Here is a 57,362-nt window from a genome sequence, read left to right on the forward strand (position 1 = left end):
ACCTGCTCAACCTGATCAACGATATCCTCGACATCGCCAAGGTCGAGGCCGGCAAGCTCGAAGTACGCCCTGAAAACGGCAGTGTTGCCCGTCTGGTGGAAAACCTGCACAACGTCTTCCAGCCGTTGGCCGATCAAAAGCGCCTCCAGTTCAACGTCGAACTGCAAGAGGGTGCGCCGGCCTTGCTGTACACCGACTTCCAGCGCCTGGAGCAGATCCTCAAGAACCTCTTGTCCAACGCTGTCAAGTTCACCGAGAACGGTACGGTCAGCCTGATCGTCTCGTGCCAGCCCGGCGAAGGCATCGCCTTTGCGGTGCGCGATTCAGGCATCGGTATTGCCGGTGATCAACTGCAAAGTATCTTCGAGGCGTTCCATCAGGCCGATGGCACCACCAACCGTCGCTATGGCGGCACGGGCCTGGGCCTGTCCATTTCCCGTGACCTGGCCGCCTTGCTGGGCGGCTCGATCAGCGTGGTCAGCGAACCGGGCCAGGGCAGTATCTTTACCCTGGTGCTGCCGCAGACCTGGAGCGGTGACGGTGAGGCGCCGGTGATGCCGTTGTCGCCTGCCGTATCGGCCATGTCCCCAGGCGTCGGCACGCTGCTCCCGCGTCGGGCCGAGCCTGCGCCGCCGGCCTTGCCGGTCGAGGTGGCGGCGGCACCTTTTGCCGATGACCGGCACAAGGCGCCGTTCGAGCACCGTTGCATCCTGGTGATTGAAGATGACGTGTCGTTTGCGCAGATCCTCTTCGACCTGGCCCACGAGCTGGGCTACCACTGCCTGGTGGCGCACGCCGCCGACGAGGGCTTCAACCTGGCGCTGGCCTACACCCCTGATGCCGTATTGCTCGACATGCGCCTGCCGGATCATTCCGGGTTGACCGTGCTGCAGCGTCTCAAGGAACAGGCCGAAACACGGCACATTCCGGTGCATGTAATCTCGGTCGAAGACCGTCAGGAAGCGGCCATGCACATGGGCGCGATCGGTTATGCGGTCAAGCCTACGACCCGCGAAGAGCTCAAGGACGTGTTCGCCAAGCTCGAAGCCAAGCTGACCCAGAAGGTCAAGCGCATCCTGCTGGTCGAAGACGATGCCCTGCAGCGCGACAGCATTGCGCGCCTGATCGGCGACGATGATATCGAGATCACCGCCGTAGGCTATGCCCAGGAAGCGCTGGACCTGCTGCGCGAGCACGTCTACGACTGCATGATCATCGATCTGAAGCTGCCCGACATGCTCGGCAACGAGTTGCTCAAGCGCATGGCCACCGAAGACATCTGTGCCTTCCCGCCGGTCATCGTCTACACCGGTCGCAACATGACCCGCGATGAGGAGGCCGAGTTGATGAAGTACTCGCGCTCGATCATCATCAAGGGTGCCCGCTCGCCGGAACGGCTGCTCGATGAGGTCACCCTGTTCCTGCACAAGGTCGAATCGCAATTGTCCAACGAGCGGCAGAAAATGCTCATGACCGCCCGCAGCCGCGACAAGGTCTTCGAGGCCCGTAAAGTGCTGGTGGTCGATGACGATGTGCGCAATATCTTCGCCCTCACCAGTGCCCTGGAACACAAGGGGGCGGTGGTCGAAGTGGCGCGTAATGGCCTGGAGGCCATCGAACGGCTCAATGCGGTAGAGGACATCGATCTGGTGCTGATGGATGTGATGATGCCGGAAATGGACGGTTTCGAAGCGACCATGGAGATTCGCAAGGACCCGCGCTGGCGCAAGCTGCCGATCATTGCCGTGACCGCCAAGGCCATGAAGGATGATCAGGAGCGTTGCCTGCAGGCCGGTGCCAACGATTACCTGGCCAAGCCGATCGACCTGGACAGGCTGTTTTCCCTGATCCGCGTCTGGCTGCCGAAAATGGAACGTATTTGAGTGTCTGCGGCCCAAGCAGCATTCCGAGACACCTCGTCAGGTTCTAGCATGTCTTACGACAAGAATGCCGATATCGAGCTGCGCCTGTTGATCGAGGCGATCTACCTCAAGTACAGCTACGATTTTCGCGATTACTCCGGCGCTTCGGTCAAGCGCCGTGTGCAGCACGCCCTGCGCCAGTTCGAGTGCAGCACCATCTCGGCGTTGCAGGAGCGTGTGCTGCACGACCCGGCGGCCTTCATGCAGTTGCTGCAATTGCTGACCATTCCGGTCAGCGAGATGTTTCGCGACCCCTCGCACTTCCTGGCGATTCGTCGTGAAGTGGTGCCACTGCTGCGCACCTATCCCTCGCTGAAAGTCTGGATTGCCGGCTGCAGCACGGGTGAAGAGGTCTACTCGACCGCCATCCTGCTGCGTGAAGAAGGACTGCTGGAGCGTACGATCATTTACGCCACCGACATCAATCCCCATTCACTGGAGAAAGCCAAGCAGGGCATTTTCTCGATGGACAGCGTCCATGGCTGGGCTGAGAATTACCGGCTTGCCGGCGGGCTCGGTCAGTTGTCCGACTATTACACCTCAGGCTACAACTATGCGATTTTCGACAAGACCCTGCGCGAGACGGTAACGTTTGCCGATCATAGTCTGGCCACCGACAGCGTATTTTCCGAAACTCATTTGATTTCTTGCCGTAACGTATTGATCTACTTCAATAAAAAATTGCAGGATCGCGCCTTCGGACTGTTTCACAACTCCCTTTGTCATCGAGGCTTCCTGGCCTTGGGCAGCAAGGAAACCCTGGATTTTTCCGGATACAGCGATGCCTTCGAAACCCTGGTCAAGCCCGAACGGATTTATCGCAAGTCATGAAGACATCATTCGAGGGGCAAGCCGCAGGCGACCTGCCAAGGGTCAATGCGGTGGTGATGGGCGCTTCGGCCGGCGGGGTAGAAGCATTGCTGACGGTGCTGCGTCACGTGCGGCCGGGCTTTCGACTGCCGATCCTGGTGGTGCTGCACCTGCCTGAAACACGCAGCAGTCAGCTGGCGCAGGTGTTTCAGAACCGTTTGCCGATTCCGGTGCACGAGGCCCGCGACAAAGAAAGCATCAAGGCCGGCACGCTGTATTTTGCGCCGTCCGGTTATCACCTGTCGGTCGAGGATGACCTCAGCCTGTCGTTGAGCCAGGAAGACAAGGTGTTTCATTCACGCCCCAGTATCGACATTCTCTTTGATTCTGCGGCCGACGCCTTGGGGCCCGGGCTGGCGGGTATATTACTGACCGGTGCCAACAACGACGGCGCCCGGGGGCTGGCGCACATAAAGACTGCAGGGGGGCTGACCGTGATCCAGGATCCGCAATGCGCCCAGGTGCGCACCATGCCCGAAGCCGGGTTGAAGTTGCACACGCCCGATTACCTGTTGCCCTTGTCGGACATCGGTCACTTGCTGGTCCAGCTGGAACGAATCGCATGCTAAGTAGTACCCAGACAAAACTGTTGATCGTCGACGACCTGCCAGAGAACCTGCTGGCCCTGGAAGCCTTGATCAAGCGTGAAGACCGCATCGTCTACAAGGCGCTGTCGGCCGATGAGGCGCTGTCGTTGCTGCTCCAGCACGAATTCGCCCTGGCCATGCTCGATGTGCAGATGCCCGGCATGAACGGCTTCGAACTGGCCGAGATGATGCGCAGCACGGAAAAGACCAAGCATATCCCCATCGTCTTTGTCACAGCGGCTGGCCGCGAGCTCAACTATGCCTTCAAGGGTTATGAAAGCGGTGCGGTGGACTTTCTCCACAAGCCGCTGGACATCCATGCGGTCAAGAGCAAGGTCAATGTGTTCGTCGAGCTGTACCGCCAGCGCAAGGCCATGAAGCAGCAGGTCGAGGCGCTGGAGCAGAGCCGCCAGGAACAAGAGGTGCTGCTGCAGCGCCTGCAGGCCACCCAGGCCGAGCTGGAGCATGCCGTGCGCATGCGTGACGACTTCATGTCGATCGTCTCGCACGAGGTGCGCACGCCGCTCAACGGCCTGATCCTGGAAACCCAGTTGCGCAAGTTGCATTTGGCCAAGAACAACGAAGCCGCGTTCAGCATGGACAAGCTGCGTGGCATGGTCGAACGGGACGAGCGCCAGATCCAGAGCCTGATCCGCCTGATCGAAGACATGCTCGATGTGTCGCGCATCCGCACCGGCAAGCTGTCGATTCGCACCAGCCCGTTCGACCTGTCGGAGCTGGCCAGTCAGCTGCTGGAAAACTTTGCCGCCCAGAGTGCGGCCGCCCGCTGCTCCATAAGCCTCAGCGCCGAACAGCCGGTGATTGGCGTGTGGGACGAATTTCGCATCGAGCAGGTCATTGTCAACCTGTTGACCAATGCCTTGCGCTACGGTGCCGGCAAGCCGGTCGAAGTCCGGGTGTATGCCGACGCCGATCAGCAGCAGGCGTGCATCGAGGTCATTGACCACGGCATAGGGATTTGCGAGGCCAACCAGAAGCGGATCTTCCAGCAGTTCGAGCGGGTCACGGCCAATCATGCCGTGGCCGGGCTGGGCCTTGGGCTGTTCATTTCCGAGCAGATTGTCATGGCCCACGGTGGCCGGATTCTGGTCGAAAGCGAAGAAGGCAAGGGGTCGACCTTCATCGTGCGCCTGCCCTTGCAAGTGCCGGCGTGACCCTGATGACAATAAACTCCAGCAACGCACGAATTGTCCTGCATTTCGCGCAACCTCCCGTGCATGCCGTGGTCGTATTGGCAGCTATTAGAAGATTGAAGGCCGTTCCATGAGCGCTGATGCCCAAGACGTTGTACTGATCGTTGAAGACGAACCCCTGATCATGATGCTGCTGGCCGACTACCTGTCGGGCGTGGGGTATCGTGTGCTGCAGGCCGAAAATGGCGAGCAGGCCTTCGAAATATTGGCCACGCGACCGCACCTGGACCTGATGATCACCGATTACCGCCTGCCGGGCGGCATTTCGGGGGTGATGATTGCCGAGCCTGCCGTCAAGCTGCGCCCGGACCTGAAGGTGATTTTCATCAGCGGCTACCCGGCGGAGATCGTCGACTCCGGCAGCCCCATCGCCTCCAGGGCGCCCATCCTGGCCAAGCCCTTCACCATGGAAACCCTGCACTCCCAGATCGAGTCCCTGCTGGCCTGATCCTGCGGCCTGACGCTGTCAGGCTTCGATCATCTCCCGCACTTTCGAGGTCAGGTGGTCGAACGCAAAGGGTTTGGTGATCATCTGCATATCGCTGCCCAGAAAATCAGCACGCACGGCAGCATGCTCGGCGTAGCCGGTGATGAACAGCACCTTCAGGCCCGGGCGCAATTGCCGGGCGATTTCGGCCAGTTGCCGACCGTTCATGCCCGGCAGCCCTACATCACTGATCAGCAGATCGATGCGTGTCGCTGACTGCAGCAGCGGCACGGCGCTCTGGCCGTCGGCTGCTTCGATAAAGGCATAACCCAGCTCACTGAGCACTTCGCTGACCAGGGTGCGCACAGCCGGATCGTCCTCGACGATCAACACGGTTTCGCCGGCCTTGGCAAAGGTGGCGTTGCTCTGGAAAGTCATCTGCTCATCTTCCTGCACGCCCTGATGGCGGGGCAGGTAGAGTTTGACCGTGGTGCCACGGCCCACCTCGCTGTCGATCATCACGTGGCCACGCGATTGCTTGCTGAAGCCATAGATCATCGACAGGCCAAGGCCGGTGCCCTGGCCGATCGGCTTGGTCGTGAAAAAGGGATCGAACGCGCGACTGACCACGTTTTCCGGCATGCCGCAGCCGGTGTCGCTGACGCTGAGCAGCACGTAGTCGCCCGGCAGCAGGTTCTCGTGCGCATCGGTAAAGCTGCGCTCCAGCCGCTCGTTGCGCGTCTCGACGCGCAGCAGGCCGCCACCGGGCATGGCGTCGCGGGCATTGAGCACCAGGTTGAGCAGGGCGCTTTCAAGCTGGTTGGGATCGGCTTCAGCCGTCCACAGGTCAGTGTCCAGGCGCATGTCCAGATGAATGCTTTCGCTCAGGCTGCGCAGGATCAGTTCGTCCATGGCCTTGACCAGGTGGTTCATTTCCACCGGCCTTGAGTCGAGTGACTGACGCCGGGAAAAAGCCAGCAGCCGGTGGGTGAGGGCGGCAGCACGGTTGGCCGAAGTCACGCCCAGGTCGATCAGGTTGTCGAGGTCATCGACCCGCCCGCGAGCGATGCGCCGGCGCATCAGCTCGAGGCTACCGATGATGCCGGTCAGCATGTTGTTGAAGTCATGGGCGATGCCGCCGGTGAGCTGGCCCACCGCTTCCATTTTCTGTGACTGGCGCAGCACCTCCTCGTTGTGCCGCAATTGCGAGGTACGCTCTTCGACCTGTTGTTCGAGGGTCTCGTTGAGCCGTCGCAGCTCGGCTTCGGCCTGCTTGCGCTCGCTGATGTCGGAGGTGACGCCGACCAGGGCAATGACCTGGCCGCTTTTGCCATAAATGGCCCGGGCACGCACATCGACCCAGTTGAGCGAGCCGTCGGGCCACAGGTTGCGGTATTCGATAATGAAGTCGACGCCGGTGTCCAGGCTGCGCTGCAAGGCCGATTGCATGCGCGGCTGGTCGGCGGCATAGACCGAAGCCAGCCAGTCCTCATAGCCGAACGTGGCATTTTCATCGAGCCCGTAGTGGGCTTTGCTGATGGCCGAACAGGTCAGGGTCAGAAACTCGGCTTCCAGTTGCCACGATCCCAGGCGCCCGGCGGTGAGGGCGTTCTGCAAGCGCCTTTCGCCCTCCAGCAGGTCTTCCATGCGCGCCCGCGCCTCGTATTGACGGCGCCGGCCACGCACGGCGGTCTTTACCAGCGTGACCAGCGTCATCGGGTGAAACGGGCGCTCCAGGAAGGTCACATTGCCCAGCAGGGTGCCCAGCCGGGTCGATGGGTTCTGGTCCGGGCCGCCATGCCGGGTGAGCAAGACCACCGGCAGGTCGGACCAGGCCGGTTGACTGGCCAGCAGGTTGAGCAAAGGGTTGAAATCAGTACCGCGCAGGGCTTCGTCGGCAATGATGGCCAACCCTGCACCGATGTTCAGCTCCCTGACCAGTTCAGTGGTATCCCTGGCGACTTTTGTGCGCAGCCCGGCTTCGTTGAGAATCGCCGAGGCGATCTGACTGTCGCGGCCCTGGGGGGCCAGGATGATTGCCCGTTCGGAAAAAGCTGGTATCACGTCTCATCATCCTGCAACAGGGGTTGCCCATCGCCTCGGTAGCTGGGTACGCCACGCAGCACACCCTGAAAATCATGCAAAGGTGCCCCGATGCGCAAGCCTTTGTCGCTGATACGGTACTCGCGGATCGTGGTTTCGTGGGCGCCGGTGCGCTTCTTGATCACCGAAACGGCCCGGCGTACTTTGCCCAGCGCCTCGAAGTAACGCAACAGGATGACGGTGTCGGCCAGGTAAGTGATATCGACCGGCGCGCGCATGTCGCCCACCAGCCCATGCTGGGCCACGGTCATGAAGGTCGAGGCGCCCTGGCGGTTAAGGTACAGCAACAACTCGTGCATATGCAGCACCAAGGCATTTTCTTCCGGCATGGCCGCCTGATAGCCGTTGAGGCTGTCGATGATCACGGTCTTGATCTGTTGCTTGTCCACGCAATGCCGAACCCGGTGGGAAAACTCCCCCGGCGACAGTTCCGCTGCATCCACTTGCTCGACCCATAGCTGACCGCTGTCCTGAAACGCCTGCAGATCGATGCCCATCGCTTGCATGCGTGCATACAGCAAGCCCAGTTCTTCATCGAAGACAAACAGCCCGACGCGTTCGCCACGGGCCATGGCCTGTACCGCAAACACCAGGGAAATAAGCGACTTGCCCGTACCGGCCGGGCCCAGCACCAGGGTGCTGGAGCCGCTGTCGACACCGCCCCCGAGCAATCCATCCAGCTCGGCAATGCCACTGCTGTACTGGCGGCGCTCGTACAGGTTGCGATGCTCGGCGGCCACCAGGCGCGGGAACACCTGCACGCCGCCTTCGAGGATGGTGAAGTCGTGAAAGCCGCCACGGTATTTCTGGCCGCGGTACTTGATGATTTTCAACCGTCGCCGCTCGCCACCGTAGGCCGGTGTCATTTCCTGCAAGCGAATCACCCCGTGGGCCACACTGTGCACGGTCTTGTCCAGCGTGTCGGTGGTCAGGTCGTCGAGCAACAGCACGGTTGTGTCGAAGCGCGCAAAATAGTGCTTCATCGCCAGTACCTGGCGACGGTAACGCAAGGAGCTTTGCGCCAGCAGGCGAATCTCCGAAAGGCTGTCGATCACCACCCGTGTAGGGCGGGTGCGCTCGACCGCCTCGAACAGCTTGGCAATTGTCTCGCCCAGTTCCAGGTCCGAGGAATACAGCAGGCTTTGCTGCTGCTCGGCACTGAGCAGGCTCTCCGGTGGTGTCAGTTCATACACATGGATGTGCTCATCCAGCTCCCAGCCATGGGAGCGGGCACTGTCACGCAGCTCACGCTCTGTCTCCGATAGCGTGATGTACAGGCACGACTCACCCGCTTGCGCGCCAGTCATCAAGAACTTCAGCGCCACGGTGGTCTTGCCTGTACCAGGCTCACCTTCGACCAGAAACACATGACCGCGGGAGAACCCGCCGCTCAGGATGTCATCCAGCCCTTCGATACCGGTTGCTGCCTTGGATGTAGTCAATGAAAACCCTCATGTGGGAAAACAGGACATGGGTTCTGGCGTCTGGCCAATTGCCGCAGTGTCCTGATACTGGACCTCGAAAGAGCGGGCCGGGTTCAGAGTTTTTGCAGTATGGAGGGCAATTTTCGGACGTTTTACCAGTCTAGACCCGGGCTGGACAACGGGTGTGCAGCGGCAGGCTTTTTCCCGTTGCACATGGGATGAAGCGCCTTGCCCGGCGCTTTTGCCGTATAAGCGAGCATGGCGTAATAACGAGGTGAAAATCCAGTATGCCTATCGATGCAATACTGGCTGAAATAGAGAAAAGTCATTTCTTTTCGGCCATGGGAAAGCGCACGGCGCAAGCGGATGATCTGATTTATGTCGATACGCTGCGCGAGGTGTTCACAGCGCCCACTGCGGCATCCTTGAAGGACGGTTACCCGCACGTTGAATGGCTGCCGACATCACCGACCCAGCACGATCCCTTCTACAGACTGGACACGCCCGACGCAGCCCTGGTCGAATGCCGGCTGACAGTCACCAGGGCGGTGATGAAGGCGATGAAAAACGTCGACAGGCGCGCATTCATCGTCGACCAGCATGACTTCAGCCTGGCGGCGAAAAACGCGATCGGCTTTGCCTTCAGGCAGCATGTGACCGAGCGCCATTCAGGTCTGGGGCATCGTTGGGAAAGGGTGGTGGCGGTGTATTGCCTGGGGCATTGGCCGGTGGGCTATGCCGGTGACAAATTGATCGTCGTTTAAGGTAAAGAGCACCATGGACCGCAAGTTGAACAAGGCCATAAAACACTACTATCGAAGTGGCTCGTTGGCCGCCATGACCGACCCTGAATTGATAAACCTCCTGCATATCAACGGCATGATCGTGCCGGCCGAAGACCTGACGCACGATGAGTTGATCAAAAAACTGTTTCATGAGAAAGGCATCGCTGACCAGGCCTCGGTCGTGGCGTCTTTTCTGATAGGCCTGGAAAATGGCCTGCCGGAAAAAAGAGCCGCGCTGTCGGCGTATGCGATCATGCTCAACTTTCCGGCGCATGGTTTTGAATCGACCCATGGCATCCAGTGTGATGTATGCGGGGTGTTCAAGAACAGAAGCCGCGACTTTACCCTGTGCAACCTGGCGCGTTATTCGGTCGGAGCCACCTACAGCGGAGCGCCTGAACAGTTGTATGTGTTCCTGAGGGAGCATAACAAGACCGCTGTGCCCGCCGTACAGTCAGTTTCCATGTTGAAGGACGTCTTGTCGGTGTTGCGGGCCGCCGATCTTCAGGACAGGCCGGTGACCCTGGAGAAAAAGCTCAGGGCGATTCCGGGCATCGGCATGGATAAAGAGCAGTCCCGCGCCTTGCTCGATTTACTGGGGCATCTGGGGGTGCTGGAAACCCCTGAGCACAAAGGGTTCGTCCATCACTACACCTACATCGGCCTTGCGCCGAGGAAAAGTCACTCCTCGGACTGGAGTTATCCGGTGGATTTCTGGACAGGCAAGGACGGCGTCAATGAAGAGGCTGTCGAGTTCTGGTTTAGTGATTATTTGTGATCCTGGGGTTGCGCTGCAGGACGCCGTTGCAGGCCTTGTGGGATTGCGCTGAAAAGCGGGCAGGCCATTCGGGTGGTCCGGCAAATGGCACTTGCGCCGCCTTACGACGCTGGCGGCAGGCTTGTTATAGTCCCGCGCTCAGTCCCGTACGCAAAGGAACCTGCCGTGTCCGACTATCAAGCCTTCATCGTCCAGCTGCATGAGCAGGTCGCTCATGTGCAGATCAATCGCCCTGACAAGCTCAATGCCATGAACGCGGCGTTCTGGCACGAGATCAGGGCGATTTTCCAATGGATCGATGAGCACGATGGCATCCGCGCGGTGGTGATCAGCGGCGCGGGCAAGCACTTTTCCTCCGGTATCGACCTGGCCCTGCTGGGCGCGGTCGCCAGCGAGCTGGGGCCTGATGCCGGGCGCAATGCGCGGCTGTTGCGGCGCAAGATCGAGCAGATGCAGGCCTCGTTCACGGCCGTTGCTCAATGCCGCAAGCCGGTGCTGGCAGCCGTGCAGGGATACTGCCTGGGCGCCGGGGTCGATTTGATTGCCGCCTGCGACATGCGCTATGCCGCCGTTGATGCGCAGTTCGCCATTCGTGAAATCGACATGGGCATGGCAGCCGATGTCGGCACCCTGCAACGCTTGCCACGTATCATCGGTGATGGCCTGCTGCGAGAGCTGGCCTACACCGGGCGCAGCGTTCACGCACAGGAGGCCGTACAGGTCGGCCTGGTCAATCGGGTCTACGACGATCACGCGCAATTGCTGGACGGGGTACTGGCCATTGCGCGGCAGATCGCACAAAAATCACCGATTGCCATCGAAGGCAGCAAGCGCATGATCGACTACATGCGCGACCATCGCATCGATGATGGCCTGGAACACGTTGCTATCTGGAACGCGTCCATGCTGCAATCAGCCGATCTCAAGCTGGCCATGATGGCTTCGATGAGCAAGCAAAAGCCGGTGTTCGACGATTGAGCCCGGTTCACACAGGAGTTACTGCATGACACGCCGTTGGACCACTGCCGTGCTGGACCCTCAAACCCCGGGCGGGCGCGCCGTGGTGTACAGCCCCCAGGGTTTCCTGCTGGGCGAGCAAGGGGTGCTGTTTTCCCGGCAATGGCTGGCCAGCCTCGACCTGCCGCTGTTGGGCGAGCACGGTATCGGCCATTTCGAGGGGGAGCCTGTGTATGTCTGGGTGCTGCAGCACCCGGTAGAGGTCGAAGGCCTGGCCTGGCAGGGCCTGCGCCAGTTCATGCTCGAGGGCGATTACGCCGTCTACCAGAAGCTGGGCTATGCCGCACAGATTGCCACCTGGTTCCGGGAACATCGTTTCTGTGGCGCGTGCGGCAAGCCGACGGTGCAGGTGCCTGGCGAGCGGGCGATGTACTGCGCCGACGACAACCTGCGTTTCTATCCGCGTATTTCCCCGAGCATGATCGTGTTGATCACCCGCGGTGACGAGGTGCTGCTGGCCCGTTCGCCGCGCTTCGTGACCGGGGTCTACAGCACCCTGGCCGGATTTGCCGAGCCGGGGGAGTCGGCCGAGGATTGCGTGCGCCGCGAGGTGATGGAAGAGGTGCAGGTGCGGATCCGCAACATTCAGTACGTGGGCAGCCAGTGCTGGCCGTTCCCGCACTCGATGATGCTGGGGTTTCATGCCGAATATGAAAGTGGCGACATCGTGCCTCAAGCCGACGAGATCGAGGATGCCCGCTGGTTCAGCATCCACGACATGCCGCCGCTGCCGGCCAGCCGCTCGATTGCCCGGCATCTGATCGAGTTGTACCTGGCGCGCCGCTCAGGCGCCCCCGAACCAGTGCTGCCAGGCCAGGCGGACAGTGAGTAGCAATACCATGGTGATGAACACCGGGCGGATGAACCTGGCCCCGCCCTTGATCGCGGTGCCGGCACCAAAATAGGCACCCAGCATCACCGCCAGGCCCATGCTGACGCCGATCACCACATCGACCTGGCCGGAGAACGCAAACACCGACAGCGCCGCGGCATTGCTGACAAAGTTCATGCTGCGCGCCACGCCGCTGGCCTTGACCAGGTCGACGGGGTAGAGCAGCAGGGTGCTGACGGTCCAGAAAGCGCCTGTGCCAGGGCCGGCTATACCGTCATAAAATCCCAGGCCCAGCCCTTGTGGTAACTGGCGACCTTGCTTGATCGGCGCATCGCTGAGCAGCGGCGCCTTCGGCGTGCCGCCGAACAGCAGGTAGATGCCGCAGGCGAACACCACCACCGGCAACATCTGGTTGATCCATTCGGCCGGCAGGTAATGAGCGACAATGGCACCGATCAAGGCACCCGCGGCGGTACCGAACAACGCCGGTTTCCATTGTCCGGGATCGAACAGTTTGCGCCGGTAATAGGTAAAACTGGCAGTGGCCGAACCAAAGGTGGCACACAGTTTATTGGTGCCCAGCACCAGATGCGGCGGCAGGCCGGCGGTCATCAGGGCCGGTGTGGTGAGCAGGCCACCACCGCCGGCGATGGCATCGATAAAGCCGGCCACGAAAGCGACGACGGCGAGAATGGCAAGGGTCGTGGGTTCGACACTGAGTTCAAAGGGCATGACGGAGGACTTGTTCGGCAGGGGGGCAGAATGGCTGCCCGAAGGCCGCGCATTCTACCGTCATCGCTGCCGGTTGTCAGACCTCAGATTTCGCCCAGCGCCACCCAGCGCTGTTCGCGGGCGGCCAGCCGGATGGCACTGGCCAGCCGCTCGACCTGCCAGGCTTCGGTAAAGTCAGGGCCTTGGTGCTCAAGGCCGGCCACGGCCAGGATCAGATCGCGCACTTCCAGCGCCTTGAGTTCGTTGTAACCCAGTTGATGGCCCGGTGCCGGGCAGAAGGCGGCATAACCGGCCTGTGTCGGGCCGGCCAGGATGCGCTGGAAGCCATCTCGGCCCGGGTTGCCGGGGCGGTACAGGCGCAATTCGTTCAAACGCTCCTGGTCGAAGGCCAGCGTGCCGCGAGTGCCGCTGATTTCGAAGCTCAGGTGGTTCTTGTAGCCGTGCTTGAGCCAGCTGGTGCTGATCGCACCACGCGCACCGCTGGCGAAGCGCAGCAGGGCGTGGGTCTGGTCGTCCACTGCGATGGCGCGCAGTTCGGCGCTGCCGGCACTGGCCGGTCGCCTGGCATGCACGGTACTGGCGTCGGCACACACCGCCTCGACATCGCCCAGCAGGTAACGGGCCATGGCCAGCAGGTGACTGCCCAGGTCGGCCAGGGCACCGCCGGCATGCGCCGCCTCGCAACGCCACGACCAGGGCGAGGCGGCATCGCCCATGAAGTCTTCGCAGAACTCGCCCTGAAAACTGATGATCTCACCCAGCTCACCGGCCCGGATCATCTCCCGGGCCAGGCCGATCATGGGGTTGTGCTGGTAGTTGTAGCCCACCTGGGTCACCACGCCGGCGGCCTTGGCGGCCAGATGCATCTCATTGGCCTGCTCCAGGCTGACGGCCAAGGGCTTTTCGCAGTACACCGCCTTGCCGGCGGCAATGGCGGCCATGGCCATGGGAAAATGCAGATGGTTGGGCGTGGTGATGGCCACCACCTGAACCTCGGGGTCTTGCACCAGTTGCTGCCAGTCACTGTGACTGTGATCGAAGCTCCAGGCCTGTGCGCACTGCTCGGCGCGTGCACTGTCGGCATCGGCCAGGGCTGCCAGGCGAATGCGCACCGGCAAGTCCAGGGCGGCGCGGGCGCTATGAAACGCCAGCGCATGGGCGCGGCCCATGAAGCCGGTGCCGATCAGACCGATACCGACCTCGGCCTGGCCGTGGGTGGAAATTTTCCGCATGACAGTCTCCTGATAGACATTGTTGTTATGCGGAAAATATATTCTGAATTTTTAATTAATGGAAATTAAATTCCTGTCTGTTGGTTTTGGCTCAGGACAGGAAGCCACCGTCGACATTCAGGATGGCACCCGTGGTGTAGCTGGAGGCAGCGCTGGCCAGGTACAGCACGGCACCGGCCATTTCCTCCGGTGCCGCCACGCGTTTGAGCGGGATGCGGGCCAGCGCGGTCTTGAGAATGGCCGCGTCGTTGACCAGTGCCGAGGCAAAGCGGGTGTCGGTCAGCCCTGGCAACAAGGCATTGCAGCGAATGCCGAATGGCGCGCATTCCTTGGCGAAGGCCTTGGTCATGTTGATCACGGCGGCCTTGGTCACTGAATAAATGCCCTGGAATTCGCCAGGCGAAACACCGTTGATGGAAGCCACGTTGATGATGCTGCCACTGCCATGCTCGCGCATCAGTCGCCCGGCCTGCACCGACATGAAGAAGTAGCCGCGAATGTTCACGTCGACGGTTTTCTGGAAGGCGCCGGGATCGGTGTCCAGGATGTGACAGAACTGCGGGTTTGTGGCGGCGTTGTTGACTAGGATGTCCAGCCGGCCAAAGCGGGCACGGATTTCGGCGAAGACCTCTTCGATCTGCGCGGCTTCACCGATATGGCACGCCAGCGCACTGGCCTTGCCACCGTCGGCAATGATTTCATCGGCCACCTGCTGGCAGGCCGCGAGCTTGCGGCTGGAGACGATCACGTGGGCGCCCTGGCTGGCCAGCAGCCGGGCGATGGCCTCGCCAATGCCACGACTGGCACCGGACACCAGGGCGATCTTGCCATCAAGGTCGAACAGGGTGGTTCTGGACATCGGAAACTCCTGGGTCAGCAAGCAGGCAAAAAAAACCGAAGCACGCAGGCTTCGGTTTTTGGGGGCAGGCGGGCGGTGCGGTTCCGAGGATCAGACCGGGAACAGTTCGCTCAGCTTCATGGCCAGCATCATGTCGCCTTCGGTGCGCAGCTTGCCGCCCATGAAGGCCTGCATGCCGTCGGTCTCGCCGCTGACGATACCCTTGAGGGTCTCGCTGTCCATCACCAGCGTGACGTTGGCGTCCGGATTCTCGCCTTCCTGCAGTTCACAGGTACCGTCCTTGACGATCAGCGCGTAGTGCTTGTCTTCGTCGGTGATATTGAAACCGAATACCAGGTCCAGGCCGGTGGCGGCGGCAGGATTGAATTTGGCTTTCATGGCTTGGACTGCATCGGCTACTGAGGTCATGGGTCGATCCTTATAGATGAGGGTCTGCGTGCATGGGGTGCCGATGGAAAAGGGTGCCGTCGGCAACGTCCCGCGATGTGCAGGTGCAGGCGAGGTTATGAGGATGCCGTGTGCCTGTCAACCGCAAATCATACGTCTGTTTGAATTAGTCGTTTAAACCTGGCTGGCATGCTCTGTACTGGTGGTCAGCGGGCCTGCTCGGTATGCTGGGCCATCGCGTTCTTGAATGAAGAGCGCCAGGTTATCGAGGAGTGTCCGTGAATTTTGTTGCTGAATACGCCAGCTTTCTGGCCAAGACCGTGACGCTGGTGATTGCCATCGTGGTCGTGCTGGTCGCCATCGCCGCCATGCGCAGCAAGGGGCGCGCCCGTACCGCCGGGCAACTGCAGGTCACGCGCCTCAACGACTTCTATAAAGGGCTGCGTGAGCGCCTGGAAGGTTCGCTGCTCGACAAGACGCGCCTCAAGGCGCTGCGCAAGGAGCAGGCCAAGGCCCTGAAAAAGGACAAGAAGCAGGCCGAGCCCAAGGCGCGGGTCTATGTGCTGGATTTCAACGGTGATATCAAGGCGTCCGCCACCGAGAGCCTGCGCCATGAAATCACCGCGTTGCTGACCCTGGCCACCGACAAGGACGAAGTGGTGCTGCGTCTGGAAAGTGGCGGCGGCCTGGTGCACAGCTATGGCCTGGCGTCTTCACAACTGGCGCGCATCCGTCAGGCGGGCATTCCGCTGACCGTGTGCATTGACAAGGTGGCGGCCAGTGGCGGCTACATGATGGCCTGCATCGGTGACCGCATCATCAGCGCGCCATTTGCCATCCTCGGCTCGATCGGCGTGGTGGCGCAGTTGCCCAACGTCAACCGTCTGCTCAAGAAGCATGACATTGATTTTGAAGTGCTGACTGCCGGCGAATACAAACGCACCCTGACCGTATTTGGCGAAAACACCCAGAAAGGCCGGGAGAAATTCCAGCAGGACCTGGAAATCACCCATGACCTGTTCAAGGGCTTCGTGGCCAGCTATCGGCCGCAGTTGAGCATCGACGAAGTGGCCACCGGTGAAGTCTGGCTGGGCATGGCCGCACTGGACAAACAACTGGTCGATGAACTCAAGACCAGTGACGAATACCTGTCAGACAAGGCCAGGACCGCCGATGTTTTCCATTTGCACTACGCCCAGCGCAAGAGTCTGCAGGAGCGGGTCGGCATGGCCGCCGCCGCCTCGGCCGACAGCCTGGCGATCAAATGGTGGGGCCGCCTGACCCAGCAGCGCTTCTGGTCGTAGGAACGGTTTTTCGCAACCGGTGGTCGCTCTTGCAAAATCGTGCACAAGCCTGGAATCGGCACGTCATACCAGGCACGTAGGAGCGACCAACGGTCGCGAATGCCATCTTGCCCAAGCACGTGCATAACCCATGAAAAAGCCCGGTCTCCATACAGAGCCGGGCTTTTTTCATTCATGCTGCTGTCAGCGGCGACGGAACAGCGGCAGCGGTTCGTCGGTGGCGGCCTGGTAGGTCACCGAAAAATCCTTCAGGCCTTCCAGTGCTTCGTAGGGGTCTTTGTCAGCGCGGATGGCGAAGGCATCGAACCCGCAACGGCGCAGGTAGAACAACTGGTCGCGCAGCACGTCGCCAATGGCCCGCAGCTCGCCCTTGTAGCCGTAGCGGTCGCGCAACAGACGGGCATTGGAGTAGCTGCGACCGTCGGTGAAGGCCGGGAAGTTCAGGGCAATGACCTGGAACTGATCGACGTCATCACCGATTTCCTCGGCTTCCTCGTCGCTGTCCAGCCACACGCCCAGGCCGCCGTCACGGGCTTTTAAGGCATGACCGTGCTCGCGCCACAGCGCAAGCGGCACGATCAGGTCGTCGCAATTGGACAGGCTGTCGAAGGTCGTGTCCTTGGGCAGCAAGTGCCAGGTTTCATCGATGACTTCGTTGTTCTTAATGATTCGCTGCATAGACGCGCTCCTTGAAAGGGTCGATGCCAATACGTTGATAGGTGTCGATGAAGCGCTCGTCTTCGGTACGTTTCTCGATGTACACGTTGATCAGCTTCTCGATCACATCCGGCATCGCTTCCTGGGCGAAGGACGGGCCCAGGATCTTGCCCAGGCTGGCGTCACGGCTGGCACTGCCGCCAAGCGATACCTGATAGAACTCGGCACCTTTCTTGTCCACGCCCAGAATGCCGATATGGCCGACGTGGTGGTGACCGCAGGCGTTCATGCAACCGGAAATGTTCAGGTCCAGCTCGCCGATGTCGAACAGATAGTCCAGGTCGTCGAAGCGACGCTGGATGGATTCGGCGATCGGGATCGACTTGGCGTTGGCCAGCGAGCAGAAATCACCGCCCGGGCAGCAGATGATGTCGGTCAGCAGGCCGATGTTCGGCGTGGCAAAGCCGTTGTCACGCAGCTCGCCCCATAGCTCGAACAGGCGCGCCTGCTCGACGTCGGCCAGAATCACGTTCTGCTCGTGGGAGGTGCGCAACTGGCTGAAACTGTAGCGGTCGGCCAGGTCGGCGATGGCATCGAGCTGCTTGTCGGTCGCATCACCCGGGGCAACGCCGGTCGGCTTGAGCGACAGAGTCACGACCACATAACCGGGCTTCTTGTGCGCGGTGGTGTTGCGCTGGCGCCAGCGGGCAAAGCCTGCATGCTCGGCGTCCAGGGCGGCCAGTTGCGCGTCCTGGTTGTCCAGGGCCTTGTAGTCGGGGTCGATGAAGTGCCTGGCCACGCGCTGCAGTTCGGCTTCGGTCAGGGTGGTCGAGCCGCCGCGCAGGTGAGCCATCTCGGCCTCGACCTTCTCGGCGAAGACCTCGGGCGTCAGGGCCTTCACCAGGATCTTGATGCGCGCCTTGTACTTGTTGTCGCGACGGCCATAGCGGTTGTACACCCGCAGGATGGCGTCCAGGTAGCTCAACAGGTCCTGCCATGGCAGGAACTCATTGATGAAGGAGCCGACCACCGGCGTGCGGCCCAGGCCGCCGCCGACCAGCACGCGAAAGCCCAGGTCGCCGGCGTCGTTGCGCACCGGCTCCAGGCCGATGTCGTGGACTTCGATGGCCACCCGGTCGCTGGCCGAACCGTTGACTGCAATCTTGAACTTGCGCGGCAGGTAGGCGAATTCGGGGTGGAAGGTGGTCCACTGACGGATGATCTCGCACCAGGGGCGCGGGTCGACCACTTCATCGGCGGCCACGCCAGCGAACTGGTCGGTGGTGACGTTGCGCAGGCAGTTGCCGCTGGTCTGGATCGCGTGCATCTGCACGGTGGCCAGTTCTGCCAGGATGTCCGGCACGTCTTCCAGCGCCGGCCAGTTGAACTGCACGTTCTGGCGGGTGCTGATGTGCGCGTAGCCTTTATCGTAGTCGCGGGCGATCTTGGCCATCATGCGCATCTGCCGCGACGTCAGCTGACCGTAAGGCACGGCCACCCGCAGCATGGGTGCGAAACGCTGGACATACAGGCCATTCTGCAGGCGCAGCGGGCGAAACTCTTCTTCGCTCAGTTCCCCTGCCAGGTAGCGTCGGGTCTGATCCCGGAACTGCTTTACGCGGTCCTCGATGATCTGCTGATCGTATTGGTCGTATACGTACATATAAGTCCTGTTCTCAGGCTTCGGTGATGATGCCAGGTTGCCGGGTGCGCCACATTCAGGTGGTTTTGCTGTCCTGGCGCCGGCATCATCTGGACAATTCTGCGCGCACGGTCGCGCTACTCCCTGCGGAGCGGTGGCGAAGATACCAGCTTGCCGTTATCGGTAAAAGTGATGTTTATATATAAGCAAATCGCTAAAAGCGATAATGCCCGTCGCCTCGATCCACACCCTTGCTTGAAGCAGGGTCAAGGCTCGGCTTTACTGGGTGTAATCCCGGGGTTGCAGGTGCAGCCCGGTGAGCAATCACCCCTGAAACCGACAAGAGGCGATGCCATGCGCAACCCTTCCAAAGGCGGAAAATCCGACAGTGCCGTAGACGCCTGGGCCATCTTTTTCCTGATTCTGCTGGTGGTAGGCGCTGCTGTGTTCTGGGTCAGCGGCCAGTGATGCCGTGCCTTGCGAGGCCTTCACTGATTTAAACGCCAGCGCCGCTCCAGTTTTCACAGGTTACAGCCGATACCCTTGAGTTGTGCAGGTACCCAAAGATCAATCGGCCGGTACGCAATCAGGCAAGCGTTCAAGGCTTCGGATGACATGACAGGCAGGTGGGTCAAGGCACTGGCAATGGTAGGCGGGCTCGGCTGCGGGCTGTGGTGCTGTACGGTCAGTGCGGCATCGGTGGTGTTTCTCAGTCCCGGGCCTGAGTCGGACGGGTACTGGAACAGCTACGCCAGGGTCATGCAGGCCGCTGCCGAGGCCACCGGCATGCAACTGACCGTGGCCTTCTCCGACCGCGACACCCGCACCCTGATCGAGCTGGCCAGAAAAGCCCTCAAGAGCGACCCACGCCCCGATTACCTGATGTTCTCCAACGAGCTCAATGTGGCGCCGGAAATCCTGCGCCTGTCCGCAGGCAGCGGGGTCAAGCTGTTCGCGGTCAATAACATTCTGACCGCCGACCAGGTGCGCATTCTGGGTGATCTGGCCACGCGGTACCCGAACCGCCTGGGCAGCCTGGTCGGCAACGACGAGGAGGGTGGCTACCTCACCGCCCAGCGCCTGATCAGCCTGCACCCTCCCGTCGCGCCCGGTCAGTTCATCGACATGCTGGCCTTCTCCGGCACCGATGCCACGCCAGTGTCACAGCTGCGTGAACAAGGCATGCGCCGTGCGGTGGCCGAATACCCTCAGGTGCGCTTGCGCCAAGTGGTACTCGGTGTCTGGCGCCGCGACCGGGCGCTGGAACAGGCGCGCACTTTGCTCAAGCGCTACCCGGATGTGTCGCTGATCTGGTCGGCCAATGAGCAAATGGCCTTTGGCGCGATGGATGCCCTGGCCGAAATCGGCGGCGTGCCCGGCAAGGATGTGCTGTTCAGTGCCATCAATGGCACCCCGGCGTCATTGCAGGCGCAACTCGACGGCCGCCTGAGCGTAGTGGCCAGCGGTCACTTCACCCTGGGCGGCTGGGCACTGGTGCTGCTCAATGATTACGAGCACGGCCAGGCCGGCCATGAAGGCGCCGTGTCCTTGGGAGAGCGAAAGATCCGTGTGCTGCAACTGGTCGAGCCCGAGGACACTGCACGTTTTCTGGACGCCGCCAGGGTCGATCGCTACCGGATCGATCCGCACGCCTTCCAGAAGCCGGACACGGCCGAAGATTCACCCTTTGCCCTGCGGCATATGTTGCCCGCCCCTCAAGCCATGAAGTAAAGCACCAGGCGCACGATCAATAGCAGGCCGAGCACGAATACCAAGGTGAAACCGATGCCCAGCACAATGAAATGCCAGGGCTTGTCGTGGCTGAAGTCGCGCTCGCGGTTCTTGCTGCTTTGCACCCCCAGCGCTGCGGCCGCGACACTGCACAGCATCTGCCAGAGGGTGGGAGGCCTGGGTTTATCAGGTGAGCGGTTCATGGGCTTGACCTGCGCAAGCATGTGTTACGCAGGGTAGCCCCATCAGGCACCCATCGCAGCCCAAGGCGACGGCAGGTGCCTGTGCTGGCCGGCGTTTTACTCGTCGTAACCCAGGATCGGTGCCAGCCAGCGCTCGGTGACGCTCAGCGGCTGGTGCTTGCGTGCGGTGTAGCTGTCGACCTGATCCTTGTCGACCTTGCCCACGGCAAAGTACTGCGCTTGCGGGTGGGCGAAGTACCAGCCGCTGACCGAGGCGGCCGGGAACATGGCGTAGTGCTCGGTCAGGAACACGCCGCTGCGACCGGCGGTCAGCGGCGCCGCATCCACCGGCAGCGGATCGAGCAGGGTAAACAGCGTGCCTTTTTCAGTGTGGTCCGGGCAGGCCGGGTAGCCGGGGGCCGGGCGAATGCCGGTGTACTGCTCGCGGATCAACGCCTCGTTGTCCAGGTGCTCGTCGCCGGCATAACCCCAGTACTCCTTGCGCACCTGCTCGTGCAGCCACTCGGCGCAGGCTTCGGCCAGGCGGTCGGCCAGGGCCTTGACCATGATCGAGTTGTAGTCGTCGCCATTGTCCTGATAGGCCTTGGCCACTTCTTCGGCGCCGATGCCGGCGGTGGTGATAAAACCACCCATATGGTCCGTGACGCCGCTGTCCCTGGGCGCGATGTAATCGGCCAGCGACAGGTTCGGCTTGCCATCGGGCTTGATGGTCTGCTGGCGCAGGTGATGCAGGCGCGCGATCGGCTGGCCGTCGTCGCCGTAGACTTCCAGGTCGTCGTCATCGACCTGGTTGGCCGGCCAGAAGCCGAACACGGCGCGGGCACGAATCAGCTTTTCGTCGATCAGCTTGCGCAGCATCTCCCGGGCATCGGCAAACAGCACCGTGGCCGCCTCGCCGACCACTTCGTCGGTGAGGATGCGCGGGTATTTGCCGGCCAGGTCCCAGGAAATGAAGAACGGTGTCCAGTCGATGTACTCGGCCAGCACGTTGAGGTCGATGTCCTCCAGCACCCGGGTGCCGGTGAAAGTCGGCTTGACCGGGGTGTAGCCGGCCCAGTCGAATTTGGGCTTGTTGGCCACCGCCGCCGCGTAGGGCAGGCGTTCGGTGCGTGAACTGCGCGCCGAGGTGCGTTCGCGAACCTGCACATACTCTTCGCGGGTTTTCTCCACGAAGGCTGGCTTGAGTTCCCTGGACAGCAACTGCGTCGCCACGCCCACGGCGCGCGAGGCGTCGGTGACGTAGATGACCGCGTCATTGCTGTAGCGCGGCTCGATCTTCACTGCCGTGTGCGCCTTGGAGGTGGTGGCGCCACCGATCATCAACGGCAGGTGGAAGTCCTGGCGCTGCATTTCGCGGGCCACATGAACCATTTCGTCCAGCGACGGCGTGATCAGCCCGGACAGGCCGATGATGTCGCATTTCTGCTCGCGGGCCACCTGCAGGATCTTCTCGGCCGGCACCATCACGCCCAGGTCGACGATGTCATAGCCGTTACAGCCCAGCACCACGCCCACGATGTTCTTGCCGATGTCGTGCACATCACCCTTGACCGTGGCCATCAGGATCTTGCCCTTGGCTTCGGGCTTGTCGCCTTTTTCCAGTTCGATGAACGGGATCAGGTGCGCCACCGCCTGTTTCATGACCCGCGCCGACTTGACCACTTGCGGCAGGAACATCTTGCCCGAACCGAACAGGTCGCCCACGGTGTTCATGCCGGCCATCAGCGGGCCTTCGATGACCTCGATGGGGCGCTTGAACGACAGGCGCGATTCTTCGGTGTCTTCGACGATGTAGGCGGTGATGCCCTTGACCAGTGCATGTTCCAGGCGCTGGTTGACCGGCCAGCCGCGCCACTCTTCGGTCTCGGCTTCCTTGACGCTGCCGTCGCCCTTGTATTCGTCGGCAATCGCCAGCAGCGCGTCGGTGCCTTCCGGGGTGCGGTTAAGCACCACGTCCTCGACCTTTTCACGCAGTTTGGCCGGGATTTCGTCGTAGATTTCCAGCTGGCCGGCGTTGACGATGCCCATGGTCAGGCCGTTCTGGATCGCGTGGTACAGGAACACCGAGTGGATGGCCTCGCGCACCGGGTTGTTGCCGCGGAACGAGAACGACACGTTGGACACCCCGCCCGAGGTCAGGGCGTAGGGCAGGTGGTCGCGGATATAGGCGCAGGCTTCGATGAAGTCCACGGCATAGTTGTTGTGCTCTTCGATGCCGGTGGCGACGGCAAAGATGTTCGGGTCGAAGATGATGTCTTCCGGCGGGAAGTTCACTTCATTGACCAGGATGTCATAGCTGCGCTGGCAGATTTCGCGCTTGCGTGCGGCGGTGTCGGCCTGGCCGGCTTCGTCGAAGGCCATGACCACCACGGCGGCCCCGTAGCGTTTGCACAGGCGCGCATGGTGCTTGAACGCCTCGACGCCTTCCTTCATTGAGATCGAGTTGACGATGCCCTTACCCTGGATGCACTTGAGGCCGGCCTCGATCACTTCCCACTTGGAGGAGTCGATCATGATCGGCACGCGCGAGATGTCCGGCTCGCCGGCAATCAGGTTGAGAAAGCGCACCATGGCCGCCTGGGAGTCGAGCATCCCTTCGTCCATGTTGATGTCGATCACCTGGGCGCCGGCCTCGACCTGCTGCAGCGCCACTTCCAGCGCCTCGGTGTAGTTCTCTTCGCGGATCAGCCGGGCGAACCTGGCGGAACCGGTGATGTTGGTGCGTTCGCCAACGTTGATGAACAGCGAGTTGCGATCAATGGTGAACGGCTCCAGGCCCGACAGGCGGCAGGCCTTGGGGATCTCGGGGATGGCGCGCGGCGGGTATTTGGCCACCGCTTCAGCGATGGCCTTGATGTGTGCCGGCGTGCTGCCGCAGCAACCGCCAATGATGTTGAGAAAGCCGCTGGCGGCGAATTCTTCGACTACTTCGGCCATCTGCGCAGGCGTTTCGTCGTACTCGCCAAAGGCGTTGGGCAGGCCGGCGTTGGGGTGCGCCGAGACATGGGTGCCGGCCTTGACGGACAGCTCCTCAAGGTACGGACGCAGGTCCTTGGCGCCCAATGCGCAGTTCAGGCCCACCGAGATCGGGTTGGCATGGCGGACCGAGTTCCAGAAGGCTTCGGTGGTCTGTCCGGACAGCGTACGACCCGAGGCATCGGTGATGGTGCCGCTGATCATGATCGGCAATTCGATGCCGTCGTCTTCGAACACTTGCTGCACGGCGAAAATCGCCGCCTTGGCGTTGAGGGTGTCGAAGATGGTCTCGATCAGAATCAGGTCGGCGCCGCCTTCGATCAGCCCGCGGGTGGCCTCGATGTAGTTTTCGACCAGTTCGTCGAAGGTCACGTTGCGATAGCCGGGGTCGTTGACGTCGGGGGAGATCGAGCAGGTGCGGCTGGTCGGGCCGAGCACGCCGGCGACGAAGCGCGGACGATCCGGGGTTTCCAGGGTCTTGGCGTCCGCGACCTGGCGGGCGATGCGCGCGCCTTCGACGTTCAGCTCATACACCAGCGCTTCCATGCCGTAGTCGGCCTGGGAGACCTGGGTGGCGTTGAAGGTGTTGGTTTCCAGAATGTCGGCGCCGGCGTCCAGGTAGGCCTTCTCGATGGCACCAATCACATCCGGACGGGTCAGGATCAACAGGTCGTTGTTGCCCTTGACGTCGCTTGGCCAGTCGGCGAAGCGCTCGCCTCGGTAATCCTTTTCTTCAAGCCGATAGCTCTGGATCATGGTGCCCATGCCGCCATCGAGGATCAGGATCCGCTGTTGGAGAGCATTCAGAAGAGCTTGATGGCGGGCGCTGCGATCAGACATGGGACGTATTACCTTGAAAAGGCCTAAACAGAACGGGCGGCGGAAAAACCGGGGAGGGGCTGGCAAGCGCGCTCGACCCGGTTTTGGTGCCGCCTGGGAAGGCCGAAATCATAACAAACCCCAACCGTTTTAGCGTTGCCTGGGCTTTTGCATGAAAAACGCTCATGTTGCGGCGCGCCAACCACGATAAACTCGTGGCCATTTGCCCTGGGGAATACACCGGATATGCCGTACCGTCTGTTGGCAGGCCTTGCCTTGTTGCTGTCCTGCTGCACGCTCCAGGCCGGTGACCTGCCTGCGCCTGTTTCCTATACCCGCGACATCCAGCCGATCCTCACTGAAAAGTGCGTGGCCTGCCATGCCTGCAACGATGCGCCGTGCCAGCTCAACCTGGGCAGTGCCGAGGGCCTGCTGCGCGGCGCCAACAAGGTGCCGGTCTACCAGGGCGAACGCTCCCAGGCTGTTGACCCGACGCGCTTGTTCTACGACGCCAATGGCGTATCGGCCTGGCAACGCAAGGGCTTCTATTCGGTGCTTGAACCACGTGGCGGCCAGGCCGCCTTGATGACCCGTATGCTGGAGCTGGGCCAGCAGGCACCGTTGCCGCCCAACAGCAAGCTGCCCGACAGCATTGCGCTGGGCATCAACCGCGAAAACGTCTGCCCGTTGCCCGAAGAATTCAACGCCTACGCCGCTGCACACGCCACCCAGGGCATGCCGCTGGCCGTGACCGGGCTGAGCGAGGCCGAGTACCAGACCCTGCAACGCTGGATGGCAGCCGGGGCGCCGGTGGACCAGCAGCCGCTGCAGCCCAACGCTGCCGAAGCTTCGCAGATCGCCACATGGGAAGCGCAGTTGAACCTGCCCGGTGCCCGCCAGGCGCTGGTCGGGCGCTGGCTTTATGAGCATCTGTTTCTGGCGCATATCTACTTCGAGGGCGGCGAGCCTGGGCACTTCTTCCAGTGGGTGCGCTCGCGCACGCCCAGCGGCCAGCCGGTCGACATCATTGCCACCCGCCGCCCCAACGATGATCCGGGTCGTCGCGAGTTCTACTACCGCCTGGTGCCGGTACAGGGCGTGATCGTGCACAAGACCCACATCACCTACCCGGTGGGGCCGAAAAAACTGCAGCGGGTGCGCGAGCTGTTCTATGGCAACGACTGGCAAGCCCAGGCGGTGCCCGGCTATGGCCCCGGGCACCGCGCCAACCCGTTCCTGACCTTCGAGGCCATCCCGGCCAAGGCGCGCTACCAGTTCATGCTTGATAACGCCGAGTACTTCGTGCGCAGCTTCATTCGCGGCCCGGTGTGCCGCGGGCAGATTGCGACCGATGTGATTCGCGACCAGTTCTGGGTGCTGTTCCAGGACCCGTCCAGCGACTTGTACCTGTCCGATGCCCGTTATCAGGGCCAGGCCACGCCGTTGCTGGCCATGCCGGGACAGAACGACAATGTCGGCAGCATCCTGAGCCTGTGGCTGTCGTACCGCGACCGGCGCAATGCCTATGAAGACCTGCGCCGCGACCACTACGCCAAGGCCCCGACACCGGACTGGCCGAGCCTGTGGGCCGGCAACGACAATGCGTGGCTGACCGTCTTTCGCCATTACGACAGCGCCACAGTAAACAAGGGCCTGATCGGCGATGTACCGCAATCGATGTGGCTGTTCGATTACCCGCTGCTGGAGCGCACCTACTATCAACTGGTGGTCAACTTCGATGTGTACGGCAACGTGGCTCATCAGGCGCAGACCCGGCTGTATTTCGACCTGATCCGCAACGGCGCGGAGATCAACTTCCTGCGCCTGATGCCGCCCGAGCGTCGTGAGGACCTGCTCGACGGTCTTTACGAAAACGCCGGCAAGATCAAGCTGTGGCTGGACTACCAGCGCATCGACGACGACACCGCCAGCGGCCTCAGACTCGATAAAAAGCGGCCGATGCGCGATTTTGCCGAACAGTTGCTGCGCCACGCAGGGGCGCTCAATGCTGCGCCCGACCCGATCAACCGCTGCTACCTGGCGGCGGGTGGTCAATGCTCGCGGCCGGGCCTGTCGCCGGCCCTGGCCGACGCCGAGCAACGCCTCAGCCGTCTGGCGGCGCTGCCTGCCGCCCGGCTCAAGGTCATTGACCAATTGCCGGAAGCCACGATGCTGCGCATCGAAGACAGCAGCGGGCGGCGTGAGGTCTACAGCCTGTTGCGCAACCGGGCGCACAGCAACGTGGCGTTTCTGTTGGGTGAGTCGTACCGCTACCAGCCACGGCTCGACACGCTGACAATCTACCCGGGCGTACTGAGCAGCTACCCGAACTTCATGTTCAATGTGCCGGCCGCCGAGGTGGCGGCGTTCGTCGACGCCATGCAGCAGGCCAGCGACCCGCAGGCCTTTGAAAAAATCGTCGAGCGTTGGGGCATCCGTCGCACTCATCCGCAGTTCTGGACCTGGTTTCATGACCTCAATCGCTACATCAAGGAGCAGGATCCGCGTGAGGCGGGTGTGCTGGACATGAACCGCTACGAGAACCTCTGACAAAGGGCTTTCAGGCTGCAGACCGCACCGGATGTGGCCTGCAGCCATTATCTGTCATCGTGATCAAGCCCCTTTCTGCCGATCTTTTGCGCGTTATTACGGTCTGTTTCTCTGCGTGTTCCCCCGGTTCGGGTGTGGACGACCAGTGAAAGACACGTAAAAAAGAGGTTCAGGAATGCTGATTTCGGTTCAGGCCCTGCGGGCATTTGCAGCATGGGTAGTGGTGTGCCATCACTTCATGCAGATCTTTTTCGACTTCAAGGCCAGCGGGCCGATTGGTGAGTTTTTTGTTTCCAAGGGCGCCGTGGGCGTCGATATCTTCTTCGTCATCAGTGGCCTGGTGATCTACCTGTCCACCTGCGAGCGCGACATCCCGGCCTCGCGCTTCATTGCCTATCGATTGTTTCGTATCGTGCCGGCGTACTGGCTGTACACCCTGGCCATGGGCCTGCTGTTGCTGTGGGCCGCGCCGTGGCTGCCGCACCAGGTGATCGGCTGGCAGAATTTCCTGCTGTCGCTGGCGTTCATTCCCTCGGAAAACCCCGGCGGCTATGGCCTGTACCCCACACTCAACGTGGGCTGGACGCTCAATTACGAGATGCTGTTCTATGTCTTGTTCTCGCTGGTGTTTCTGTTCGAGCGCCGGCACCGGGTGCTGATCATTGCCAGCGCGCTGTTCGTGGTCACCGAGGTGCTGGCGGGCACGGGGCTGATCAGCCGTTTTTACGGCAATGACATCATTTATGAATTCCTGCTCGGCATTGCCATTGCCATGATCTACCAGCGCGGCTGGATCCGGCAGGCGGTGTGGCTGCCCCTGGCCGGTATCGTGGCGGCGCTGATGCTGATCCAGCATCTGGACAACAGCCAGCGGTTGCTCAACTGGGGCCTGCCCAGCGCCTTGATCGTGCTGTGCTGCATTTCGCTGGAGCCGCTGTTTCGCGGCAGCAAGCTGCTCAAGGTGCTGGGGGATTGTTCGTATTCGGTGTACCTGCTGCATGTGCTGGTGCTCTATGGCGGCCTGCTGGTGGCGCAGCGCTACGGGCTCGACCCGTATCTGGTGTTTGCCTTCTGTGTGCCGGTGATCGCCATTGGCGCCTGGATCAGCTACGAGTGGATCGAGAAGGGGTTGTACGTGCGCATGAAGACCTGGCTCGACGCGCGCAGGGCCGCGCGCCGCTCGGTTGCGCTATCCTGACAAAAATACTGGGTTTTGTGCGGCGCCACCGATTGGCGTAAACTGCCAGCACGTCTGCGAGGAAATTTCATGACCGCTATCACCATTACCGATGCTGCCCACGACTACCTGGCCGATCTGCTGGAAAAGCAGAACACCCCAGGCATCGGCATCCGGGTATTCATTACCCAGCCCGGCACCCAATACGCTGAAACCTGCATTGCCTACTGCAAGCCGGGTGAAGAAAAACCTGAAGACAAGGCCATCGGCCTGGCGCGTTTCACCGCCTGGATCGATGGCTTCAGCGAGGCCTTCCTGGACGATGCCGTGGTCGACTACGCCACCGACCGCATGGGCGGGCAACTGACCATCAAGGCCCCCAATGCCAAGGTGCCGACCGTCAACGCCGACAGCCCGATCAACGAGCGCATCAACTACTACCTGCAAACCGAGATCAACCCGGGACTTGCCAGCCATGGCGGCCAGGTCAGCCTGATCGACGTGGTCGAGGAGGGCGAGCAGAGCATCGCCGTCCTGCAGTTCGGCGGCGGCTGCCAGGGCTGCGGCCAGGCCGACGTGACGCTCAAGGAAGGCATCGAGCGCACCCTGCTCGAGCGCATCCCCGAGCTGCACGGCGTGCGTGACGTGACCGACCATACCCAGAAAGAAAACGCCTACTACTGATCAACTCGCGCACTCCCTGGTCGCGCTCTGCCGGAATGCCGGACCACCGCGACCGGCTGCGCAGCAGTCGTAAAGTTGTGGTGTTTTCGAGATTTTTGCGAGCGCTGCGCACTCGGTCGCGGGCAAGCGCGCTCCTACACTGGCCTGTACAAATGCGCATGCCCCGCCCGATACAGCGATGACTCGGCAAACGTGTCCGTTGCCAGTACCCGCCCGACCAGAATCAGCGCCGTGCGCCTGAAGCCCTTGGCCTTTACCTTGTCTTCGATGTCGGCCAGCGTGCCCAGCACCCAGTCCTGGTCCGGCCAGCTGGCGCGATGCACCACGGCAATCGGGCAGTCGGTCCCGTAATGTGGCAACAGCTCGGCCACGATCGCCCCGATATGCTTGATCCCCAGATGAATGGCCATGGTCGTGCCATGCCGTGCCAGGTCACCCAAGGCTTCACCGGCCGGCATGGGGCTGCTGTCGGCAAAGCGGGTCAGGATCACGCTCTGGGCCACGTCCGGCAGGGTCAGCTCGCTTTCCAGCAGGGCCGCGCAAGCGGCCGTGGCGGTGACACCGGGAATGATCTGAAACGCAATATCCAGTTCGCGCAAGCAGCGAATCTGCTCGCCGATCGCCCCGTACAGGCTCGGGTCGCCGGAATGCACCCGGGCCACATCCTGGCCTTGTGCATGAGCCGATTTCATCAAGGCGATGATCTGTTCCAGGTGTAACTCGGCGCTGTTGACCACTTGATGGGCGCTATGGCCCTCTAGCACGGCCAGGGGGACCAGCGAGCCGGCATAGATAATGACCGGGCACGTGCGAATCAGGCGCTGGCCCTTGACGGTGATCAGCTCGGGATCGCCGGGGCCGGCACCGATGAAATAAACAGTCAATGAACACTCCAGAGACGTGCAAGAAATAAGGTCGTAATAAAGCCGGCATTATCCGCCCGTAACAGGGCTGCTGGCCAAGGCCAATGTGGCCTGATCGTTTTTCCGGTAGGTGATGCGCAACCAGGCAGGCTTGCCGCTCAACTGGCTGGCCAGCGCCAGCGCCGCGCTTTCGGCCACGCCACGACAGCCGGTGCGCTCGAAGGCCAGCGCCGAGTGGTGAGTCAACTGGCCTTCATGAGCCTGGAGCTGTGCTGCACTGAAAAACACCAGCGGCAGGCCGAGTTGTTCGGCAGCCTGCCACAAGCCCGGCTCGTCGCACTTGCTGTCGATGGAAGCCAGCGCACTGACCGCCCCGATACCCAGGCCATGGTCATGCAGGCTCTGTGTGATCAGCGCCAGCAGCGTCTGGGCCGGGCAGCCGTGTCGGCAGCCCAGGCCCAGGGCCAGCCACGGCCGGTCAGTACTGACCGGCATGCCGGCTGCGGCGGAACAGCCAGGCGCTGATGGCCCCCAGGGCGGCCCAGAACAGCGCATTGGTCACCAAAGACGCAACGATGAACTGCGACGCCAGCGCCTCGGGTGCCAGGCTCGCATGCTGTTCCGGTTGAGGTGCGCCGATCACATGCGGCACCACCAGCACGGCCACCCCCAGCAGTTTGAGCAAGGTGCCGCGGCCGAACACGATCAGCGCCAGGCCCGCAGCCGTGGCGGCGGCGGTGGAAATCCACCAGTTCTGGCGCAGGCCCAGTTCGGCCGCTGCCGTCCCCGGCAATTCCGGAGGCAGCCCCAGGGTAGGCGCCAGGACAAACACCGCAAACCCGGCCAGTCCCCAGAACAGGCCCTGCAGCGTGCTGCCCGGCGCACGCAGGGTGTAGAGCCCGGCCAGCATCAGGGCAAAGCCCACGGCCACCACCAGATTGCCACCGGTGGTCGACAGCAAGCGCTGCCAGCCATCGGCCGGTGCCCAGGCCTCGTCGTCGTGCGCATGCACATGGGCGGCAGCCCCCGGCGCGTGGGTGTGTTCCTGGGTGGCCGGTGCCTGCTCGAAGGTTTCCGCTTCAAGAATCAGCGGCGTCAGCCACAGGCTCTGCACCAGGGTCAGCAGCAGGGCGGCCAGCAGGCCGCTGAAACCTGCGGTCTGCACAATTCGCTTGAACATGGTCAGGCCTCAGTGGCAAGGAAAGGCGGCGCTGTGCCGGGTGTCATGGGCGGCATTGTGCACCGCGTCGATGTGCGAGAAGCCGGCGAAATACACCAGGCTGCAACCGAGCAATACCGCGCCGATGGCGGCCGTCAGGCGCTGGCTGAGGGTGGTGGGAGTGGCGGCGGGGTGGCTGCTGCTGATGATCGACATACGGCTTGCCTCTTGTTTTCAAAAGGGCAGGCAGGCGCATGGACGCGGGGCGACGAACATCGGCCCGTATCGACTGCGCCCGCCCACCGCGGGGTTGTCAGAGAAATAGATAGCGGGCCGGTCTCCGGGCTGGCGAGGGACGTTCAGGACGTCATGCAAGGATCGCCTTCCCATGCCGTGGCACAGTGGATAGACCCTTCGCTCGCTTACCGTTGCGGGGGCAGCACCGGACTTTGTGTCAGCCCATTGGCAGGCGGACGACAGCACCGGTTTCCCGTTTCACCCTGTGAAGGGCACCCGTAACAAGGTGTGTAGCAGAGCATGAGCCATGCATGACGTCAATCTTGACATTGACCCTTGCGCAGCCACTGCGTAGCCTTGCCGGTCTGAGGTTCCTTGTGCACATGGCGCAAGGCTAAGACGGGAATACGGTCGAGCCGTAGCTGCCCCCGCAACTGTACGCGGTCACGTTCGTCGCACAGCCACTGCCATCGGCGGGAAGGCGCGTCGAATGGCCTGGCACATCCGCCATGGCCACGCCGCCAGCCAGGAGACCTGCCTCAACTGAATTCTCACTACAACCGGGCGGGGTGATCCGGTGGCGATTCGCACTGTGCGCCCGGCGCGCGGCTGTCGTCCTGTTTGCCCGCCGCATGACCAAAGGGCATCCGATGAAAACGCAGGCCAAGCTTCCCGTCACCATCGTCACCGGCTTTCTGGGCTCGGGCAAAACCACCTTGCTGCGCCACATGCTTGATAACGCCGAAGGCCGGCGCATCGCGGTGATCGTCAACGAGTTCGGCGAGCTGGGCATCGACGGTGAAATCCTCAAGCAATGCACCATCGGCTGTACCGAAGAAGAAGCCAATGGCCGTATCTTCGAACTGGCCAACGGCTGCCTGTGCTGCACCGTGCAGGAAGAGTTCTTCCCGGTGATGCGCGAGCTGGTCGAGCGCCGTGGCGAACTGGACCACATTCTGATCGAAACCAGCGGCCTGGCCTTGCCCAAGCCGCTGGTGCAGGCCTTCCAGTGGCCGGAAATCCGCACCGCCTGCACCGTTGATGCCGTGATCACCGTGGTCGACAGCCCGGCAGTCAAGGCCGGCACCTTCGCCGCCTACCCGGACCAGGTCGACGCGCAGCGCAAGCTGGACCCCAACCTGGACCACGAATCGCCGCTGCACGAGCTGTTTGCCGACCAGTTGGCCAGCGCCGACCTGGTGATCCTCAACAAGGCCGACATGATCGACGCCGAGGGCCTGGCCGCCGTGCGCGCTGAAGTCGCCGAAGAACTGCCGCCGGCGGTCAAGGTGATCGAGGCCAGTAACGGCCGCTTGCCACTGAGCGTGCTGCTGGGGGTCGGCGCCGAGTCCGAGCTGCATATCGACGGGCGCAAGACCCATCATGACCATCACGAAGGTGATGACCACGACGACCACGATCACGACGCCTTCGACTCGATTTCGATCAAGCTGCCCGAGGCTGAAGAAGCGCGCCTGCTCGCGGCCCTGACACAACTGGTGGTCGAGCACGGCATCCTGCGGGTCAAGGGCTTCGTGGCCATCCCCGGCAAGCCGATGCGCCTGTTGGTGCAAGGCGTCGGCACCCGCTTCGACAAGCACTTCGACCGCGCCTGGCGCGCCGACGAAGAGCGCGCCACGCACCTGGTGCTGATCGGCCAGGAACTGGACGCGGCGGTGCTTGAAGCGCGCTTGCACGCGGCATTGGCCGGTTAAGCCATGCACCTGCTGAGAACCCAGCCCGGTGGTTTCGTACCGGACGACAGCATTGCCGACCTGGGGCAAACCCCCGCCGACCTGGTGATTCTCTGCAGCGGCGACTCCAGCCTGGCCTTGCTGGCCGAGGCTGCGCAGCAATTGCCGGACGACTACCCGAGCCTGCGCCTAGCCAACCCGATGCAGGTGCAGAATCACGCCTCGGTCGACCTGTATGTCGAAGAAGTGCTGCAGCATGCGCGGGTCATCCTGCTCTCGCTGCACGGCGGCATCGGCTACTGGCGCTACGGCGTGCAGCGCCTGCTGGAGCTGGCGGCGCGTGGTGTGCAGGTGATCCTGGTGCCGGGCTGCGATCGCCCGGACCCGGAATTATCCGATTTCAGCACGGTGCCGGCCGCCGAGGGCGAGCGGCTCTGGCAGTTTTTACGCCAGGGCGGGCTGGACAATGCCCTGAACCTGTTCAACTGCATGGCCAGCCAGTGGCTGGGGCGCGACTACGCCTGGCAAGAGCCCCAGGCCCTGCCACGTGCCGTCATCTACCATCCGCACAAGACCCGGGCGCAACTGGCCGATTGGCAAACCGACTGGGCCGCCGACGCACCGGTAGCGGCCTTGATCTTCTACCGCTCGCACTTGCAGGCGGCCAACACTTCGTTCATCGACGTGTTCTGCCAGCGCTTGCAGGCCCAGGGCCTCAACCCGCTGCCGATCGCCGTGGCCAGCCTCAAGGAAGCCGGCTGTCTGACGGCCGTCGAAGACTGGCTGGACGAGGCCGATGCCGCGTTGATTCTCAACACCACAGGCTTTGCCCAGTCGAGCCCGGAAACGCCGCACTTGCGGCCGTTCCGGCGCGATGTCCCGGTGATCCAGGCCATCTGCGCCCAGGACAACGAGCCGGCCTGGCAGGCCAGCGACCTGGGCCTGGGTGCCCGTGACCTGGCCATGCACATCGCCTTGCCGGAGCTGGACGGGCGCATCATCAGCCGGCCGATCAGCTTCAAGGACCTGGCCTGGCACAGCGAGCGCAGCCAGTCGGATGTGGTCTGCTACCGCGCCCAGCCCGAGCGCATGGACTTCGTCGCGCACTTGGCGCGCAACTGGATCGAGCTGGCGCGGCGCGACAATGCCGACAAGCGCATCGCCCTGATCCTGGCCAACTACCCCACCCGCGACGGCCGTATCGGCAATGGGGTGGGGCTGGACACGCCGGCGGCCGCGCTGAATATCCTGCACGCCATGCAACAGCAAGGCTATCCGGTCGAGGGGTTGCCCGACAGCGGCACCGCGCTGATCCAGCAATTGCTGGGCGGGGTGACCAACGACCTGGACAGCCTCGACCTGCGACCGTGCCAGCAAAGCCTGGCACTGCAAGACTACCTGACGGCGTTTGCCACCTTGCCAGGGGCCAATCGCGAGGCGGTGATCCAGCGCTGGGGTGCGCCTGAAGCCGACCCGATGTTTCGTGGCGGACGCATGATGGTCGCCGGGCTGCGCCTGGGCCTGACCTTTGTTGGCATCCAGCCGGCCCGCGGTTACCAGGTCGACCCCAGTGCGGTGTACCACGACCCCGATTTAATACCACCCCATGGTTACTTGGCGTTCTACTTCTGGCTGCGCTTTGCCTATGGCGCCCAGGCGGTGATCCATGTGGGCAAGCACGGCAACCTGGAATGGCTGCCGGGCAAGGGGGTCGGGCTGTCGGCGACGTGCTGGCCGGACGCGATCCTCGGCCCGTTGCCCAACATCTACCCATTTATCGTCAATGACCCGGGCGAGGGCGCGCAGGCCAAGCGCCGTACCCAGGCGGTGATCATCGACCACCTGATGCCGCCGTTGACCCGCGCCGAAACCTACGGACCGCTGCGCGACCTGGAGCGACTGGCCGACGAGTATTACGAAGCGCAGTTGCTCGACCCGCGCCGCGCCCGTGAGCTGCAACGCGAGATCCTGCAGCAGGTGCGCGACAGCCGGCTCGACCAGGAACTGCAACTGGATGCCTCGCTCAATGCCGACGCCGATGCCGCCGTCTGGCTGCCGCGCCTGGACACCTACCTGTGTGACCTGAAGGAATCGCAGATTCGCGACGGCTTGCACGTGTTCGGCGAGTCGCCGAGCGGACGGCTGCGCATCGACACCTTGCTGGCCCTGCTGCGCATCCCGCGTGGCGACGGCCGCGGGGCGCATTCGAGCCTGCTGCGGGCCTTGGCCAAGGCCTTTGCCCTGGACTTCGACCCGCTGGACTGCGCCCTCGCCGAGCCATGCGCCCCGGAAAAACCGGCGCTCTTGCAGGCGGTGAGCCAGGAGCCCTGGCGCACGCTGGGTGACAGCCGTGAGCGGCTGGAGCTGTATGCGGCGCAACTGATCGAGCGGGCCATTGAGGGTGAAGGCCTGGCCGACATGCCGGCTCATCAAGACTTGCACCTGATCATCGAGCACCTGCGTGAGATCGTGGCACCGCGTCTGGACGCCTGCGGCCCGGCCGAGATGCAGGGCCTGCTCAATGCGCTGGCCGGGCGTTTCGTACCGGCCGGCCCCAGTGGTGCACCGAGTCGCGGGCGGCTGGACGTGCTGCCCACCGGGCGCAATTTTTTCAGCGTCGATGTACGCAACCTGCCGACCCCTACGGCCTGGCGCATCGGTTTTCATTCGACCAGCCTGTTGCTGGAACGTCACCTGCAAGATCATGGCGATCATTTGCGCCAGCTTGGCCTGTCGGTGTGGGGCACTGCGACCATGCGCACCGGCGGTGATGACATTGCCCAGGCCATGGCCCTGATGGGCGTGCGCCCGGTCTGGGCGACCGGCAGCCAGCGGGTCGACGATTTCGAGATCCTGCCGGTGAGCCTTCTGGATCGGCCCCGTGTCGATGTGACCCTGCGGGTGTCAGGATTCTTTCGCGACGCTTTTGCCAGCCTGATTCGCCTGTTTGACGCCGCTGTACAAGCGGTGGCGGCCCTTGATGAGCCGGACGACCTCAATCCACTGGCGGCCCGCGTGCGCCAGGAACGCCTGGAACTGCAAGCCAGGGGCGTCAGTGAAGACGATGCCCGGCGCCAGGCCGGCTGGAGGGTGTTCGGCGCCAAGCCCGGCGCCTATGGTGCAGGCGTGCAGGGCGCCATTGATGGCCGCGTGTGGCAAAGTCGCGAAGACCTGGCCGAGGTTTACCTGAACTGGGGCGGCTACGCCTATGGCGGCCAGGACGATGGTACTCCGGCGCGTCAGCACTTCGCCCAGCGCCTGTCCAGGGTACAGGCGGTGCTGCAGAACCAGGACAACCGGGAGCATGACCTGCTCGATTCCAACGATTATTACCAGTTCCAGGGCGGCATGCTCGCCGCAGCTGACAGCCTGAGCGGCGAAAAGACCGCCAGCTATCACGGCGATCACAGCCAGCCGGACCTGCCGAAAATCCGCACCCTCAAGGAAGAGCTCAACCGGGTGATCCGCTCGCGGGCGGCCAACCCCAAGTGGATCGAAGGGGTCAAGCGCCACGGCTATAAAGGCGCTTTCGAAATGGCCGCCACGGTGGACTTCCTGTTTGGCTTCGATGCCACCACCGAACTGATCGACGACCACCAGTATGAACTGCTGGCTGACGCCTACCTGCTCGATGGCGACACCCGCGAGTTTATCCAGCAGCACAACCCCGATGCCCTGCGCGACATGACCGAGCGCTTGCTCGAAGCCCAGCAACGTGGCCTGTGGCAGGAACCGGGCGAGTATCGCGAGGCGCTGGAAACCTTGCTGCTGGACATTGAAGAGAATTGAATCGTGTCTGATACCACCCCCTATGATGCTGCGCATTTTCCCCTGGCGGCCGTTGTCGGCGCCGACGCACTCAAACTGGCGCTGTGCCTGACCGCCATCGACCCGAAGATCGGCGGGGTGCTGATCGAGGGGCCGCGCGGCATGGCCAAATCGACCCTGGCCCGTGGCCTGGCCGACCTGATCGAGGGTGCCGCTTTCGTCACCTTGCCCTTGGGCGCCAGCGAAGAACGACTGGTAGGTACGCTGGACCTGGATGCGGCACTGGGCGAGGGCAGGGCGACGTTTTCTCCAGGTGTGCTGGCCAAGGCCGATGGTGGTGTGTTGTATGTCGATGAGGTCAACCTGCTGGCCGATCACCTGGTCGATCTGTTGCTCGACGTCGCCGCCAGCGGCACCAACCTGGTCGAGCGCGACGGTATTTCCCATCGTCACGCGGCGCGCTTCATTCTGATCGGCACCATGAACCCGGAAGAGGGTGAGTTGCGCCCGCAACTGCTTGACCGCTTCGGCCTCAATGTCGCCCTCAGCGGACAGACCCTGCCGGCCGAGCGCGGGCAGATCATTCGTCGCCGCCTGGCCTTCGACAGCGACCCGCAGACCTTTATCGAACAGTGGCAACCCGCACAGCAGGCTTTGCAGCAACGCTGCGCCCAGGCCCGTCAGCGTCTGGCCAGCATCCCGCTGGACGAGACCAGTCTGACCCTGATCAACGAGCGCTGTTTCGCCGCTGGCGTCGACGGGCTACGTGCTGACCTTGTGTGGCTGCGTGCCGCCCGCGCCCATGCGGCCTGGCGCGGCAGCGACGCCATTGCGCTGGAAGATATTGACGCGGTGGCCGAATTTGCCTTGCGTCATCGTCGAAACAATACCACCCCAAACTCAGTGCCGCCTCAACAACAACCACCTTCTGCTAACACACAAAGCAGTCATCAAAGCGAGGGGCAGGGCAACTGGGGCGAGCTGCCAGCCCAAAGCGTTGCCACGGCTTCGCGCCGCCAGATCCCGAACTGGCCAAAAAAGCCCTAGGCATCCGCCCCCGTCCAGCCAAGGGGGCGGATGCCAGCCCTCGACAAGGCAAGCTCGCTGGCGGTCGACTGGGGGCGACGCGGCCCGGGCAGGGCGGCCCGATTGCCTGGCCGCCGACCTTGCTGCGTGGCCGGCCGCAAAAGCTCCGCGACCTGATTCGCCAGCCGCGTAGCCAGCGCCCGCAAGAACTACTGTTAGTCGTGGTTGATGCTTCGGCATCCACCCGGCGCAATCAGGGCCTGAGCCTGGCCAAAGGGGTGCTGGCCCAGGCGTTCGACGACGCCTATCGCCGCCGTGCACGCCTGGCTTTGCTGACCGCCAGCGGCAACCAGCCGCACTGGCAGCACCAAGGCCTGAAAGCCTCCCATGCCCTGCAACCCTGGCTTGAACACCTGGGCGCTGGTGGCGGCACACCTTTGGGTCAGGCGTTGCAGCAGGCCGCGCAATGGTTGATAGAAAGACGTAAACGCTACCCCGCTGAAAGCCAGCGTTTACTGGTGCTGACCGACGGCCGCCTGGCAACACTGCCGACCTTGCCTGTGTTCGATTGCCCCGGCGTGTTGATCGATATCGAAACCGGGCCCATCCGGTTGGGCAGGGCCAAGGCGCTGGCGCAAGGCCTGGGCATCGACTATCAGCATGTGGAAGCACTGCCGGTCGTATAAATTCATTCAGGGCGCTGTATCCGCTGCCGGCCGAGACGGCGGTTGACATCAGCAGCAGGCTTGTCGAATATATAGCGCACTATGCAATAGCGAGCTATCTAATGACTTCGAGCCGGGAACGGGTAGGCACCCAACTGTCGTTTTCGCTTTATGCGGCGGCCAATCGCATGGTGCGACTGCACAAGCCTTTTCTTGAACCGCTGGGCCTGACCTTTCCACAGTATCTGGTCATTCTGGAGCTGTTGAACGGTTCGCCACTTTCCGTGGGCGCGCTCGGCACCTGCCTGGCGATGGACGCAGGCACCATCACGCCCCTGCTCAAGCGCCTTGAGGCGGCCGGATTCGTGACCCGCACACGCGATCCTGCCGATGAGCGCCGTGTGATGGTTGACCTGACGGCCCACAGCCGCCAGCTGGAAGCCGAGATCCGTGGCGTGACCCGGCAGATCAAGTCAGCCTGCCAGCTCGACGAGCAAGGTATCGATGAGTTGCGTCACACCCTGGATGCGCTCGGCCATCCCGCCACTGACTGAAACATCCTTCACTTCAAACGTATTTACCTAAGAGGTCAGTCAAATGAAAATCGGCATTATCGGTGCAGGCAATATTGGCGCTACCCTGGCCCGCAAGTTCGCGGCGCGCGGTCATGACGTCAAACTGGCAAACTCCAAAAGCCCTCAGACCCTTCAGGCGCTGGCCGATGAGATCGGCGTACGCGCCGTGACCCGGGAGGAGGCGGTGCTTGATGTTGAAGTCGTCATTCTCTCCATTCCCTTTGCCAGGTATCCGGACCTGCGCCAGATCCTGAAGGATGTACCGCAGAGCGTCGTTGTCATTGATACGTCCAATTACTACCCGGCACGCGACGGGGCGATCAAGGAGGTGGACGACGGCAAGCCCGAGAGCATTTGGGTCAGCGAGCAGATTGGCCGTCCGGTCATCAAGGCATGGAATGCCGTCCTCGCGTCGACGCTTGCCAATAACGGTCAACCCGCTGGATCTGACTCGCGCATCGCCTTGCCTGTGGCTGGCGATGACGTCAAGGCTGAGGCCGTTGCACAGGACCTGGTGGAGGAAACCGGCTTTACCGCGCTGGCCGCGGGTCGTCTTGAGGACTCATGGCGCCAGCAGCCGGGAACGCCTGGCTACTGCACGGAACTCACGATGCCAGCGTTGAAAGTGGCCTTGCAGGCGGCCGACAAGAAGAGGGCGCGTGGAAACCTGGATGCATTCATGGCCAGGTACATGGCTTCTGGCGGTCAGCTCACACATGAACAGATGGTTGCCATCAATCGTGAAGTGACGGCCTGATCAAGCCCGGCAGCCCTTATGGATGCCAGGCGCGGACAATGTCGTGCCCGCAATAACCCTTTCGCGGCCGTTGGTCGCGCCTACGAGTGCCACTGCCATGCCGGCCCCTGACCTGATCTGGCCGAAATATTTTTCCGGTACTGACAACGCAGGTAGTTTTTAGAGGGGCCCTGCAGACCTTGTGTCCTCTGGCCTGACACGGTAGGAGCGACCAGCGGTCGCGAAGGTGGATGGCCAGGCGCGGACAATGTCGTGCCTGCAATAACCCTTTCGCGACCGTTGGTCGCTCCTACGTGGGCCACTGCCATGCCGGCCCGTCCAGCAGGCCTTGCTGGCCCCTGACCTGGGTCTGGCCAAAGGGTTTTTCCAGCACCACGCTTACGCACGCCGGTAACGGTTCGAGTGCCGCGACCAGGCGACTGGCGTGCGACACCACCCACACCTGCCCACGGTCGGCGGCCTGGCCGATCAGGCGTGCCAGTGCCGGCAGCAGGTCCGGGTGCAGGCTGCTCTCCGGTTCGTTCAGCACCATCAGTGCCGGTGGGCGCGGGGTGAGCAGGGCGGCGACCAGCAGCAGGTAGCGCAAGGTGCCGTCGGACAGTTCGCTGACCAGCAAGGGTCGCAGCATGCCGGGTTGTTGCAGGGCCAGGCCGAACAGCCCGTCGCGCACGGTAATGTGCATGGTCGAGCCGGGAAAGGCGTCGTCGATGGCGGCATCCAGTGCCTGCGGGTCGCCGATTTCACGGATGGTCTGCAGGGCGGCGGCCAGGTCGCGGCCGCTGTGGTGCAGCACCGGGGTGCGTGTGCCGACTTGCGGTTGACGCGCTGGGGCTGTGGCATCGGTGCGAAAGTGATCGTAAAAGCGCCAGTCGCGCACGCTGCTGCGCAGGGTTTCAATCTCCGGGCAGTCGAGGGCGCCGCCGGTGTCGAACAGGCTGTAGAAATCGGGCAGGCGTGTGGTCAGGGTGCGCCATTCGCGCGCGTTGCGCATACGCACGCTCGGCCCCTTGCGCTCGACCAGCACGCTGGCGGGTCGATAGACCGCTCCGGCCCAGATGACTTCACGCTTGATCTGCGGGTCGCGCCCGAACAGCGAGGGCCGCTGCGGCGACTCGCCGGGGCTGGGCTCAGGCAAGCCAAGGCTCAATGCATAACTGAAATGCTCGCCGGCAAAGCCCAGGCGCATGCGCTGTGGCGTGCGCCGATGCAAGCCTTGCACCGGCTGTTCGCCGCGCAATACGGCGGCTGAAAACTGCTCGGGTCCTGCCCAGAAGCATGAGTCCAGCCCACCTTCACGGGCAATGCCTTGCACCACGCCTTCCCGGGCGGTGTCGGCCAGCAGCCGCAAAGCGCGATACAGATTGGACTTGCCGCTGCCATTGGCCCCGGTGACCACGGTCAGACGGCCCAGCGACAGCTGCAGATCATGCAGGGAGCGATAGTTTTCGACGGCAAGGGTATACAGCAAGGGAGTGCTCCTTGGACTGGCCTGGGCGGCAAGAGGAGCAAAGGTACAAGAAGGACTGGGTGGTTATCCAGTTTTCGCGGAAAAAATGGCAGTCAACGATGTACTACCGTGATCTTTACGGGTCTGGTAAAGCCGGCGGACTTATAAAAGAAAGTGGCTCCGCCTGATTAAGCAAAGAGCCACATTCATGCAAAAAGACAGTGCAGTGCAACGCGAATGATCAGGCCGGCATGGTCCACGGCTGAAGACTGTAACCCTCGCGGCTTAGTTCTTCGCGCGCCTGTTGCAAGGCATTGGCCAGTTGCACAGGGTCAGAATAAGTGCCACGCGGAAGTTGCTGGCGGCCAATGCGTGCGCTGAAGCGGTCGAGCACGGTCAGGCTGAGTTCGCCGTTGCCATCCTGTGGGGCCCAGGCCACGCACTGGAAGGGATGGAAGGCTTTGCCAGCAATCAGCAGTGCATCATTGAAGCGCAGTGGGGCGTTCATGGTCATTTCCTCAAGGTGCCCATTCAGTCCAGTACAGTCTCGTCGGCGGGCTTACCGTCCGGCTGGTTACTTGTGTTGATGCCGGCGCGAGAAGAGGAGTCACACACCTGCTCGATAATTTCATGATTTTTTACAGGCATGGCGCAATGTAGTAATCCTACGCAACTTTATTGCCTGTCCCGGGCACTTTCCGGCAGTCGCCAGCAGCGGCGCAAAGTCCGCTGTAACGTTTGACGCGTGTCTGGTTATAGGGCTTAGACGCAAACGGTACAAGGCAGTGTCAAATATTTGCTAACGTAACAGGCGTAAACGCCAACACGCTGTTTATAAACGTTTTTAGATCAATTGCATCGCCGCCGTGCGCCAAGGAAGACCCTCATGCCTGAAACGGCCCCCTCGCGACGTCTTTTGATTGTGGACCCCTGTGACGATTGTCACCAATTGATTCCCGTGCTGCACGCCGCTGGCTGGTCGGTCGACAGCAGCTCGCTGGAATCGGCACTCAATATGGGGTGTGATGTCGGTCTGATTCGTCTGATGCCTTATCACTTCGAGCCCCCCGAGGTGGTACGCGAGCTTATTACCCGCAGCAACACCGAATGGATTGCGGTGCTGACGCCTGATGACCTGCGCCGCGAAAAGATCGGTGATTTTGTCTGCGAATGGTTCTTTGACTTTCATACCCTGCCATTCGATGTCGCACGCATGCAGGTCACGCTGGGCCGTGCGTACGGCATGGCCCGCCTGCGCGCCCAAGGGACGGTGCCGGTGCCGCCAGGTCCGGATCAGGAAATGCTTGGCGAAAGCCGGCCGATTCGTGAGCTGCGGCGCCTGTTGAGCAAGCTGGCGCCCACCGAATCGCCCGTATTGATCCGCGGCGAGCGTGGCACCGGCAAGGAGCTGGTGGCGCGCACCCTGCATAACCAGTCGCAGCGACGCAACAAGCCGTTCGTGGTCGTGCACTGCGGTGCGATTGCCGAGCACCTGATCCATGCCGAACTGTTCGGCCATGAGCCAGGCGCGTTCAACGGTGCACAAGAGCGGCGTATCGGCCGTATCGAAGCGGCCGATGGCGGCACCTTGTTCCTTGATGAAATCGGTGACCTCTCACTGGAGGCGCAGGGGCATCTGTTGCGCTTTCTGCAGGACCGCCAGATCGAGCGCATCGGTGGCAGCGAGCCGATTGCCGTGGATGTACGCATGCTCGCTGCCACGCATGTCGACCTGGAAGCGGCCATTCGCAAGAAGCGCTTTCGCGAAGACCTGTATTACCGGCTTAATGTGCTGCAGGTCGGCACCGCACCGTTGCGTGAGCGCCACGGTGACCTGGCGATGCTCGCCAATCATTTTGCGCATTTCTATAGCCAGGAAACCGGACGTCGGGCACGCAACTTCAGCCAGGATGCGCTGATTGCGATGGGCAAGCATGACTGGCCCGGCAATGTCCGCGAACTGGCCAACCGCGTGCGCCGCGGGCTGGTGCTGGCCGAGGGTCGCCAGATCGAAGCCAGTGATCTGGGGTTGCTGGGCGAAGAGGAACTGACCAGCAGCATGAGCACCCTGGACGAATACAAATCCCGCGCCGAGCGCCAGGCGCTGTGTGATGTACTGACCCGGCACAGCGACAACCTCAGCGTGGCCGCCAAGGTGCTGGGCATCTCCCGACCAACGTTCTACCGGTTATTGCACAAGCACCAGATCAGATGAGGCAGTTGACCGATTTTATTGAGTGTTAAATCCAGCGCTGTAGGAGCGCGCTTGCCCGCGACCGGCTGCGTTAGCAGTCGTAAATTTGTGGCGTTTCGCAGATTTACAGCCGTAAATTTGTAGCGTTTCGCAGATTTACAGCCGTAAATTTGTAGCGTTTCGCAGATTTACAGCCGTAAATTTGTGGCGTTTCGCAGATTTTGCGAGCGCTAACGCACTCGGTCGCGGGCAAGCGCGCTCCTACACCCAGCCCGGTATTTGCCGGGCAATGGCGTTTTGTCAGTGCTGCGCAGGCGTGATCAATAACTGTTCGACCGCCTGCATCACCGCTTCAAGCCGCTGTGCCCAGTCACCTTCGATCACTTGATACGGCTGCTGATGGCCCTGCAGCCAGTCGCGGCTGGCCTTGAAGAACGCCATGCGGTCCTCAAGCGCCGGCTGGCAGCGTTGGCCGTCCTGGGTCCAGTGCACGCCTTGCGGGCTGAGCAGCAGGTGCAGGTCGTAATGCCGCGCCAGCAACTGTGCTTCCAGCCAGGCCGGACAATCGCCGAACAGCGTGCGGCTCCAGAGCATGTTGCTCAGCAAGTGCGTGTCGAGAATCAGCAGCTCGGGGGCGGTAGCGCGGGCGGCATCTTCCCAGGCCAGTTGTCCCTGGGCGATGGGCGTGATGTCGGCATACACGGTGTCGCGTGCCTGCTCGTCGATGAAATGACGCACGTATTCGCCGACCAGCACACTGCCGAAACGATTGCGGATTTCCGTGGAAAGCCAGCTCTTGCCGCTCGATTCAGGGCCTGCCAGGACCAGCACTTTCATCGGGCCGGCACCAGGGCCACGCGCCACTCACGCCAGCCCAGAATGGCCAGCAGGGTAAACAGGGCATACACCGCCGCCATCGCGTGCAGCGCCTGGTGCAGGAACAGCCCGACGGAAATCACGTTCAGCACGATCCACAACGGCCAGCATTGCAGGCGTTTTTGCGCCATCCATAGCTGGGCCACCAGGCTGAAGCTGGTCAGGGCTGCATCCAGCCACGGCTGGGCGGCATCGGTGAAGTGCGCCATACCCGCGCCCAGGGCGGCACCGAGCAGGGCACCCACAGCCAGGCCTCCGAGGATCGAGCGGTCCTGCAACGTGGTCACCGCGCGGGCAGGCACGTTGTCGCCATGACGGGTCCATTGCCACCAGCCATACAGCTGCAGCACCGCGTAGATCAGTTGCAGGAGCACCTGCGAATACAGCTTCACGCCGAAGAAAAGCCAGCTATAGATCGCCACCATGACCAGGCCGATCGGCCAGCACCACGGATTCTGCCGGATGGTCAGTATGACCGCGAGCACGCCCAGTGCGGCACCGAACAGTTCAACCTCTGACATGGGGGTTCCTGAGTAGGGGGAGACGATAGGGCGGCGATTGTAAGCGCATCTGCGCCGCGCGGGGAGCCCGGGCGGCAGGGCGCACCGTACAGGCAACAGACAGGCGCGCTTGAACGGGGTCTGCTAGCATTTGCGCCCTTCGCGAAACGCATCGTCTTCGCGGATCGATTGACCAACCACAAGACTGACCGGTGCGCCGATGGCCGCGCCGTAACGGGGGAAAAATGGATGCATGGGTCGCTGTCCAGGCGTTGATACTGGGCATTGTGGAAGGGTTGACGGAGTTCTTGCCGATTTCGAGTACCGGCCACCAGATTATCGTGGCCGACCTGATCGGCTTCGGTGGCGAACGGGCGATGGCGTTCAACATCATTATTCAGCTCGGCGCGATCCTGGCCGTGGTCTGGGAATTTCGCAGCAAGATTTTCGAAGTGGTGCTGGGCTTGCCCCGTCAGCGCCAGGCGCAGCGTTTTACCGGTAACCTGCTGCTGGCGTTCCTGCCGGCCGTGGTGCTGGGCGTGCTGTTGGCCGACTGGATCCACCATTACCTGTTCAACCCCATCACCGTGGCCGTGGCACTGGTGGTCGGCGGCATCATCATGCTCTGGGCCGAGCGCCGCGAGCATGTGATCAAGGTGCAAGAGGTCGACGACATGACCTGGAAGGACGCCCTGAAAATCGGCTTCGCCCAGTGCCTGGCGATGATTCCCGGCACTTCGCGGTCCGGCTCGACCATCATCGGCGGCCTGCTGTTCGGCCTGTCGCGCAAGGCGGCCACCGAGTTCTCGTTCTTTCTGGCCATGCCGACCATGGTCGGTGCTGCGGTGTATTCGGGCTATAAGTACCGCGATCTGTTCCAGCCGGACGACTTCTCGGTGTTTGCCGTTGGCTTCGTGGTGTCGTTCATTTTCGCCATGATCGCCGTGCGCGGCCTGCTCAAGTTCATCGCCAGCCACAGCTACGCGCTGTTCGCCTGGTACCGCATTGCCTTCGGCCTGCTGATCCTGGCCACCTGGCTGTTCGGCTGGGTCGACTGGTCTACGGCGCAAGGTTGATGGCGCGCCCGCGTCCTGCCACACCGGCGCGCCAGCCGCTGCGCGCGCCGACCCTCAAGCTGCTGGTATGGCTGGTTTTGTGCGCACTGCCAGCGGCCGGCCTGTTCGGCCTCTGGCGCGAGCACGGCCTGCCTCTGGCCGCCCTGGCCTATGTGCTGCCCAGCCTGTTGGCCGTGGGGCTGTACCGGCACGATAAACGCCAGGCCGGGCAGGGTGGCCAGCGCACGCCGGAAAACCTGCTTCACGCCGTCGAGTTGCTCGGCGGCTGGCCCGGCGCCTTGCTGGCCCAGCAGCTGTTTCGCCACAAGACCCGCAAGCTGTCGTATCAGGCGGTGTTCTGGCTGATCGTGATCATCCATCAGGCGTTCTGGGTCGACTGGCTGTTTCTGGGTCGGCAATGGATGGCATTCATGCAGGCCTGAGCCGGCGATGAAGGTTCAGGCCATCGAACAAGCGTGATGCGTTTTCATCCAGTGTCGCGATGTCGTAGCCGCCTTCCTCAACCACCACCCAAGGCCCGCCCAATCACGCGTTTCTGGTGGGCTGTAGGAGCGCGCTTGCCCGCGACCGAGCGCGTAGCGGTCGCAAAATCTCGGAAACGCCGGAAATCTACAGTGAATAGCCGGAAAATCTTGGAAATGCCGGAAATCTACAGTGAATAGCCGGAAAATCTCGGAAACGCCGGAAATCTACAGTGAATGACCGAAAAATCTCGGAAACGCTGCGAATTTACGACTGCTTCGCAGCCGGTCGCGGGCAGAGCGCGCTCCTACAGCCGGGCATGTGCGCGGGGGATGTTGCATCGTCCTGAATGTCTGCGCGGGGTCTTAAGCTTTATGAGCCGCCGCCGATAGAAATGGCAAGGTGCCATGGATAAGGCCCTCCCGCCAATTCAGTGAGTCTGCCATGTCATTTTTGCCCTTTTCGCGACGTGATCGCGCCGCGCTGGATCAATTGATTTCAGCCATCCATACCGGTCGTGAACCTGAGGTGGCCGGCTGTGCCGAAGCCCCGAAGGTGCTTGAAGCCTGGAGAGCCGTGCAGGCGAGCCGGCAGGGGGCTCAAGAACATACCCATGCCCTGGAAACCGAACTCGAATCCGCCCGTCTGCTGCTCGGTGAAGCGGCTGCCAGCGCGGCCGTTCATGAGGTCAGGTTCGATCTGGTCAATCGCGCCTCCAGTGAGGGGCTGTGGGATATGGAGGTGATTGCCGGTGATCCGGTCAATCCCAAGAACCGGTTCTGGTGGTCGCAACAGCTTCGCAAGCTGCTGGGGTTCAATGACGAGCGTGACTTCCCCAACGTCCTGGCGAGCTGGGCCGACCGGCTGCACCCTGAAGACAAGCAGGCCACGCTGGATGCCTTTGCCCGGCACCTCAGCGACAAGTCTGGCCACACCCCTTACAAGGTCAAGAACCGCCTGGCCATGAAGAATGGCACCTATCGATGGTTCTACGCCCAGGGCGAAACCTTGCGTGATGAACGTGGCACGCCGGTGCGTGTCGCCGGTTCCTTGCGTGATATTCATGAAGAGCTTGAGCGCGACCGCCTGCACGATGTGATCATCACCCGCTTCGAACTGGCGCGCGAAATGCTCTCCGATGGCCTGTGGGACATGGAAGTGATTGCCGGCGACCCGGTCAACCCGCGCAACCCCTTCTGGTGGTCGCCGCAGTTTCGCCGGCTGCTGGGCTTTGAAACGGTCGAGGAGTTTCCGGATGTGCTCGACAGCTGGGCCTCCAGATTGCACCCCGAGGACAAGGCGCGAAGCCTGGATGCGTTCGGCGCGCACCTGATGGACCGCAGCGGCAAGACACCCTTCGACATCGAATACCGCCTGAAGATGAAAAGCGGCGAATACCGCTGGTTCCGCGCCCGCGGCCAGACGCGGCGCGACCCTGCGGGCGCCCCGCTGCGGGTGGTCGGTGCGCTGGTCGATGTGCACCTGCAGCATGAGCAGCAAGCACTGCACGAGTCGCAGACACTGCATCAGCGTGAGCTGGAAGAAAACCTGGCCCAGCTCTCGCAGATCGTGACCACGATTCAAAGTATCGCCAGCCAGACCAACCTGCTGGCGCTGAACGCGGCCATTGAAGCGGCGCGTGCCGGCGAAGCCGGTCGCGGCTTTGCCGTGGTGGCCGATGAAGTGCGCAAGCTGGCGACACGCACCACCGAGGCAACCGAGCAGGCCGTGAGCATGATGAACAAGTGACCCGGTAATGCAGGCGCTGGACGTCCATGGATCAAGGCATGAAGCTGTGTCTTGATCCTGGCCAGGTCCCAGCGACTCAATCGGTAGCACTGGCCACCAGCACACTCAAGGTATTGCGCTCTGGATTCCACACGGTCAGGCACCAGATGCCCCACCATTCGAGTCCATCCTCGAAATACTCGGACCACGGTTCCCACTCCGGCAACGGACTTTCGGTCGTACCAATCCAGTTGAAGGTATAGCCGTTGACCCAGTCGATCACGACCACATCGTTCCGGTCTTGCAGCCCGAGCACATCAAGCCACTCTTGAAAGGTCGCGCGGGCCTGGGCTTCACCGTCCTTGAAGCGCGTCCCATAAGGCGGGTTGCTGAAGGGGGCGTAGAGGGCGAGTAAATCGTTGGCGTAATCCTCGGTCAGAGTCAGGTTGCGTCGCTGGGCAGGGGAAAGCGCTGTTGCGCTGGCCTTGTGCACTTGCCAATCGCTGTCGGCTTGCGGGTCATAGACCTCGGGCAGGTAGTGGCCGGTATGGGCGGCCTGCCGATTTTTACGGCTGGCCGCCAGAAAACAGCCCATGCCCGCCAGCGCCTGCCGGTGCAGTGTTTCGTCCACCGGCGCCCCGGGGGCCGGGCTGAAGACGACAAACTCAAACACACAGCCGGCGGCGTCCATCCGCTCTCGCAATGTAGTGGAGTGTTCATGGTCGACGACCGTCAATAAAAAGGGCGATTGCATGGGCGCATCCTGATAAGGCGAAGGTTATTCCAGGTCGTTGGGCCAGGCGTCCTCGGACACCTCGTTCAGTCCAGCGTAGCCGTCATATTCATAGCGTCGATACTGATCGCGCGCATACCGATCGCTCACGAACACCAGGCTGTGCAGGTCGACCCGCTTGGCGCTGATGGGCTTGCGCAGGAAGAACAACTTGCGCGTCCCTAACTGCAGAAAGGCCGGGTGCGGCACGCGCACTTCCTCGGGGCTGAACGGCACGTCCAGCGGTTTGCCTTGCGCCAGGATCACCTCGGGGCCGATGGCGTAGGTGCCGAGGATGCGTGTCGTGGCCGGGTCCAGCCGTTGCTTGGCCTGGCCGTAGTAGTACACCGTTTGCCGGTCCCTGGCCCAGCCATGCCCGCAGGACTCGAAGCTGGCCAGGTCGGCCTTGCGCATCGGTTCCGGGGCTTGATAGAACACCCCGTGGCAGAACACCCGTTCACCGTCGGTCAGATACGGCGCGCCCAAGGACCGGTATTGCTCGGCTGGCGCGGCGGAAAACCGCTCGGGTACGCGGGTTTCGGCGTTATGGAACGGGATCAGGTACAAGCCGTTGGCATCGCCACACAGATGGGTGTCGAGCAGCCTGAAGCTGGCGGCATCCAGCCCCGTGACCGCGCGGCCGTGAAAGTACACCTGCGCCCCGACCTCAAAGTCACTGCCCAGCGCCTGTTTCTCTTCGCTGGCTTTGGCGTGCGGGGCCTGGAGCCGATGCCACCAGTAATCCTGCAAGTGCGGATGGGCCTCGAAAAAGGGCGCCCACTCGGCCTGCACTGTGGCATCCACGACGCCGCCGGCGCCCAACGGCCCGTGCCGGTCCCCGACCAGTACGGGCGAATATTCCTGTTCGCCCCGGTACAGCTGGGTCACCACGAAGCTGTCGAGGTCGACGTCCAGGCGTTTGTTCTGCTGGTAGGCGTGCTGGTTGTCACGGTAGAAACCAAAGCCCAGATGGCGAAAATCAGGGCCATGCGCGCCGCGCAGGCGCGTGCCGGCGGCATAGACGTGTTGATCGTCCACGGCAAGCCACTCGTCTGCGCTGACGCTGGCGCCAGTCACCCGGCCACAGGCGTCGAACTGCGGCTGCCAGCATTCGAGCAAGCGCAGTTCGCCGGTGCAGCGCAGGGTCTTGCCGGTGATGTAGTAGCCGCGCTGCCGATCCCTGGCGTAGCGCTCGTTGAGCACGGTAAAGCTGGCCAGGTCGACCTTGTCGATGCGGTAGAAGTACTCGTACGCCACGCTGGCGCCTTGTTGCGCCTGGACGATGATCGACTCGCCATCCGTGCCCCAGCGCCGCGCCAGCATGCGAAACGCGTAAGGATGAGCGATCGGCAGCGGCGTGCCGTCCTTTTGCCAGAGTGGCCGGGTGCCTCGGCACACCTGGCCGTCGATGACGCGATAAGACGGATGATTGCAATAGTGCACCGGCACCTCGGCACCGGCGATGGCCTTGCCCTGGAGAAACACCGTCGCGCCATCGCTGAACAGCGCCGACGCGGGGTTGATCGACGCCGGCGATGCCTCGAGCAGGGCCAGGTGCGTCGGCTGCACGTCCGTCATGGCCACGATTGAATAGTCGTCGAACCAGTAGGCCCGGCGGTCGTCGCGCCAATACTGGTAGCCTAGGTCCTGCAAGCCTGGGCCGAACCGGAACGGCAGGGCGCAAACGACGTGATAGCCGTAGCGCTCCGGGTAGTGCGGCAGCAGGTAGTAATCGCCGCGGGCATCGCGCAACAGGCCGGGGTGCACGCGATGGCGCCAGACCGGTTGGCCGGCCAGCAGCGGCGAGGGCGGGTAGCTTGCGCCAGTGGCACGTTGCGCCACTTCCTGCGGGGGCAGGCCGTCGGGGTCGAGCATGATGTACACGTCAGGCACGTGCCCGTCGCCCAGCAGCACACCCTCCATAAAGGCCAGGTCGGCGTGCCATTCCAGCGCCAGCGGCGCCCAGTCGTCCATGTTCAGCTCGGTGTCATTCATTGCACAGGCTCGAAGGTCAGTAGGTCGCAGCCCTTGGCTTCAAGCATCCGCTCGAAGGGCGGCAGGCGTGCGACAAAGTCGGTGTCGAAGGCCAGGTAGCGATCCTGCGCCGCGACATAGCGCACATGGGGCCGAATGCGTGGAATGTCGCGGCTCGACAGTTTCAGCACCTGGTGAGTGTCCTGATTCCAGAACCAGGCCAGCGTCTGCGTGCCCGGCGTCTGGCTGTGGTAGGTCCAGACCCACCAGGCACCGTGCCCGCGCCTGGCCTGCACTTGCCCATGAAAGGTGCGCAAGGTGATGCGGTGGCTGGGCTGGGTAACCAGCATCCGGGTTTCCTGACGCACCTCGCTGCCAAAGCCGTCCAGCACCGCACGGCGGTGTACACCGGTCAGGAAATTGAAGCGCCAGGCCAGCAGCACGGTTTCCTGGTAGCCCGCATCTTCAAGATTTGGCCGGGCGCCTTCGCTGAATAACAGCATCTCGTCACCGCCCAAGTGGACTGTCGAGGCGGTCAGTTTGCCGCCCTGTACCGGCAGCGGGTGAAGGCTGACCAGGGCATGGGGCGGGTCCTGGTGCCAGAGCCAGCACCGCAGGCCGTTATGTTGCAGGATCAGCAGGCGTCGCTCGCCAACGGGCAGCAGGGTCAGGTCGTCCGGGTATTCGAAGATGACTTCGCTGGTGCTGGCCGTGATCCGCCAGAGGCGGGTCAGGTGCCCGGGTTCATAGAGGCGTTGACGCTCGAAAATCCCGGACTCGATAACGCGGGCGCCGGGCTCGAATTCCGGCCATTGCACTTGCGCCGGCCCGAACGGCTCAATCGTCTGGCCTTTGCAGGTTTCGTACCGGTAACGGTCCTCGCCGTGCCGCTGGCCGCGCACCACACGGCGTTTCCACAGCGTGCGCGAGCCCTGGACATCAAGCAATTGCAGGTCGGCGCCATCGACGTCGTCGGTGCGCTGCTCAAGCATGTCGTGCTCGACCGGCGGCCACGGGTTGTAGTCGATGACAAAACACAGCCAGCGGTCTTCGTCCTGCTCGGTGATGGCGGCCATGCCCTGATGGTATTGGTCGTCATTGATGTAGGTGGGGCCGGGGTAGTCGTGTCGGTCCTGTAACCAGTCGAGCCTGTGTTTTCTGGACCGGGAAGGCGCTACGGCAGGTTCAGGTTCAGGCGCCTCGATCCGTATGGCGCTGAACCGCAGCTCACCTGACGCGTTCTGCCAGTGGCGGGCAAACGCCTGGCGTTGTGCGACCGGCACGATGACCGGCCGGTAATCATCTGCGCCGGCGTCCAGGTTCCACAGGTCATGGCCCTGGGCGGCCAGCAGCGGCGCCAGGGCCTGAAAGCAGACCTCGGGCATTTCATGGCTGAGCTCATCGAGCAAGGCCTCGAAGGCCGGGCCACAAAACACCGCCATCTCGGGGTAGTAATGCTGGAACAGCGTCAGCAGTTCGCCGCCGGGTATTTTCCAGTCGACGTGAATCAGCGGATCGAAACAGGTCTGCATCACGCCAGCCTTTCTGATGAGCGAGAATCGGCGCTATCTTAGCCGGGCATCGGGAACGCTGGCCAACAGATGTGGCCAAAGCGGCGAACCCGGGATTCTTTTGTGAGGCACTCGATGGATTGGCTTGATTTTGAACAGCGTGTATACGAGGCCACCCGGCAAACCTTGACGGAACTCGTCCAGGCGCACCCGGACGAAACCTTCTATGCCTGTGCGCTCTACACCGACAGCGGTGCCATGACCGTGTGCGTGGCGGTCAACTCCACCGCTGGTTTGCAGCGCAAGCTGGCGCAAGAGGTCGAGGACGATGACCTGCAGACGGCGGCCTATTACACCTGGTGTTCATCGGAGTGGGTGTATGAAGGGTGTGGCGGTGAGCATTTCATGGACATCAATCGCCAGGTCAGGGACGCGCTGGAGCACGCCCGCTTCGAGCCCTTCAAGCTCAGGCTGGTACAGGCGATGACCGGCGTGCTGAAACGACTGGCGGAGGAAGGCTTCTTCCGGCGCGCGGATGCCTTTGAAGGCGCCGTGTTGTTTGTCACCTCCACCGATGACGACCAGGCCGAAGCGATCGAGCTGGCCTGCGCCGAACAACTCAACGACCCTGGCGTGTTTGCCGCCTTTGTCGATCGGTATGCCGTCTGATCAACGACAGCCCTTGCGGAGCCGCCTTATGCTGGACGACCCTCGGATCAACGCAGCGTTCACCACGCTGGATTTGTACCATCAAGTACTGGTGATGGCTGCATACCTGTATCGCCAGCGGCGCCTGATCGAAGCGTTCGATCAGCTCTACGCCGAACAGGCCACGGGCCTGTTTATCCAGGCCTTGCACAGTGCATTGTTGCTTGATGATGACCAGGCCTTGCAGCGTCTGCGCCAGCAGGTCGAACAGTGCATACCTGACACCGAGGTGTATCCGGCGCAAGAGGGCGCCTATGCGCAAAACCTGTTGATTGCGCTGATGTACTTTCTGGACTTTGTACAAACCCAGGACCCTGCCGGGCTTGAGCGCAGCCTTGCCATGCAGTTGGAAAACATCGACCTGCTGCATTACGAGCAGGATGAGCATTACGACGCCGACCAGGCCCTGGAGCAGGAAAGGCAGGTCTTGCTGGCCTTGATGGCCGCTGTTGAAAAGCGGCCCGGCAAGCGCTGCCGTGATGGGCAGTGCCTTGCCGACCTGTCACAGCCCTACAGCCTCTGATCCCTTGCCTGATACGGCCTGTAGGAGATTACCCTGTGTCACTGACACCGCGCCAAGGCGGCACGCTGTTGTGCATCAAACAGCAGACCTGTGGGAGGGAGCTTGCTTGCGATCGAGTGGGCAGCAGTCGCAAAATTGATGAAATGCCACAAATTCATGGCTGTGAACATATTCAAAATCTGCGGAACGCTGCAAATTTACGACTGCTGACGCAGCCGGTCGCGGGCAAGCGCGCTCCTACTGCGGGTGAAATCAGCCGGGCATTTCAGCCGTTGCCGGCAGGGCCTGCTTGCGCAGTGCCACACGCCCGGCCAGGGCGGCCATGATGCCGGCCATTACCAGCAGCGCGGCGCTGGATTCGAAGGTGGCCCGGTAACCGTCGACGTCATAAAGCAGCCCGCCCAGCGTGGCGCCCAAGGCAATTGCCAACTGGACGATGGCCACCATCAGGCCGCCACCGGCTTCGGCGTCATCGGGCAGGCTACGGGCCAGCCAGGTCCACCAGCCCACGGGCGCCGCTGTCGCCACCAGGCCCCAGAGGCCCAGCAACACCGTGGTGATCGCCACCGAAGTGCCAAAGCTGACCAGCGCCAGGGCAATGACCGCCATCAGCAACGGGATGAGGGTCAAGGTGCGATACAGACCCTGCTTGATAAGGCCTTCAATCAGGAAGGTGCCGATGAAACCGGCCACGCCCAGCACCAGCAGCAGCAGCGACAGCCCCGAAACCCCGACCTTCGGCACCGACTCCAGAAACGGGCGCAGGTAGGTAAAGAGCATGAACTGACCCATGAAGAACAGGCTGGCCGCCAGCAGACCCAAGGCAATCGGTGCCCTGCCCAGCAAACGCAGCGGGTTGCCTTGGGGCGGCCTGTTCGGGGGCGTGATCCTCGGCATGCTGCGCCATAGCCAGGCCAGCGCGAGAACAGCCACCGGCACCACGCACAGGAACGCACCGCGCCAGCCGATCAGGCCGCCGAGAAAACTGCCCAGCGGTGCGGCGATCACCGTGGCCAGGGCGTTGCCGCCATTGACGATGGCCAGCGCCCGCGGCACGTTCGCCTCGGGCACCAGGCGCATGGCCGTGGCCGCCGACAGCGACCAGAAGCCGCCAATGGCCACGCCGATCAGCGCACGGCCAAGCATGAATATCCGGTAATCGGGGGCAAAGGCCACCACGGTGCCGGAGACGATCATCAGCACCGTCAGTGACAGCAGCAGGGCCTTGCGCTCCACCCGGGTGGCCACGGCTGCAATCAACAGACTGGTGATCAAGGCAAACAGCCCGGAAACGGCGATGCCCTGGCCGGCCTGGCCTTCGCTGACGTTCAGATCGGCAGCCATCGGCGTCAGCAGGCTGACCGGCATGAATTCAGAGGCGACCAGCGCAAAGGCCGCCAGCGCCATGGCCAGCACGGCGCCCCAGGCGGGCGTTGATGTGGCAGGGGTATCAGTCATCAGAACAATCCTGTGCAACGGCAACAGCCCTAGGCTCTGTACGAAAAGTCGGTGAGCGAAGGTCAGGCAAGGCAAAAAGCGGCGAGCAAGCGCAGTTGACATGTGTCAATGAGCATTGCGAGTCGCTTTTTAACGCAGCATGGTCGAGCGCAGCCACTTTACGTACAGAGCCTAGTGCAGATGGGTCAGGAAGAACTTACCCAGCGTATCGAAGGGGATCAGGTTGACCCGGTCGTACAGGTCGACATGGCCGGCACCCGGAATGATCACCAGCTCCTTGGGCTGACCGGCGCGCTGGTAGGCATCCTCGCTAAACTCGCGCGAGTGCGCCTCGCTGCCGGTAATGAACAGCATGGGCCGCGGCGAAAGGGTCTCGATGTCGTTGAACGGGTAGAAGTTCATGAACTTCACGTTACTGGTCAGCGTCGGCATGGTGGTGGTCTGCTTCGAAGCCCTGGCCGGCGTCACCTCGCCGCGTGGGGTGCGGTAGAAATCGAAGAACTCGTCGCCAATGGCATTGCCGGTCAGGGTCAGCGGTGTACCGCCGGTGTACTTGACCGCGCCGCCCTGGAACTCGGCATAGCGCTGTTCGGCCGCCTTGCGCAGCACCTGCTGGCGTTGCTCGGCGGTCACGGCTTTCTTGAGACCGTTACGGTTGGCGGCGCCCATGTCATACATGCTGACGGTGGCGATGGCCTTCAGGCGCGGATCGATCTTGGCCGCGGCGATGGCGAAACTGCCGCTGCCACACACGCCGATCACGCCGATGCGCTCACGGTTGACGAAGGGGCGGGTGCCGAGAAAGTCCACAGCGGCGCTGAAGTCTTCGACGTACAGGTCCGGCAATACCGCGTTGCGCGGCAAGCCTTCGCTTTCGCCCCAGAATGACAGGTCCAGCGACAGGGTCACGAAGCCTTGTTCGGCCATTTTGGTGGCGTACAGGTTGGCGCTCTGTTCCTTCACCGCGCCCATGGGGTGGCCGACGATGATGGCGGCGTTCTTGACCTGAGGGTCCAGGCCCTTGGGCTTGAACAGGTTGCCGGCGACTTTCATGCCGTACTGGTTGTTGAAACTGACCTTTTCCATGGTCACCTTGTCGCTCTTGTAGAAGTTGTCGGCGCCTTCGGGCGGTGTGGCGCCCAGGGTGGCGAACGAGGCAATCATCAGCCCGGCGGCGAGCATTAAGCGTTTCATGAAAGGTTCCTGCCATGATTGGGTTATCGCTCATTTTCCGTATATGTCCCGCGTGGCGATAACGCATTCCACTGGATTTCTTGCCTGATCCGCTGAGCTTGCCCCTTGGTGCATAGAAGCGCCTTGCGCCGCGAGCTATAGTGGCGACTGCCAGCCGCCTCCGACGGTTTTGTGCCAGGCATGAAACCTGAATGCTCATTGCACCTGTGGGAGGGGGCTTGCCCGCGATGACGTCCTTCAAGTCGCCACACACGCAGGGGCTGTACCACTGCCATCCATGGCAACCGAAGCGCCATAGGCGCAGGAACGGCCTGGGCCATGAACGTTAGCGCTGATTACTATTGACCTTAACCCATCCGCCAGCCAGGCCTTTCCATGAACGACATGCCCCTCCAGGCCACCCTCGCATGGCTGATCGACCGCCAGATCGACAAGCCCGGCGATTACCGCACGGCCATTGCAGACGTAGGCCTCTACCGCCGTGACCATCCTGCACCGCCGGTGGTGTGCATGGTGCCGCCCAGCATCGTGCTGGTCGCCCAGGGTGCCAAGCAGATGTGGGCCGGTGGTGAAGGGTTTCCTTATGACGCCTCGCGTTTTCTGGTGACGTCTCTGGACCTGCCGGCCAACTCCGAGGTGATTGAAGCCAGCCCGGATCGGCCCTGCCTGGGCCTGACCCTCAAGCTTGACGTGCGCATGCTGGCCGAGCTGATCGCCCAGGGCGGGCTGCCACCGGTTCGTGACAAGGCGGCCGGCAGAAGCGTGGGCATCGGCTCGGCCACGCCGACCATCCTGGCCCCGCTGATCCGCCTGCTGGAACTGCTCGACGAACCCGAGGCGATCGCGGTCATGGCGCCAATGATCCAGCGCGAAATCCACTACCGGCTGCTACAAGGCGACCAGGCCGCCCGGTTGCGGCAGATCGCTTCGGTCGACGGCCAGGGGCATCGCATCGCCCGGGCCATCGACTGGCTCAAGCTCAACTATGCCGCCGCCTTGCGCGTCGAAGACCTCGCGGCACGGGTGCAGATGAGCCCGCCGACCTTTCATCACCACTTTCGCCAGCTCACCGCCATGAGTCCGCTGCAATACCAGAAATGGCTGCGCCTGACCGAGGCCCGGCGCTTGATGCTCAGTGAGCACCTGGATGTATCGAGTGCCGCGTTCAAGGTGGGTTATGAAAGCCCTTCGCAATTCAGTCGGGAATATGGTCGCCTGTTCGGCGTGCCGCCCAAGCGCGACATCATGGCCTTGCGCGGGCAGGGCGCAGGCCTACCGGCATG

The 57,362-nt window shown here is 62.5% G+C and carries 49 protein-coding genes, 2 pseudogenes and 2 riboswitches (2 of these 53 running past the window's edge); of the genes and pseudogenes, 28 read left to right on the forward strand and 23 right to left on the reverse strand.

Features of this window, described 5'->3' with window-relative positions:
* The 5 genes from DGA31_RS03655 to DGA31_RS03675 form a co-directional block, all read left to right on the forward strand.
* Positions 1-1,883, forward strand: partial view of a response regulator gene (locus tag DGA31_RS03655; RefSeq protein ID WP_109511578.1) — the 3' portion only. The gene continues 1,630 nt to the left of window position 1, outside the view; only the last 1,883 of its 3,513 coding nucleotides appear in the window; its start codon lies off the left edge, out of view; its stop codon occupies positions 1,881-1,883.
* A gap of 48 nt (positions 1,884-1,931) precedes the next feature.
* Positions 1,932-2,753 (forward strand): CheR family methyltransferase, encoded by an 822-nt coding sequence (locus tag DGA31_RS03660; RefSeq protein ID WP_056839626.1) that lies wholly within the window; start codon positions 1,932-1,934, stop codon positions 2,751-2,753.
* Positions 2,750-3,361 (forward strand): chemotaxis protein CheB, encoded by a 612-nt coding sequence (locus tag DGA31_RS03665; protein WP_056839625.1) that lies wholly within the window; start codon positions 2,750-2,752, stop codon positions 3,359-3,361. The genes DGA31_RS03660 and DGA31_RS03665 overlap by 4 nt, the downstream gene beginning before the upstream one ends.
* Positions 3,355-4,554, forward strand: a complete 1,200-nt coding sequence (locus DGA31_RS03670) for a hybrid sensor histidine kinase/response regulator (RefSeq protein WP_056839624.1) — start codon at positions 3,355-3,357, stop codon at positions 4,552-4,554. Before DGA31_RS03665 ends, DGA31_RS03670 begins: the two co-directional genes overlap by 7 nt.
* 109 nt (positions 4,555-4,663) lie before the next feature.
* Positions 4,664-5,041 carry a response regulator gene (locus DGA31_RS03675; RefSeq protein WP_056839623.1) on the forward strand — a complete coding sequence of 126 codons (378 nt, stop codon included), beginning with the start codon at positions 4,664-4,666 and terminating at the stop codon, positions 5,039-5,041.
* Between the two features lie 18 nt (positions 5,042-5,059).
* Here the strand turns inward: DGA31_RS03675 and DGA31_RS03680 are convergent, their stop codons facing one another.
* On the reverse strand, positions 5,060-7,084 hold the full coding sequence (locus tag DGA31_RS03680) for a response regulator (protein ID WP_056839622.1): 2,025 nt from the start codon (positions 7,082-7,084) through the stop codon (positions 5,060-5,062).
* On the reverse strand, positions 7,081-8,565 hold the full coding sequence (locus DGA31_RS03685) for an ATPase domain-containing protein (RefSeq protein WP_056839621.1): 1,485 nt from the start codon (positions 8,563-8,565) through the stop codon (positions 7,081-7,083). The genes DGA31_RS03680 and DGA31_RS03685 overlap by 4 nt, the downstream gene beginning before the upstream one ends.
* Positions 8,566-8,834: 269 nt before the next feature.
* Here DGA31_RS03685 and DGA31_RS03690 point away from each other — a divergent pair, with 269 nt between their 5' ends.
* The 4 genes from DGA31_RS03690 to nudC all read left to right on the forward strand — a co-directional run bounded on the left by DGA31_RS03690 (position 8,835) and on the right by nudC (position 11,959).
* On the forward strand, positions 8,835-9,311 hold the full coding sequence (locus DGA31_RS03690) for a hypothetical protein (protein ID WP_152034989.1): 477 nt from the start codon (positions 8,835-8,837) through the stop codon (positions 9,309-9,311).
* A 13-nt stretch (positions 9,312-9,324) separates the two neighbouring features.
* Complete coding sequence (locus DGA31_RS03695; RefSeq protein WP_109511580.1) at positions 9,325-10,110, forward strand: hypothetical protein; 786 nt, start codon at positions 9,325-9,327, stop codon at positions 10,108-10,110.
* Positions 10,111-10,275: 165 nt separating this feature from the next.
* On the forward strand, positions 10,276-11,088 hold the full coding sequence (locus tag DGA31_RS03700; RefSeq protein WP_056839617.1) for a crotonase/enoyl-CoA hydratase family protein: 813 nt from the start codon (positions 10,276-10,278) through the stop codon (positions 11,086-11,088).
* A gap of 25 nt (positions 11,089-11,113) precedes the next feature.
* Positions 11,114-11,959, forward strand: coding sequence for an NAD(+) diphosphatase (gene nudC, locus DGA31_RS03705; protein ID WP_109511581.1), 846 nt, complete (start codon positions 11,114-11,116; stop codon positions 11,957-11,959).
* On the opposite strand, the gene DGA31_RS03710 is transcribed toward nudC, so the two are convergent.
* The 4 genes from DGA31_RS03710 to DGA31_RS03725 form a co-directional block, all read right to left on the reverse strand.
* Positions 11,912-12,691, reverse strand: a complete 780-nt coding sequence (locus tag DGA31_RS03710; RefSeq protein WP_056839615.1) for a TSUP family transporter — start codon at positions 12,689-12,691, stop codon at positions 11,912-11,914. The genes nudC and DGA31_RS03710 overlap by 48 nt on opposite strands.
* Before the next feature lie 83 nt (positions 12,692-12,774).
* Positions 12,775-13,923 (reverse strand): Gfo/Idh/MocA family protein, encoded by a 1,149-nt coding sequence (locus DGA31_RS03715; protein ID WP_109511582.1) that lies wholly within the window; start codon positions 13,921-13,923, stop codon positions 12,775-12,777.
* Positions 13,924-14,014: 91 nt separating this feature from the next.
* On the reverse strand, positions 14,015-14,782 hold the full coding sequence (locus tag DGA31_RS03720) for an SDR family oxidoreductase (protein WP_109511583.1): 768 nt from the start codon (positions 14,780-14,782) through the stop codon (positions 14,015-14,017).
* A 90-nt stretch (positions 14,783-14,872) separates the two neighbouring features.
* Positions 14,873-15,190, reverse strand: a complete 318-nt coding sequence (locus DGA31_RS03725; RefSeq protein ID WP_056839612.1) for an SCP2 sterol-binding domain-containing protein — start codon at positions 15,188-15,190, stop codon at positions 14,873-14,875.
* Positions 15,191-15,447: 257 nt separating this feature from the next.
* Between DGA31_RS03725 and sohB the strand changes: the two genes are divergently transcribed.
* Entirely contained in the window at positions 15,448-16,473 is a 1,026-nt protein-coding gene (sohB, locus tag DGA31_RS03730) for a protease SohB (RefSeq protein ID WP_109511584.1), read from the forward strand.
* A 183-nt stretch (positions 16,474-16,656) separates the two neighbouring features.
* Here the strand turns inward: sohB and DGA31_RS03735 are convergent, their stop codons facing one another.
* Positions 16,657-17,151, reverse strand: a complete 495-nt coding sequence (locus DGA31_RS03735; protein ID WP_056839610.1) for a DUF934 domain-containing protein — start codon at positions 17,149-17,151, stop codon at positions 16,657-16,659.
* Positions 17,135-18,793: a nitrite/sulfite reductase gene (locus tag DGA31_RS03740; RefSeq protein WP_109511585.1), complete on the reverse strand. Its 1,659-nt coding sequence runs from the start codon at positions 18,791-18,793 to the stop codon at positions 17,135-17,137. Before DGA31_RS03740 ends, DGA31_RS03735 begins: the two co-directional genes overlap by 17 nt.
* 594 nt (positions 18,794-19,387) lie before the next feature.
* Between DGA31_RS03740 and DGA31_RS03745 the strand changes: the two genes are divergently transcribed.
* Positions 19,388-20,503, forward strand: coding sequence for an ABC transporter substrate-binding protein (locus DGA31_RS03745; RefSeq protein WP_421957945.1), 1,116 nt, complete (start codon positions 19,388-19,390; stop codon positions 20,501-20,503).
* Here DGA31_RS03745 and DGA31_RS03750 read toward each other — a convergent pair.
* Entirely contained in the window at positions 20,488-20,706 is a 219-nt protein-coding gene (locus DGA31_RS03750) for a DUF2970 domain-containing protein (RefSeq protein ID WP_109511831.1), read from the reverse strand. The two genes, DGA31_RS03745 and DGA31_RS03750, sit on opposite strands and share 16 nt — an antisense overlap.
* A 96-nt stretch (positions 20,707-20,802) precedes the next feature.
* Positions 20,803-24,522 carry a methionine synthase gene (gene metH, locus DGA31_RS03755; protein WP_056839607.1) on the reverse strand — a complete coding sequence of 1,240 codons (3,720 nt, stop codon included), beginning with the start codon at positions 24,520-24,522 and terminating at the stop codon, positions 20,803-20,805.
* A gap of 225 nt (positions 24,523-24,747) precedes the next feature.
* Here metH and DGA31_RS03760 point away from each other — a divergent pair, with 225 nt between their 5' ends.
* The 3 genes from DGA31_RS03760 to nfuA all read left to right on the forward strand — a co-directional run bounded on the left by DGA31_RS03760 (position 24,748) and on the right by nfuA (position 28,912).
* Entirely contained in the window at positions 24,748-27,051 is a 2,304-nt protein-coding gene (locus DGA31_RS03760; RefSeq protein ID WP_109511587.1) for a fatty acid cis/trans isomerase, read from the forward strand.
* A 175-nt stretch (positions 27,052-27,226) separates the two neighbouring features.
* Positions 27,227-28,249, forward strand: coding sequence for an acyltransferase family protein (locus tag DGA31_RS03765; RefSeq protein ID WP_109511588.1), 1,023 nt, complete (start codon positions 27,227-27,229; stop codon positions 28,247-28,249).
* Positions 28,250-28,318: 69 nt separating this feature from the next.
* On the forward strand, positions 28,319-28,912 hold the full coding sequence (gene nfuA / locus DGA31_RS03770; RefSeq protein WP_056839604.1) for a Fe-S biogenesis protein NfuA: 594 nt from the start codon (positions 28,319-28,321) through the stop codon (positions 28,910-28,912).
* 134 nt (positions 28,913-29,046) lie between these two features.
* Here nfuA and cobM read toward each other — a convergent pair whose 3' ends face one another.
* Genes cobM through DGA31_RS03790 form a run of 4 tightly spaced genes read right to left on the reverse strand, consistent with a single transcriptional unit; the run spans position 29,047 to position 31,150 of the window.
* Positions 29,047-29,796, reverse strand: coding sequence for a precorrin-4 C(11)-methyltransferase (cobM, locus tag DGA31_RS03775; RefSeq protein WP_109511589.1), 750 nt, complete (start codon positions 29,794-29,796; stop codon positions 29,047-29,049).
* A gap of 48 nt (positions 29,797-29,844) precedes the next feature.
* Positions 29,845-30,270, reverse strand: coding sequence for a cobalamin biosynthesis protein (locus DGA31_RS03780; RefSeq protein ID WP_109511590.1), 426 nt, complete (start codon positions 30,268-30,270; stop codon positions 29,845-29,847).
* Complete coding sequence (locus tag DGA31_RS03785) at positions 30,254-30,955, reverse strand: CbtA family protein (RefSeq protein WP_056839601.1); 702 nt, start codon at positions 30,953-30,955, stop codon at positions 30,254-30,256. Before DGA31_RS03785 ends, DGA31_RS03780 begins: the two co-directional genes overlap by 17 nt.
* A gap of 9 nt (positions 30,956-30,964) precedes the next feature.
* Complete coding sequence (locus DGA31_RS03790) at positions 30,965-31,150, reverse strand: CbtB domain-containing protein (RefSeq protein WP_056839600.1); 186 nt, start codon at positions 31,148-31,150, stop codon at positions 30,965-30,967.
* 98 nt (positions 31,151-31,248) lie between these two features.
* A riboswitch (cobalamin riboswitch) is annotated at positions 31,249-31,466 on the reverse strand.
* A gap of 56 nt (positions 31,467-31,522) precedes the next feature.
* A riboswitch (cobalamin riboswitch) is annotated at positions 31,523-31,727 on the forward strand.
* A gap of 94 nt (positions 31,728-31,821) precedes the next feature.
* On the opposite strand from DGA31_RS03790, the gene cobW reads away from it, so the two are divergent.
* The 6 genes from cobW to DGA31_RS03820 all read left to right on the forward strand — a co-directional run bounded on the left by cobW (position 31,822) and on the right by DGA31_RS03820 (position 39,656).
* Positions 31,822-32,886, forward strand: coding sequence for a cobalamin biosynthesis protein CobW (gene cobW, locus DGA31_RS03795; RefSeq protein ID WP_109511591.1), 1,065 nt, complete (start codon positions 31,822-31,824; stop codon positions 32,884-32,886).
* 3 nt (positions 32,887-32,889) lie between these two features.
* A complete protein-coding gene (gene cobN / locus DGA31_RS03800; protein ID WP_109511592.1) occupies positions 32,890-36,654 on the forward strand; it encodes a cobaltochelatase subunit CobN in 3,765 nt (1,254 codons plus the stop codon).
* 3 nt (positions 36,655-36,657) lie between these two features.
* Positions 36,658-37,680 carry a magnesium chelatase ATPase subunit I gene (locus tag DGA31_RS03805; protein ID WP_161959139.1) on the forward strand — a complete coding sequence of 341 codons (1,023 nt, stop codon included), beginning with the start codon at positions 36,658-36,660 and terminating at the stop codon, positions 37,678-37,680.
* A gap of 68 nt (positions 37,681-37,748) precedes the next feature.
* Positions 37,749-38,345 (forward strand): vWA domain-containing protein, encoded by a 597-nt coding sequence (locus tag DGA31_RS03810; protein WP_241509528.1) that lies wholly within the window; start codon positions 37,749-37,751, stop codon positions 38,343-38,345.
* Positions 38,346-38,446: 101 nt separating this feature from the next.
* Positions 38,447-38,878, forward strand: coding sequence for a MarR family winged helix-turn-helix transcriptional regulator (locus tag DGA31_RS03815; protein ID WP_161959140.1), 432 nt, complete (start codon positions 38,447-38,449; stop codon positions 38,876-38,878).
* Between the two features lie 43 nt (positions 38,879-38,921).
* Positions 38,922-39,656: an NADPH-dependent F420 reductase gene (locus DGA31_RS03820; protein WP_056839594.1), complete on the forward strand. Its 735-nt coding sequence runs from the start codon at positions 38,922-38,924 to the stop codon at positions 39,654-39,656.
* A gap of 289 nt (positions 39,657-39,945) precedes the next feature.
* Here the strand turns inward: DGA31_RS03820 and DGA31_RS03825 are convergent, their stop codons facing one another.
* Both DGA31_RS03825 and DGA31_RS03830 read right to left on the reverse strand, forming a co-directional pair.
* Entirely contained in the window at positions 39,946-41,124 is a 1,179-nt protein-coding gene (locus DGA31_RS03825; protein ID WP_109511595.1) for an AAA family ATPase, read from the reverse strand.
* 220 nt (positions 41,125-41,344) lie between these two features.
* On the reverse strand, positions 41,345-41,611 hold the full coding sequence (locus DGA31_RS03830) for a hypothetical protein (protein WP_056839592.1): 267 nt from the start codon (positions 41,609-41,611) through the stop codon (positions 41,345-41,347).
* Positions 41,612-41,989: 378 nt separating this feature from the next.
* Between DGA31_RS03830 and DGA31_RS03835 the strand changes: the two genes are divergently transcribed.
* Positions 41,990-43,318 carry a sigma-54 dependent transcriptional regulator gene (locus DGA31_RS03835; protein WP_109511596.1) on the forward strand — a complete coding sequence of 443 codons (1,329 nt, stop codon included), beginning with the start codon at positions 41,990-41,992 and terminating at the stop codon, positions 43,316-43,318.
* 279 nt (positions 43,319-43,597) lie between these two features.
* Here DGA31_RS03835 and DGA31_RS03840 read toward each other — a convergent pair whose 3' ends face one another.
* Both DGA31_RS03840 and pnuC read right to left on the reverse strand, forming a co-directional pair.
* Positions 43,598-44,134, reverse strand: coding sequence for an AAA family ATPase (locus DGA31_RS03840; RefSeq protein ID WP_109511597.1), 537 nt, complete (start codon positions 44,132-44,134; stop codon positions 43,598-43,600).
* Complete coding sequence (gene pnuC / locus DGA31_RS03845; RefSeq protein WP_109511598.1) at positions 44,131-44,694, reverse strand: nicotinamide riboside transporter PnuC; 564 nt, start codon at positions 44,692-44,694, stop codon at positions 44,131-44,133. The genes DGA31_RS03840 and pnuC overlap by 4 nt, the downstream gene beginning before the upstream one ends.
* A gap of 224 nt (positions 44,695-44,918) precedes the next feature.
* Here pnuC and DGA31_RS03850 point away from each other — a divergent pair, with 224 nt between their 5' ends.
* The 4 genes and pseudogenes from DGA31_RS03850 to DGA31_RS30635 form a co-directional block, all read left to right on the forward strand.
* Positions 44,919-45,749, forward strand: a complete 831-nt coding sequence (locus DGA31_RS03850; protein WP_056839588.1) for an undecaprenyl-diphosphate phosphatase — start codon at positions 44,919-44,921, stop codon at positions 45,747-45,749.
* Positions 45,749-46,171 carry a DUF1294 domain-containing protein gene (locus DGA31_RS03855; protein WP_109511599.1) on the forward strand — a complete coding sequence of 141 codons (423 nt, stop codon included), beginning with the start codon at positions 45,749-45,751 and terminating at the stop codon, positions 46,169-46,171. The genes DGA31_RS03850 and DGA31_RS03855 overlap by 1 nt, the downstream gene beginning before the upstream one ends.
* 775 nt (positions 46,172-46,946) lie before the next feature.
* A pseudogene (locus DGA31_RS30630) lies at positions 46,947-47,666 on the forward strand (PAS domain-containing protein); the annotation flags it as partial.
* A 21-nt stretch (positions 47,667-47,687) separates the two neighbouring features.
* Positions 47,688-47,933, forward strand: a pseudogene (locus DGA31_RS30635) (methyl-accepting chemotaxis protein); the annotation flags it as partial.
* Between the two features lie 103 nt (positions 47,934-48,036).
* Here DGA31_RS30635 and DGA31_RS03870 read toward each other — a convergent pair.
* The 3 genes from DGA31_RS03870 to DGA31_RS03880 are packed head-to-tail and all read right to left on the reverse strand — an operon-like array spanning position 48,037 to position 52,217.
* Entirely contained in the window at positions 48,037-48,693 is a 657-nt protein-coding gene (locus DGA31_RS03870; RefSeq protein WP_109511601.1) for a hypothetical protein, read from the reverse strand.
* A gap of 24 nt (positions 48,694-48,717) precedes the next feature.
* Positions 48,718-50,706 (reverse strand): DKNYY domain-containing protein, encoded by a 1,989-nt coding sequence (locus tag DGA31_RS03875; RefSeq protein ID WP_109511602.1) that lies wholly within the window; start codon positions 50,704-50,706, stop codon positions 48,718-48,720.
* Positions 50,703-52,217 (reverse strand): hypothetical protein, encoded by a 1,515-nt coding sequence (locus tag DGA31_RS03880; RefSeq protein WP_109511603.1) that lies wholly within the window; start codon positions 52,215-52,217, stop codon positions 50,703-50,705. Before DGA31_RS03880 ends, DGA31_RS03875 begins: the two co-directional genes overlap by 4 nt.
* 114 nt (positions 52,218-52,331) lie before the next feature.
* Between DGA31_RS03880 and DGA31_RS03885 the strand changes: the two genes are divergently transcribed.
* A complete protein-coding gene (locus DGA31_RS03885; protein ID WP_056839582.1) occupies positions 52,332-52,865 on the forward strand; it encodes a DUF4303 domain-containing protein in 534 nt (177 codons plus the stop codon).
* 28 nt (positions 52,866-52,893) lie between these two features.
* Positions 52,894-53,427, forward strand: a complete 534-nt coding sequence (locus tag DGA31_RS03890; protein ID WP_109511604.1) for a hypothetical protein — start codon at positions 52,894-52,896, stop codon at positions 53,425-53,427.
* Between the two features lie 252 nt (positions 53,428-53,679).
* Here DGA31_RS03890 and DGA31_RS03895 read toward each other — a convergent pair whose 3' ends face one another.
* A complete protein-coding gene (locus DGA31_RS03895) occupies positions 53,680-54,885 on the reverse strand; it encodes an MFS transporter (protein ID WP_109511605.1) in 1,206 nt (401 codons plus the stop codon).
* A 171-nt stretch (positions 54,886-55,056) separates the two neighbouring features.
* Positions 55,057-56,079, reverse strand: coding sequence for an alpha/beta hydrolase (locus DGA31_RS03905; RefSeq protein WP_109511606.1), 1,023 nt, complete (start codon positions 56,077-56,079; stop codon positions 55,057-55,059).
* A 375-nt stretch (positions 56,080-56,454) separates the two neighbouring features.
* On the opposite strand from DGA31_RS03905, the gene DGA31_RS03910 reads away from it, so the two are divergent.
* Positions 56,455-57,362, forward strand: partial view of an AraC family transcriptional regulator gene (locus tag DGA31_RS03910; protein WP_109511607.1) — the 5' portion only. The gene runs 1 nt beyond the window's last position; 908 of the gene's 909 nt are visible here — the first part of the coding sequence; its start codon is at positions 56,455-56,457; only part of the stop codon is in view: it crosses the right edge, with 2 bases visible at positions 57,361-57,362.

Source organism: Pseudomonas ovata (genome assembly GCF_003131185.1).
Taxonomy (GTDB): domain Bacteria; phylum Pseudomonadota; class Gammaproteobacteria; order Pseudomonadales; family Pseudomonadaceae; genus Aquipseudomonas; species Aquipseudomonas ovata.

Bases quoted from the DNA above. Each gene is read 5' to 3' on its own strand.
- DGA31_RS03690 (WP_152034989.1), top strand. From the start codon at position 8,835: ATGCCTATCGATGCAATACTGGCTGAAATAGAGAAAAGTCATTTCTTT.
- DGA31_RS03695 (WP_109511580.1), top strand. From the start codon at position 9,325: ATGGACCGCAAGTTGAACAAGGCCATAAAACACTACTATCGAAGTGGC.
- DGA31_RS03750 (WP_109511831.1), bottom strand. From the start codon at position 20,706: ATGAACCGCTCACCTGATAAACCCAGGCCTCCCACCCTCTGGCAGATG.
- pnuC (WP_109511598.1), bottom strand. From the start codon at position 44,694: ATGTCAGAGGTTGAACTGTTCGGTGCCGCACTGGGCGTGCTCGCGGTC.
- DGA31_RS03780 (WP_109511590.1), bottom strand. From the start codon at position 30,270: ATGCCGGTCAGTACTGACCGGCCGTGGCTGGCCCTGGGCCTGGGCTGC.
- nudC (WP_109511581.1), top strand. From the start codon at position 11,114: ATGACACGCCGTTGGACCACTGCCGTGCTGGACCCTCAAACCCCGGGC.
- DGA31_RS03905 (WP_109511606.1), bottom strand. From the start codon at position 56,079: ATGAAACGCTTAATGCTCGCCGCCGGGCTGATGATTGCCTCGTTCGCC.
- cobW (WP_109511591.1), top strand. From the start codon at position 31,822: ATGAAAACGCAGGCCAAGCTTCCCGTCACCATCGTCACCGGCTTTCTG.
- DGA31_RS03840 (WP_109511597.1), bottom strand. From the start codon at position 44,134: ATGAAAGTGCTGGTCCTGGCAGGCCCTGAATCGAGCGGCAAGAGCTGG.
- nfuA (WP_056839604.1), top strand. From the start codon at position 28,319: ATGACCGCTATCACCATTACCGATGCTGCCCACGACTACCTGGCCGAT.
- metH (WP_056839607.1), bottom strand. From the start codon at position 24,522: ATGTCTGATCGCAGCGCCCGCCATCAAGCTCTTCTGAATGCTCTCCAA.
- DGA31_RS03715 (WP_109511582.1), bottom strand. From the start codon at position 13,923: ATGCGGAAAATTTCCACCCACGGCCAGGCCGAGGTCGGTATCGGTCTG.
- DGA31_RS03850 (WP_056839588.1), top strand. From the start codon at position 44,919: ATGGATGCATGGGTCGCTGTCCAGGCGTTGATACTGGGCATTGTGGAA.
- DGA31_RS03725 (WP_056839612.1), bottom strand. From the start codon at position 15,190: ATGACCTCAGTAGCCGATGCAGTCCAAGCCATGAAAGCCAAATTCAAT.
- DGA31_RS03890 (WP_109511604.1), top strand. From the start codon at position 52,894: ATGCTGGACGACCCTCGGATCAACGCAGCGTTCACCACGCTGGATTTG.
- cobN (WP_109511592.1), top strand. From the start codon at position 32,890: ATGCACCTGCTGAGAACCCAGCCCGGTGGTTTCGTACCGGACGACAGC.
- DGA31_RS03880 (WP_109511603.1), bottom strand. From the start codon at position 52,217: ATGCAGACCTGTTTCGATCCGCTGATTCACGTCGACTGGAAAATACCC.
- DGA31_RS03765 (WP_109511588.1), top strand. From the start codon at position 27,227: ATGCTGATTTCGGTTCAGGCCCTGCGGGCATTTGCAGCATGGGTAGTG.
- DGA31_RS03815 (WP_161959140.1), top strand. From the start codon at position 38,447: ATGACTTCGAGCCGGGAACGGGTAGGCACCCAACTGTCGTTTTCGCTT.
- DGA31_RS03835 (WP_109511596.1), top strand. From the start codon at position 41,990: ATGCCTGAAACGGCCCCCTCGCGACGTCTTTTGATTGTGGACCCCTGT.
- DGA31_RS03855 (WP_109511599.1), top strand. From the start codon at position 45,749: ATGGCGCGCCCGCGTCCTGCCACACCGGCGCGCCAGCCGCTGCGCGCG.
- DGA31_RS03670 (WP_056839624.1), top strand. From the start codon at position 3,355: ATGCTAAGTAGTACCCAGACAAAACTGTTGATCGTCGACGACCTGCCA.
- DGA31_RS03895 (WP_109511605.1), bottom strand. From the start codon at position 54,885: ATGACTGATACCCCTGCCACATCAACGCCCGCCTGGGGCGCCGTGCTG.
- DGA31_RS03870 (WP_109511601.1), bottom strand. From the start codon at position 48,693: ATGCAATCGCCCTTTTTATTGACGGTCGTCGACCATGAACACTCCACT.
- DGA31_RS03785 (WP_056839601.1), bottom strand. From the start codon at position 30,955: ATGTTCAAGCGAATTGTGCAGACCGCAGGTTTCAGCGGCCTGCTGGCC.
- DGA31_RS03720 (WP_109511583.1), bottom strand. From the start codon at position 14,782: ATGTCCAGAACCACCCTGTTCGACCTTGATGGCAAGATCGCCCTGGTG.
- DGA31_RS03665 (WP_056839625.1), top strand. From the start codon at position 2,750: ATGAAGACATCATTCGAGGGGCAAGCCGCAGGCGACCTGCCAAGGGTC.
- DGA31_RS03820 (WP_056839594.1), top strand. From the start codon at position 38,922: ATGAAAATCGGCATTATCGGTGCAGGCAATATTGGCGCTACCCTGGCC.
- DGA31_RS03875 (WP_109511602.1), bottom strand. From the start codon at position 50,706: ATGAATGACACCGAGCTGAACATGGACGACTGGGCGCCGCTGGCGCTG.
- DGA31_RS03830 (WP_056839592.1), bottom strand. From the start codon at position 41,611: ATGAACGCCCCACTGCGCTTCAATGATGCACTGCTGATTGCTGGCAAA.
- DGA31_RS03745 (WP_421957945.1), top strand. From the start codon at position 19,388: ATGACAGGCAGGTGGGTCAAGGCACTGGCAATGGTAGGCGGGCTCGGC.
- DGA31_RS03885 (WP_056839582.1), top strand. From the start codon at position 52,332: ATGGATTGGCTTGATTTTGAACAGCGTGTATACGAGGCCACCCGGCAA.
- DGA31_RS03740 (WP_109511585.1), bottom strand. From the start codon at position 18,793: ATGTACGTATACGACCAATACGATCAGCAGATCATCGAGGACCGCGTA.
- DGA31_RS03710 (WP_056839615.1), bottom strand. From the start codon at position 12,691: ATGCCCTTTGAACTCAGTGTCGAACCCACGACCCTTGCCATTCTCGCC.
- DGA31_RS03760 (WP_109511587.1), top strand. From the start codon at position 24,748: ATGCCGTACCGTCTGTTGGCAGGCCTTGCCTTGTTGCTGTCCTGCTGC.
- DGA31_RS03735 (WP_056839610.1), bottom strand. From the start codon at position 17,151: ATGCAGCGAATCATTAAGAACAACGAAGTCATCGATGAAACCTGGCAC.
- DGA31_RS03660 (WP_056839626.1), top strand. From the start codon at position 1,932: ATGTCTTACGACAAGAATGCCGATATCGAGCTGCGCCTGTTGATCGAG.
- DGA31_RS03790 (WP_056839600.1), bottom strand. From the start codon at position 31,150: ATGTCGATCATCAGCAGCAGCCACCCCGCCGCCACTCCCACCACCCTC.
- DGA31_RS03675 (WP_056839623.1), top strand. From the start codon at position 4,664: ATGAGCGCTGATGCCCAAGACGTTGTACTGATCGTTGAAGACGAACCC.